Origin of the sequence: Pedobacter sp. KBW01, assembly GCF_003852395.1 — a bacterium.
Classification (GTDB): Bacteria; Bacteroidota; Bacteroidia; order Sphingobacteriales; family Sphingobacteriaceae; genus Pedobacter.
The window spans coordinates 445,947-503,617 of sequence record NZ_QAJQ01000007.1 but is presented as its reverse complement, the minus strand read 5'-3'; the positions used below and the strand labels follow the sequence as shown (position 1 = coordinate 503,617).

Here is a 57,671-nt window from a genome sequence, read left to right as displayed (position 1 = left end):
CCACAGTCTCAGCTTTTCGCCCGATCGTAAATATTATATCGATACCTATAGCCAGGTTAATGTACCGCCGGTTAGCGAATTAAGGTTAACAGCCAATGCCGGTAAGGTGACGGAGTTAGAGCATGGCACTGTCGAGGCCTATTTGGCCACCGGTGTTAAGCTGCCCGAAGTTTTTGTTGCCAAAGCGCGTGATGGGATAACTGATATTTGGGGAGTGGTATGTTTGCCTTCTAAAATGGACCCGAGCAAAAGCTACCCGGTTATCGAAAACATTTATGCCGGTCCGCAAGATAGTTTTGTACCTAAAAATTTCCTTCCTGCAAGCGAAATGCAAAGCATAGCCGAACTTGGTTTTATTGTGGTGCAGATTGATGGTATGGGAACGGCAAACCGTTCGAAAGCATTTCATGATGTATGCTGGAAAAACCTGGCCGATGCAGGTCTGCCTGATAGGATTTTGTGGATGAAAGCAATGGCCGTAAAATATCCCAATGCTAACATTAGCCGGGTAGGGGTTTATGGCACTTCGGCAGGCGGGCAGAATTCAACTGGCGCCTTATTGTTCCATCCCGAATTTTATAAAGCTGCGGTTTCGGCCTGTGGCTGCCACGATAACCGGATAGACAAACAATGGTGGAACGAACAATGGATGGGCTACCCTGTCGGGCCGCATTATGGCGAACAATCGAACATTACCAATGCTGCTAAATTGCAGGGTAATTTGTTTTTAATTGTAGGCGAAGCTGATGAAAACGTACCACCCGAATCTACTTACCGCCTGGCCGACGCTTTAATTAAGGCCAATAAAGATTTTGATATTTTAAGCATTCCGGGAATGGGGCATAGTGATGGAGGTACCTATGGCCGCAGGCGTAAACGCGACTTTTTTGTAAAGCATTTGCTTAATGCCGAACCACCCAACCCAAATATTCTTGTTACGAAATAAAAGCAGATTTCTTTTTGCATAGATTTACCGCTACATTAATTAGTCAGGGGCAAAATAAGATGTTAAAAAGAATCAGCTTTCCGTTTATAATATTATTGGTTTTAATAGCGAGTGTTGTGCAGGTTAATGCTGCACAAACAGAGTTTTATCAGCTTAAAATATACCATCTAAAAACAGAGGCTCAGGAAAAAACGGTTGATGCTTATTTGGAAAAAGCCTACTTACCTGCATTGCATCGCTGTGGAATAGCAAAAATAGGCGTTTTTAAGCCCATTGTTAACGAAATTACTGTGCTTGCCGAAAAACTGATTTATGTTTTTATTCCTTATAAATCGTTCAACAGTGTTTTGGCGCTCGAACAAAAACTGGCTAAAGATGAGCAGTATGCTACAGATGGAAAGGATTATTTAACTGCTTTGTACAATAACGCTGCTTACGAGCGCTTAGAGTCTGTTTTATTAAAAGCTTTTGATGATGCACCTCATTTTGTTTTGCCTAAGTTAAAGTCGCCAATGGCTCAACGGGTTTACGAATTGAGAAGCTACGAATCGCCAAGCGAACAATATTTTCAGAATAAAGTGGAGATGTTTAACAAAGGTGATGAGATTGGTTTATTTAAGCGCTTAAATTTTAATGCCGTTTTTTATGCTTCGGTAATTGCCGGTAGCCGCATGCCCAACCTCATGTATTTAACAACATTCGAAGACCGGGCAGACCGCGAAGCGCATTGGAAAGCTTTTTCTGCAGACGATTACTGGAAGAAACTCTCTACCATGCCACAGTATCAGCACAATGTATCTAAAAACGATACTAAATTTATATACCCAACCGATTATTCTGATATTTAAGTTACGAAAGCCATTCTTTTTGCAACCTTGTGCGGCCAATCAATTGTTCAATGGTAGCTGAAAAAGTAGGATAGCAAATTGGTTTTAGCAGGAAACTATCGCCATCACTTACGGCATGAATGGCGTGACGGCTATGTGCAGTAACAAAAACAATAAATTTAACCCTGTTCCTCAGCATTCTGGCCACATCAATTCCAGATATTTCCATTTGGATATCCAGCAAAAGAAAATCTATTTTACCGTATTGCCAAAAGGCAGCCATAGCTGCAATAGGATCGGTAAAGCTCCCTTTTAACTTAAGTTTTGGGTTTTTGGATACATATTGTTCCAGGATTTTTATGCTCAGCGGATTATCGTCTACAATTACGCAGCTATGAGGTTGTGGTGCGGATGGATTCATATTTGGCTCATTTTAATTTAACCATGCAAAATGCCTGCCACTTAGAATTTTTTGCTCCCTGGTTAGTAAACTGATCAATCAAAACGCATTAAATGGGCAGGTGAACGTAAAACGTGTAGAATAAATTCCCCAATTTGGTGTTTAAACTGTAGAAAAATTTCCACAGTTTGTCTGCTAAAACTCATTCGTTACCGAAAGACTTAAACTTATAAATAAAAAGAAGATGGGATATTGGCGGCTTAGACATCGCGGGTTACAGCTGCCTGATTGTTTTTATTTGTGTTTTCTGTAAAAAAGCTGTTTGATCAAACGATTGCGCGGTTTTTGTCACCTTAACAACAAGGCTTCTGTTGAAGGGATTACTAACTTTATCCCACAGTGGTTTTTCAGGTATCATTTTGTTAAAGCCGCTTAACACATAAGTTTTAACCAAATCAAATTCTTAATGACCCCAAATTCCTTTTACAAGAAAAATAAAAAGAATACAAACCGAAACCGGCATAAGAAGGCTGCTTTTGCATCTGCACTTCTTTTGGCTGCAGCTCCGATGTTTATCTCAGCTGCATTGCCCACAAGTGTCAAAGCGATTGGTATTACTACAAAGCAGATCAAAACTGATGCGATAAAAGTAATTGCCGCCAAAAAAATTAACCCAACCACAATCGAATTGTCATTATCGGATGGGCAGCGTTTAACCTTCGATTTTTATGGCGAAAATATTTTCAGGCTTTTCGAAGATCATAATGGTGGCTTCATCAGAGATCCAGAGGCTAAGCCCGAAGCAAAAATTTTGGTTGAAAATCCCCGCCGGCCTGTAGCCAAATTAAATATTACTGATGAAAATAATCAGATCAGTATCTCAACCGATAAGATTACTGTTCAGGTAGATAAAAACACATCGCTGATTAAAATTATTAACCTGGCCACAAAAGCTGTTGTAATGGAGGAAACAGCACCGGTTCAGTTCGAAAAAGGCAAAGTAACTTTAACATTAAAAGAAAATACAGCCGAATATTTTTACGGTGGCGGTGTTCAAAACGGCCGTTTCTCACATAAAGGAAAAAGCATTGCTATCGAAAACCAAAACAGCTGGACAGATGGAGGTGTAGCTTCGCCAACGCCTTATTATTGGTCTACCAGTGGTTACGCTGTGCTTTGGCACACTTTTGCAAAAGGTCGTTACGATTTTGGTTCGAAAGTAAAAGGTACAGTAAAACTGGCGCACGAAACCGATTATTTAGATGCCTTTTTTATGGTGGGCGATGGTGCAGTGCCTTTGTTAAACAATTTTTACCAGTTAACCGGAAACCCTGTACTGTTACCAAAGTTTGGTTTTTACCAGGGCCACCTTAATGCTTATAACCGCGATTTTTGGAAAGAAGACGAAAAAGGGATCTTGTTTGAAGATGGTAAACGTTACAAAGAGAGCCAGAAAAACGATGGTGGTACAAAAGAATCGCTTAATGGAGAAAAAAATAATTATCAGTTTTCGGCCCGTGCGGTGATTGATCGTTATAAAAAGAACGATATGCCTTTAGGCTGGCTGCTACCAAACGATGGTTACGGTGCAGGTTATGGCCAAACCGAAACTTTAGATGGCAATATCCAGAACCTGAAAAGCTTTGGCGATTACGCCCGTAAAAACGGTGTGGAAATCGGCTTGTGGACGCAATCCGACCTTCACCCTAAATCCGAAATAAGCGCGCTGTTGCAACGTGATATTATTAAAGAAGCACGTGATGCTGGTGTTCGTGTATTAAAAACCGATGTAGCTTGGGTAGGGGCCGGTTATTCGTTCGGGCTTAATGGTGTGGCTGATGTAGCGCAGATTATGCCTTACTATGGCAACAACAGCAGGCCTTTTATCATCTCGTTAGATGGCTGGGCAGGTACACAACGTTATGCCGGTATTTGGTCAGGCGATCAAACCGGTGGTGTTTGGGAGTATATCCGTTTCCATATTCCAACTTATATTGGTTCGGGTTTATCAGGTCAGCCAAACATTTCTTCAGATATGGACGGTATTTTTGGAGGTAAAAACCAAACCATCAATACCCGCGATTTTCAATGGAAAACCTTTACCCCAATGCAGTTGAATATGGATGGCTGGGGTGCCAACGAGAAATATCCACATGCACTGGGCGAACCTGTAGCTTCTATTAACCGTAATTATCTGAAATTAAAATCGCAACTAATCCCTTATACCTACAGCATTGCTAAGGAAGCTTTAACAGGCTTACCGATTATCAGGGCTATGTTTTTAAATGCGCCTAACACTTACACTTTAGGCAGCGCTACGCAATACCAGTTTTTGTACGGGCCAAGCTTTTTGGTGGCTCCAATTTATCAGGAAACTAAAGCCGATGATAAGGGAAATGATATCCGTAACGGTATTTACCTGCCCGAGGGAACCTGGTTCGACTATTTTACAGGAGATAAATACACCGGAAACAGCATTGTAAACAGCTTCGATGCACCAATCTGGAAACTGCCGGTTTTTGTTAAAACGGGTGCTATTATTCCGATGGCAAATGCAAATAACAATGTTTCGGAAATTAATAAAGCCAGACGCATGTACGAGCTTTATCCTGCAGGCAAAACTACTTTTACCGAATATGATGATGATGGTACATCAGAAGCTTACAAATTAGGTAAAGGTGTTTCAGGTTTAATTGAATCTGAAGTTGATCAAAAAAGCAATGCGATTATTAGCATTCAACCTGTAAAAGGCGATTTTGATGGTTTTATTAAAGAGAAATCAACAGAATTGATCATTAATGTTACCGAAAAACCAAAACGCCTGACAGCAAAGATTGGAAACAATAAAACCAAACTGACAGAAGTTACTTCGATGGAAGAATTTTTGAAACAGGAGAATGTTTATTTCTATAATGCAACACCAAATTTAAACCAGTTTGCTACCAAAGGCAGCGAGTTTGAAAAAGTTGTGATGACTAAAAATCCTCAACTACTGGTTAAACTTGCATCGACTGATATCTCCGTAAATCCGGTAACAGTTAACGTAGAAGGGTTTAAATTCGAGCCCGCAGATAAGCAGCGTACGTCAACCGGTAAACTAAATGCGCCGGTAAATGCACGCATTACCGATAAAAACACCGAAGCTTATACGCTTAAACCAACATGGAGCAAGGTAGATCATGCCGATTATTACGAAATCGATTTTAACGGGATGCATTACACCACCATTAAAGATACCACGCTGCTTTTTGACGGTTTACTGGCTGAAACGTCGTATGCTTTTAAACTGCGTGCTGTAAATAAAGATGGTGTTTCTGACTGGGCTGAAATTAAAGCTACTACTAAATCAAATCCACTCGAATTTGCCATTCAGGGCATAACGGCCGAAACTACAGCCGAGAACCAGGGTGGATCGGGTATTGCCGATTTGTTTGATTTTGATGAAGGCAATATGTGGCATACCAAATGGGGTGCTAAAGCAATTCCATTTGATATACTTATCGACCTGAAAACCATTAATCAGCTCGATAAATTCCATTACCTGCCACGCAATGGAAGAGGAAACGGTAACTTACTTAAAGGAACCATATTTTACAGCAACAACAAAGAAAGCTGGACAACCGCCGGAACCTTTGAATGGGCTAACAATGGCGATGTGAAAATATTCAACTTCAATGGCCATCCAAGCGCCCGTTACATTAAAATTTCGGTTGCTGATGGTGTTGGCGGTTTCGGATCGGGTAGAGAACTGTACGTGTTTAAAGTGCCAGGTACCGAAAGTTACCTTCCGGGCGATATTAACAACGACCGCTTAATTGATAAAAACGATTTGACTTCGTACATTAATTATACCGGATTGAAAAAAGGTGATGCCGATTTTGAAGGTTACATCAGCAATGGCGATATCAATAAGAACAACCTGATTGATGCTTACGACATTTCGGTAGTAGCAACGCAGCTTGAAGGTGGAGTAGGTAATGCCAAAATAGAAAAACTTGCAGGTAAACTACAAATTAGCACAACCAAGCAGGCTTACAATAAAGGCGATATTATCGAAGTTAAAGTAAAAGGAACAGACCTTAAATCGGTAAATGCTTTAAGTTTTGCTTTACCTTACCTGGCTCAGGATTACGATTTTGTTGGTGTAGAAGGCTTAAATGTAAAACAAATGGATAATTTAACTTACGATCGTTTACATACCAATGGCGATAAGGTGCTTTATCCAACATTTGTAAATCTGGGTAACAAAGAAGCCTTAAACGGCAGCAGCGAATTGTTTACCATAAAATTAAAGGCCAAACGCAAAGTACAGTTTAACCTTAAACTAACTGACGGATTGTTGGTAGATAAACAATTGAATAGTGTTAAGTTCTAAACATAAATAAACACCGTATAAAAGCTCCATGTTAATTCATGGAGCTTTTGTTTTTTAAGGCTAAAATGGCTGGTAATAATTTAGTAAGTTGTAGGCGCAAATCATTCCCCCACACTAATGAAAAAATCTGCTATACTAAAGCCCTTATTCGTTAATATGATGCTTTTTTTCGGTTATAATACTGCTTTTTCGCAACAAACGGTTGTAAAAGTAGAGATCGATCCGGCTATCATCTTTCAAACCATAGAAGGTTTTGGCGCGTCAGATGCATGGTCGTGCCAGTTTGCAGGCCTTTGGCCCGATGCTAAAAAGAATAAGATGGCCGATTTACTGTTTAGCACTGCTACTGATAATAACGATCAACCCCTGGGTATCGGATTAAACATGTGGCGTTTTAGTATTGGGGCAGGAAGTGCAGCACAAGGTAAACTGAGCGATATTGGTGATGAGTGGCGTCGGCAGTATGCTTTTTTGCAACCCAATGGTACTTACGATTGGAATGCCATGCCCGGGCAAACCTGGTTTTTAAAAGCGGCTAAGGTGCGCGGAGTAAATCAGTTTATTGGTTTTGTAAATAGCCCTAATGTTTTGTTTACCAAAAATGGCAAGGCTTACTCTACGGATGGGAAATGTAACCTCGATTTTGAAAAATTACCGGCTTTTGCTGCCGATATCGTTGCTACAGTTAAAGGTTTACAGCAAACAGCGGGTATAACGCTGAATTATCTAAGTCCGGCAAATGAGCCGCAGTGGAAGTGGAACGAGCACAACCAGGAAGGTTGCCCTTACAACAATACCGAACTGGCCAGTTTATACAAAGGCATTAATCAGGCATTTGAACAAAACAAAATTGCCACCAAAATACAGGTTGGCGAAGCTGGTCAGCTCGATTACCTTTACCAGAACGGCGATACTTTAAAAGGGAATCAGGTTTATCAGTTTTTTAATGCCGCATCTCCAAACTATGTGGGCAATTTATCGCATATCGATCAATCGATATCTGCGCATAGCTATTTTACCACAAGTCCGGTAAATAAATTTATCAATACGCGTAAAAAAACAGCAGAAGGAGTAGCTAAGGTGCCGGGTTTAAGATATTGGATGTCTGAGTACTGCGTGCTGGGCGACGCTATACTTAAAGGCGAAAAACGCGATCTGGGCATGGTTACTGCTTTGTTTATTGCCCGCTTAATTCACCACGATCTGGTTATATCAAACGCTGCATCATGGCAATGGTGGCTGGCCATATCATCCGGCGATTATAAAGACGGGCTGGTGTATATCGATAAAAATAAAACCGATGGAGCAGTGTACGATAGTAAAATGCTGTGGGCATTGGGCAATTACAGCCGTTTCATTAAATCGGGTAGCCAGCGTGTTCAGGTAAATAACATTTCAACAGGCAATACTGAAGTTTATGTATCATCGTATAAGCAAAATCAGAAACTGGTAACAGTAGCAGTTAATCCTACTAAACAGGAAATTATGCTGGATATAGACATAAAAGGAAAGGGGCAAAATAGGGCACAAACCTATGTTACTTCCGATAATTATAATTTGTCTCCTTTTAAACAATACAACAGCACTAAGCAAATCTTGCTCCCTGCCGAATCTGTGACTACCATATTGAGCAAATAATTTGGAGAAGCCCATTAGAGCTGCATACCTGTAAATGAAGCAATATGTTTGGCGCTACAAAGTTAACTTTATATGGTTTCGAGGTATAACCTCTGCAGGTCAACCGCCGAAATATCTTTTGCATCGAGGGTATGGATAAGCGAACCCTGGCGCATAATTCCAATTCTTGTGCCCACATTTACAGCATTGAAAATATCGTGTGTAGCCATGAAAATGCTACGACCATCTTTTGAAAGTTGTTTTACAATTTCGCTAAACTCATCAGTAGCTTTAGGGTCCAGGCCGCTTGTGGGCTCATCCATTAAAATCACACTGGCATTTTTTGCAACAGCAATAGCAATTCCCACTTTTTGTCGCATTCCCTTACTGTAATGGCCTACTCTTTTATGAAAGGCATCTGGTTGTAAACCTGCCTGGAGCAGAAACTCTTCAAGTTCATTTATTTTATAGGTATACCCAGCAATGCGACTGAAAAAATCGAGGTTTTCTATACTGCTGAGATGGGCGTAAAGCATTACCACTTCAGGGACGTAGGCTAAAAATTGTTTGGTTTCCCCATTTTGATGATTTACAACCAAGCCATTTACCCTGGCTTGCCCACTGCTTGCCGTAGTAAACCCCAAAAATAAGTTTATTGTGGTTGTTTTTCCTGCACCATTTTGTCCGAGCAGGCAGAATACTTCTCCTGAACCTACTTTTAAATTCAGGTTGTTTAAGGCTGTATGGTCCCGGTATTTTTTGGTTAATCCGATTGCTTCAAGCATATTAAATAATAAAAAAGTTATTGCGGTTTGATTGCTAATCAAACCGCTTGAAAATTAAAATTTTACACCTAAGGAAAGCCTGATGGTAAATGGTTCGCCTTCTACAAAGAAATAATTGTTGCCTGTATAAGGAAAATCAGTAGTAATATCTCCCGAAGCCATATAGCGCTTATTGGTTAAATTATCAGCAATTAGCCTGAACATGTATTTAGGGTTGCTAAAACTCAGTCCCGCATCGAATTTGGTGTAATTTGGAAGATAGGTATCCTTTTGGCTTATAGCAGAAAGCCTGGTAATGGTGCTTTGCCCGGCACTGATCGAAATTTTATGATATCCTTTTAACGGAATACTATACTGTAACCAGGTGTTAAATACCTGTTGTGGTATATCGGGCATCTTTTGTCCCACAATTGAAGGGTTATCTGCTGTTGGATTAAGGTTATTATCTTTAGTTATTTTGGCATCTACGTAGGTATAGTTGGTAATGAGCGAGAAACGGTCGGTGATATTACCGATTACATCTACTTCAAATCCATTGCTCACAACCTCGCCAAGCTGGAGGTAATAAATAACTCCGCCTACAGCGGCCGCATAACTTCCGAAGTCTCTTGCAGCAACATTTCGTTTTACGGAATGAAAGCCATTTATTGTGGTTAACAACCTGCCTTTAAACCAGTTCTTCTTAAAACCGAGTTCAAAATTATTTCCCAGTTCGGGCGCTACAGCTTTCGATGCGGTTACGGTTTTTTGTCCCGCCTGTGGCCCATCTATTGTTTCAGTTACCACCTGTCCTGTTTTAGGCACAAAAGATTGATCGAACAGGAAATAAACAGAAGTGGTAGAATCGGGCATAAAAGTTAAAGCTGCCCTTGGCGAAAAAGCATTTTGTCTGTAATATTCGGGAGTGCGTGGGCCTCTGGTGGTGGTTAAAATATTCCGGTTGCGATAATCGGTATAGCGCGCACCAAGGGTTAGTAAAAATTTATCTAAAGTAATATTGTCGTAAACATAAGCTGCCGAATAATGGATCTTATTTTCCTGCCTGATCGATCTTTTGGTAATGGTTACCACATTGGGGTCTACATAAAAATCGGGACGATTGCGGTCAAAAGGAGTCGGATTGCTTCCGTAATAAGTAGCCAGTGAGTCTTTACCCGTGGTATAATCACTTCCAATTAATAAATTGTGTTTAAGAGTACCTGTTTTAAATTTACCCGATAAAAAGAGGTTAGTATTATAAGTTTCGCCAAATAGGTTCGAGTTGCTGGCTATGCGGTTGGTTTTCCCCTGATCATTAAAACTGATCGAAGTTCTATTGTTTGCCGATACCATATACCATTGATGGGCTGGCGCTCTAACAAAGTTAGATTGTGAAGTAAGTTGCCAGTTCTCATTAAATTTATGAACTCCACTAAACCTGAAAGTATGGGTTTGCGAAACACTTAAAGGTAAACCAATTCCGGCACTGTAATTTAAACTGATAGGGTCTTGTAATACATCCTTATCCTGACGCAGTTTATTAATGGATGAGCCATTTTTTACTTCGCCGCGAATGTAATTGTATTCGGCAATTAAATAAGTTTTTGGGCTAAAGTTGTATTGCAGTACCGGGGCAATTACATATTTAGTGGTTTTCATGTAGTTGAGGTACGAATTCTGGTTTTGAAAAGCAGTATTAAAGCGGTAAGAAAAGCCTTTGCTTTTTAAACTGCTCCCAATATCGGCTGTAGCGCGAAAGAGATTATAGTTACCGCCAGTGATTTGTGCATTCAACAGTTTTTCTTTTGGCGATTTGGTTACAATGTTAAGCGTTCCGCCTGGTTCGCCCAATGCGCTTATAAACCCTGCCGGACCTTTAATAAACTCAAGATTTTCAATTAAGGCTTCATCATCAAGTGTTGCACCCAACACCAGTCGGCTGGGCATGCCGTTAATTGTGGTTGAAGCGTTAAATCCCCGAACTTTTATCGAGGCAGAATTGTCAAAAGGCGAGCTGTTGTAACCGAAATATACACCACTCGCATTCCGGGCCATGTCTTTTAACTGTAGTGCACCCTGTTGTTGTATTAACGCAGCAGAAATACTGATGATATTTTGAGGCATTTGCAATAACGGGACCTGCATCCGCAAACCGTTAGATAAGGTGTCTTTTTTAAGTTTGGTGGCTTTTTGCCCATCAATCCTAACTTCATTTAGCTGGCGTACCCTGGCGGTTGAGTCTGGTTTGGGTTTGCTGCGCTTTTCGTGCTGTGCAAAAATTTTAGGACTGTAAATCAGTAAAAATAAAATAAGGTAAAGTATTTTCTTCATTTTTTAAGTAATTGGTATGTGAACGTTTGTGTTAAATTTTATTCCGGATTTTTATGGCAAGAAGAATGATGCATAAGCCAATGCCACCCAGGTATAAAATGCCACAAATAATACCTGTGTTTTTATGTATTAATGGCTTAAACTTAAATTCCGGCAGGTGGTGTAAGTCGTTCAAGCTTAGTTTTTTATCCTTTACAATGTAATTGTTCATAAAGTCAACCCATGTTTTCTGAAAGGCATTTACCTGGTTCTGATAGGCGAGGTAATCTTTAAGTCCGGTTTGGGCAATTCCGTTCAGCATATATTGTGCTTTTGTGGCTGGATTAAGCCAGCTTAAACTTGTTGTGGCGGCATTTTGCCTTGCGGGATACTGGTTGTAATTTTTAACGGTTTGTGTCATCCGCCTACCCAAAAGGTCGTAATAAGCTGCAAATCGCTTGTTGCTGTTTTCACTTGTATCGGCAGGCTCTCTTAAGCTGTTGTATTTTGAATTATTCAGGTAAAAAGTATCGATTAATAATTTACGGGGCATTGCCCATATTGCCTCACTGTTTTCTCTTAGTGCAACTGCTGCATTGGTTTTTAAAGGGATTGGATAATATAACCGAACAATGGCATTGCTAACAGCAGGTACCAGGATAAGGAAGAAGCACCACATACCCAATAAGTAAAGTGCATTTTGCGCAGAACTTTTACCTAATCGGATAAAGAACCAGACAACTGAAAACCAAAAAAAAAGATAAGCACTTATGCTGAGTAACCATAAAATTGCAGCTGTCAGATCAAAAGCAATCAAGCTTGCTGAACTGATAAAGCCAATGAGGCTGAGCAAAAAAGCTATTATGTTCACAAGCGAAAACCTGAAAGCGAGTTTGTAACTGATAATTTGCCCAAAATAAAACCCTTGTAAAGCCAGTAGTTTATCGGTTTGTTGCTCTTTTTCTTTTGATAAGGTATTGTAAGTTAAAGCGATGGCCAGAATGGGCAAAAGATAAATAATAACATAAGCGAGATCGAAATTATCAGAAGCGAGCATTTCAGGGTTTGCAATTTCAGCATTAGGTGCCTGCATAAAATTGCGCCGGCGTGTAATTACATCGTAATATGGTTGTAAATCGCGCTGTCCTATCGATAATACGCTGATTGGATGAGGATAATAAATGGCATGTAATGGATTTTTATACTCGATTACTGCAGGAATACCCGCCTGGTTATATAAGGTTTTGCCTGCAGCAGTAGTGGTATCAGCTAAAAAGCTCGTCACAGCTTCCTTATGTTTTTTTTGATATCCACTTTCAAGGCTATCAATGGCTACCAATTGTTTTTGTATAAATTGGTGACCATAATAAATACTATAAAGCCCGGTTAAAAAGAAAAAACCAAATAACAAAAGCATAAATCTTTGTCTGAGAAGCAGCTTGATTTCAAATAATAAAATGGTTTTAAGCAGATGCATAGTTAAAAGCTAAAGAACGTGAAGCGATAAACTGGAGTAACAGGACAAGTATTAAAACCCAGCCAGCTAAAGAGAGAAGCGCTACCTGCTTTATTTGTAATACTTGTTTAAGTGTAGGTAACTGATATTTAAAATCTTTAAGTTGGCTAAAATATGCAGGGCCAACTTTATAGTCGCCTTTAATGTTTTTACCGTGCATAGCCAGCTGCATATTCAACTGTCTGATTAATTGATTGCGGTAAGCCTGCGCATGCTTAAAGAAATGGGCATGGTGATAGAAATCAGATCCTGCCAAAGCCATCGAAAGGCGCTTTGTAGATAAAAAAGGATTGAATACACCCGAGAGATTTAGAAAATGCTGCTGCTTATCAAAACTGCTTTCAACCTCCTTAAAGTAATGATTAAAAGCCTTGGTTCGGTAATCTTCGTTAAACTGCAAGGTTAAACCATCAATATTAAAAGGTAGGGCGGCAACACTGTCTACCTGGTATTTTTTTAGGAGTCTTTTAATGTAACGTTCTCCGCGTGCGGCGTAGGGATCTTTTCCGTTAAGTCCTTTTCTGTAACCTTGCTCAACCAGATCACTAAATGCAGCACGAGACATTAGTGGATATTTGCTGTCGGCCACGCCGGTAATTACCTTCGGGGAAATGGTGCTCATGAAAATCCAGAAGCAAAGCGCACTTAATAATGCCTTTCCTGAGTGATTACTGAGGGTAGAAATGATAGTGCCCAGTAAAGCAATTAACAAAAAGTAAAGCAGGAAAGTAATGAGAATCCAACATAACCTGGGTAAAAGGTAAGCCGAACCGGGTACATACAAAACTGCTGTTACCAGCAATATAAACACCGGTAGTACAATGGAAACAATAAGTAAATAGTTGGCAAATACTTTGGTCCAGATAATTTTACCATTGCTTAACCCCTGGGCCTGGAGCATTTTAAGCGTTCCGCTTTCACGCTCGCTGGTTATGCTGGTAGAGGTGTTGAATAAGAGAAATAAAGGAACGAGCAATTGTAAAATAAGTGCAAGGGTTAAGGTACCAAAACGCATGGCTCCATCATTGTTTTCAGCTTCGCTGCTGCTCATTTCGTGCTGTATGTGGGCTTCTACACGGTAGGTGTTCCCGGTATAATCATCAATCCCTGCATCAAAAACATTTAAAAGATTAACCGATTTAAATAAGTAAGTGCCGAAATGCCCTGCATCGTGCGGATTACGCTGTTGGTGTTCCCATTGCTGCCTGAATAAGGTATTGGCCGCTAAGCGTTGTTTGTATCTGGCCTGATAGTTCAAATAAGAACATGCCATTGCAGATATAAAAAGCACCCATATTATGCCAGCAGAAATCTGAACAGTTTTATTTCTGTAAGCCAATAGCAATTCTTTTTTGATCAGTACCTGCCAACTGGCAAACCCCTTCGTTTTCATTGATAATATTAAGTTTATTTAATGCATCAAAGTTGCATTATATTTTACATATTTGCAACTATATTGCATTTACTAGTTTTTCTTTGCCTTATGTTTAAAGATTTTATCCGCAGAAAAAAGTATCCGTTTTATAAGCAGCCTGATGCAATGGATTGTGGTCCGGTTTGTCTTAAAATGATTGCTGCTTACCACGGCAAGCACCTTTCAATGCAATATTTAAGGAAATTGTGCCAAATCGGAAAACAGGGAACAACGATGCTCGGTTTGATTGAAGCTGCGGATAACCTGGGTTTTAAAACACTTGCAGCCGAGTTGCCTTTAAACAAGCTAAACAACCTGCCATTGCCTTGTGTACTGCACTGGCAAAAGGAACACTATGTGGTACTTTACGAAGTAAACAACCAGTATGTTTATCTGGCCGACCCAGCCTTGAACGGTAAAATTAAACTGAGCATGGATGATTTTTTAGCTGGCTGGGTAATAAATACAGAAAAGGAATCGGGGAGGGTACTATTGCTTCAGCCCGAACAGGCTTTTAAAAATTTAAATGCAATACCCGATTACAAAACCTCTTTATGGTCGTTATTGCCTTATTTAAAAACGCAGCGTAAAGGTTGGTCGCCCATTTTGGTGAGCCTGCTTTTAGCTGGCAGCTTTTCATTGGTTATTCCGCTGCTTACCCAAATGGTAGTAGATAAAGGAATTAATGCAAAAAATACCAGTTTACTCCTACTCATTTGTCTGGGGCAATTAATGCTCTTTTCGGGGCGGATGCTGATGGATTTTATGCGGGCAAGGATCTTATTCAGGATAGGTGCCAAAACCAGCATCATTCTGCTTAAAGATTTTCTGGCTAAACTAATGAAGCTACCCTTTTCATTTTTTGATAACCGGCAAGCTGGCGATAACATGCAAAGGGTAAACGATAACCAGCGTATTGAAGAGTTTTTAACTAGTTTTTTAATCAATTTTATTCTGTCGGCCATTACTTTATTGGTTTTGGGTGGTGTATTGCTGTATTACAACTGGCAAATATTTCTGCTTTTTATTACCGGCGCTGTAATCAGCATTATTTGGTCGAATTCCTTTCAGCAAAAACGTAAAATCATCGATCAGAAGAAATTTAAAGTACTTTCTGCCAACCAGCAATTGCTTTTAGAAATTTTTTACGCTATGCAGGAGATTAAACTAACGGGCAGCGAAGAAGATAAAAAAGAACTATGGGAAAGCCTGCAAGACCAATCTTTCGACCTCAAACTGGAAGCGCTTCAGCTCGATCAGCGCATGCAGGGCGTTGGGTCTTTTATCAACGAGGTGAAAAACATATTAATTACCTATACCGCCGCAATGTTAGTCATCAATGATCAGATTACTTTGGGTGGCATGTTGGCCGTTACCTACGTTTGCGGTCAGCTTAATGCACCCGTAAATCAATTGGTAGAGTTTTCGCGAGTTTCGCAGAATACCAAATTTAGTTTAATGCGCATGGATGAGGTACAGCAGGAAGAAGAAGAAGATGTGGACGTGAAAGCGGAATTAAACAATGCGGGCCCGGTTGATATTACGCTAAGCAAAGTATCTTTCCAGTATGGAAACAAACATACGCCTCTTGTTTTAAAAGATATTAATCTGCTCATTCCTGCCGGTAAAATCACTGCTATCGTTGGCATGAGCGGCAGTGGGAAAACAACTCTCATTAAACTCTTATTGAAATTTTATGCCCTAACTGGCGGAAATATTACCCTTGGCGAACAAAATATAACCGAGGTAAATGCTAAATCGTGGCGAAAACGCTGTGGTGTGGTAATGCAGGATGGTTATGTGTTTATGGATTCGATAGCCAATAACATTTTCGCGGGTGCAGGCCTAAAAGATTTTAACCGGCTGTACGAAGCTGCGAAAATGGCCAATATGCACGATTTTTTTTCTTCCATGCCCTTTGGTTACGATACTGTAGTTGGGAGGGATGGTTACGGCTTAAGCGAAGGCCAGAAGCAAAGGCTTTTAATTGCCCGGATGATTTATCGCGATCCGGATTACGTCTTTTTAGATGAAGCAACGAATTCGCTCGACGCACAAAATGAGCGGTCGATTGTAAACAACTTGAATACTTTTTTTAAAGGCAAAACGGTACTCATTGTTGCCCACCGCCTGAGTACAGTTAAACATGCCGATCAGATTGTGGTGCTTAACCAGGGGCAGATTCAGGAATGCGGTACACACGAAACACTGCTTTTAAATAAAGGAAGTTATTATAACCTGATCAAAAATCAACTCGAACTGGGTAAATAAAAACATTATATCTATTACTATGAGTTTACACATCTTTCCTCATTCATTGGTTCGCTATGCCGGTTTGCATCACCAACTTTTTGATCAGTTTAAGTATACAGGTACCGAAAGTATTTTGGCAGCTTATAAAAAGCTTAACGATGAAAAAGAACAGCTTAAAAATCATTTTTGCGAAGCGCTATATCCCATAATTGCCGAACAGCAAGACGACAAGCTAAGGCAACAACTCATTAATGTTAAACGTCAGGTATTCAATGATAAAGAGCTAAGTGATGAGCATTTTTTAGCAATCAATAGGATTTTGCCCGATACGTTGAGCCTAGTTTTGAAAGGTTATTTGGATAAGGTAAAAGAACTTGCTCTTTTTCAAACTCAAAATGCCATGAAATTTGAAGAACAACAAAACCTTCAACGGCAATACCTACAGGAAGTGTGCTTAAAACCAGCACTTCAAAACGGACTTTTGCTTTCCAGTCCGCTATTGTACAGTCAGCTCAATCATTTCATTAAAAAAGATACAACAAGTTTTAAGCAAAAAGAACATCGGGTTATGTTTAGCCTGCTACGCTATCTTACCCGTATTGCTTACAAAACATCGCCTTTTAGCAGCTTTACCTATACGGGTTTAATGGAATTAGGCGCGCCACTTCCAACTGAAACATCGAAACAGGCGCATAAAATTGGCAGCCGGCTAAAATTAAATAATGCCTTGTTCGAATACCTTAAAGCAGTAAGTAAAAAGCACAGCCTGTTAAATGAACATTTGTTGATTAAACTGAATATCACTGCAGAAATTAAAACAGATAAAATTTGCTTTCTGATCAATTTTAATAACATAGAGTCATTTCAGCAATTAAATGCCAATGGTTTACAGTTAATGGTTTATCAATACTTGAATAATCACAAGGGGGCTGTTTCGCTTAAAAACCTGATCTGTTATTTGGCTGGTCAACTTCAAAATCAGGAAGACGAAAGCATGAAAAATTATCTGCTCAGGTTGGTCGAAGCTGGATTACTTGAAATGGACTTAGGTTTTTCGGGAATGGATCAGCATTGGGACCAAAAACTGCTGTTTTTTCTGAGTTCATTAAAAGAAGACGAACCTTCAGTTTTGCCCATTATCAAACTATTTGAAAAACTACAAGCCTACAGAGACGATTATGAATTGGCCGGATCCACTGAACGCTACCAGCTGCTTCAGGATGCAGAACAAGAGCTGAACAGTGTATTTGCCGGACTGCAACAAGAAGCCGGATTACCTTTTTATATCACGATGGCTTCTGAAAAGGAAAAGCAGCAAGAAATTATACCGGCCGATGTATTTTCGAATAATAAATTTGTGCCCTATTATTTTTCTGCTAGGCACATTTTTTATGAAGATTGCTATACCACCGAAAAAACAAGGTTTTCTGAGCAAAAGGTTAAAGACTTTGTGGCCAAAACCGATGAGCTGACCGGGCATTTACTTCCGCTTGATGTGATGCAAAAAGAACGGATTAAAATGCGCGAATTCTTTTTACAGCATTACCAGAATGGTGATGCCATTGCTTTAACTACTTTTTACAGGGACTATTTTTTTTATTGTAAAAAACCGGAGAAAGAAGCTGGGGCATCAGAAGAAACAGATCTATTACTGCTAAAACACTGGAAAGAGGCTGTGCAGGCCAAATTAGCGTTAATGGATCATACCGATCACCTCATTGCTTTTGATTGTTTATTTTTTAACGACCTCCCGCAAGGTAATGATCTGGCAAAGAAATCATCCTCAGGTATGTTTGTGCAGTTTACAGAAAATGATGGTGAACTTTTAGGTGTTATAAATGCCTTGCTTCCAGGTATGGGAAAGGTGAGTGGCCGTTTCTTATCACTTTTTGATGAAGAAATAACCCGGCAGTTTGTACAATACAATGAAAGGCTCCATCCTGACCAGATTAAAGTAGAACTGAATGACGCCTCAACCTTTAATGCCAATATCCACCCGCCGTTACTGGCACACGAGCTTGAACTTCCGGGAGGAAATAATATTTATCAGGAAGACAAACAATTTAATATAAGCCGTCTGAAAGTTAAATACAATCAGCGGCTCGGAATCCTCACACTTCATAACCAGGATTCAGAACTGTACAGTTATGATTTAAGTTTAGAATCTTTTTATAACCGGAGTAACCTGTATCAACTGCTGGCACATTTCAATCCCGATGCACGCTTATCTTTACAGCCTTTTATTCAACTGGTAGATCTTTATTGCCAGGGAAAACTATCAGCCCCCGTACCTGATATTTTTACTTTACCCAGGATCGTTTATGCCAGAAATGTGGTTATCAGACGAAAAACCTGGCGCATAAAAACCGGAATTATTCCGGTTCATGAACAGCTTGAAAGTGATTTCGAATATTTTATCAAATTAAATAGCTGGTTGAAAGCGCATGAAATTCCTCAGCAAATTTTTCTATTTCTAAGGAAACGCGCCTATCTGAGTAGTAAAGATGAAAAAAGGGCGGGTTTGTACGATGATTATAAGCCACAATACCTATGTTTTGATAGTCCGCTATTGGTCGGCATGTTTAAAAAGCTATTGTTGCGTGCTGGCGATTACCTAACATTTGAAGAAGTTTTTCCAAAGCCAGATCAACATGCGGTTCGCGAATATCTCATTCAATGGTACAACACTTAAATAACGGATATGCAAAAACAAAATGATAAGTGGCTTGCTGTGTACATCTTTTATAAGGGAGATGCAGATGTGCTTTTAAAACAGTTGGTATATCCGCTTATTCAAAAATGGCCGTGCTCCTGGTTTTTTATCCGCTACTGGGATGGAGGCGATCATATCCGCCTGAGGTTAAAGGCCGCGCTAAGCGCACACCATTTAATTGTAGAGGAGCTTAATCAGCTATCGGCACAGGCTGAAATAAATGTTACTAAGCTTCAGGTTGCAGTATATGAGCCAGAAACAGATCGATACGGTAATATTCAAAGCATGGTGTGGGCAGAACGTTATTTTGAGTGCTCTTCTGTTTATGTATTAAACTGGATTGTAAAAAAAGAACCCAAACATTCAGTATCTATACAGGCTATAAAACTACATTTGGTATTGTTGTTCGCTTTAAAATGCGATAACGCAACATTGATAAACATTTGTAATTTCTTCATAGCAGGTTGGTTACCTAAACTTTTTAATCAGCAAGATCCTGTAACTACACAAAAAATATTCTGGTTAAATCAGTTTGAATCAACTTTTAAACCTGCTAAAAACCAAATCTTACAAGCAGCTAATCAGTTTTGGCAGTGTTTAGATAGGGGAGAAATAAACAATGACACAACTGTTTTTTTATCAGAAAGTATCGCAATTATGCATTTGTACCAAAAAGCTGAATTTAAACAGGAAAAGCTTTTTCAGGTAATTACCAGTTTTATGCACATGAACAATAACCGGCTGGGGATATCCAACAACGAGGAAGCCTATATAATTTACATTGTGATAGAATGTTTGAAGTTTATTAAAGAGAAGTACACTCACCAAACTTAAATATGTTTACCGAAAAACAGACAGAAAATCTGAGCAAACAGCTTTATCAAATCCACGAGGCTTTGTGTGCAGCACTCCATGAAAACGATACTGAAATCTGGTGGTCTACACCATTTTATATTGGTACTGATGAGTACGAACTGAGGGAAAGTTATGATCTCTTTAACGGAAACTGTGGTATTATCCTGTTCTTTTTAGCGCTGTATCAATTTGATGGGAATAAAGCTCATTTGAGGGTGGTGAACAAAGGCATGCAGCGTATATTTAATAAAGATGAAGTAATTAACACAAAATTTTTTGCGCTTTATACAGGTTTAGGAGGAGTAATATATACCTGTTTAAAAATTTTCGAAGTTACAGGCGATGTTTTTTATCGTGAAAAGGCCTTGGATCTCGCTTTAACCAATCGGAAACAGCTGACTGAAGATCTGCTAAAAGCCGATATTTTAAGTGGTTATACCGGTAATTTACTGCTTTTTACATTACTTTATCACCATACCGGCCATGCAGGGATATTAAGTATGGTTAGCTCATTAGTTGATCGGACAATTACAGAAGCGCGTATATCAGGGCAAGGGCTAAAATGGGATTACTCCAGAGCAAAGAAAGCCTACGATAGCATGACAGGCTTCTCTCACGGCGCTTCGGGAATTGCGTGGGTATTAATGCAGGTGGGTAAATATTTTGATGCCGCCGGAATTATTTATCTGGCAGAGGAAGCTTTGAGATATGAAATGCAATATTACCATCAGCCAGACAATAATTGGCTTGATTTGCGCCTTGGCCCACACCGGCTAAACAAACCCAATGCGCATGAATGGAATCTGCATACCTTTTTACCCGAAATGACCGATGTAAACGCCTGGGCACATGGTGCAGCCGGAATAGGCTTAACCAGGAGAATGGCTTTTGAATTTACAGATAAGCAAAATTATCAGGTCGACTGCAAAAACATCCTTAAGCGGTGCTTAAACGATATCAGAAAGCTTGATCGGGATGATTTTACTTTGGTGAGCGGTTATACTGGCATGATTCCATTTTTATTGACTGGTAAAATAGGTTGCGGAGTTTCTATCGAAGCTGAGGCTATTTTTATTTTAGAACAGGCTGCTAAGCTCCATAAAAGAACAAATAGTTACAATGCTTATGTTTCTTGTGGCGCCGAAGATTATGGTTTATTATCGGGGAAAACGGGTATTGGTTACATCATTATAAGGCTGTTAACAGATAATAGGCAGATTGATATTTTAAATCCCGAATTACCTGTAAGATGCAGCAATAAAAATTTTAGACAAGCATACTCAGTCTACAACATTAAAAAAACGATTTTCTCGCGATATTACAAGCGAACATTGGGCGAGTTAAAAGAAGTGAGTCCGTCAGTTTTTGAAGCTAACAATATCGATGAATTTCAAATCAACTTAAAAGCCGAATTCTTAAATAAAAAAAGTGCAGGAGCTAAGACACAATATGAGTTAGAATGTGCAGTAGCTAATTTATGGAAGTTACACAAAGGTTATTTTAGTTTTGAACAAAAGCACAAGCATTTACGTAAGATGGCTGACGAAAGCCTTTCCATAACTGATAAGGATCTGGTTGAACATTGCTTTCAACTTAGTAGCCATGTTAAAATCTATCACCCTGATCAAAAGGAAGGCAACGAATTATTGTTATTGGTAAGCGATGAAAACGGTGTTAGCGAAACCAATATAGGGGTATTTCCAGCGATGATTTTAAGCGCAGTTGATGAGCGGGGGATGCGCGGGTTGGAGTTAATCAATCAGATTCAGTCCGTTTTTTTTAAAGACATTGCTACTGAAACACTTTTGGCTGAATTGCAGGATAAAGTTTTACAACAGCTGCGTTTGTTAATTAAAGCAGGTTTTGTAGTGTTAAGGAGAGATTAGTTGTTTTATTAGTAGATGGAATGTAGTTTCGCAACGGGTTTGCTTTCGTTTACGGAACTATAAGCAGCAAGGCACCTTACAGGCACCTTGCAAATACTTAAACTAATTAACAAATAACAGTAGTGCACCTTACTGGTGGCGTATGGTGATCGTCTGTTTGTTCGGTGTGTGTTGGTTCAGATACATTACCTAAACCCCCAGATAAACGTATAGCTACTTCGCTATCAATACTGGTTACAAAACTTTCTAATTGAAGGTCTTCAAGACTTAGCGTGATTTTTTCTGATTGATTTTTCATAAAATAATTGATTAAAGTAAATGCCTACTGGTGGTTACGGGGTTTCGGCTTATCCCCGGTTGCAACAGTACTAAGGTATGTAATTGCAACAATGTTGCGAAATAAAAAATGTAATTTTATTTATTTGTATGGGTAGTGCCTGCTGATCGATGTTTTTGATATAATTTAGTGTACAGGTAATTTTTTTTGGCATAACCAGAAAAGCCATTTGCCTTTTAACCAAAAAACTGAAAAAAAATAAAATAGTTAACCAGATGACTATGATTGGTTTAGCAGGTTTCGTGTTTGAATTGAGCAAAATAAATGCAAATAATTTCAATTCTGTTTTGGATCAATACATTTAATTTCTATCTTTGCAGCCCCGCAAGGGGGATAAATGATTCCGTAGCTCAGCTGGTAGAGCATTACACTTTTAATGTAGTGGTCCTGGGTTCGAATCCCAGCGGGATCACAGAAACCTTCAAGTTCTAAACTTGGAGGTTTTTTGTTTTGTGGCCATTTGTATTAGGCTAGTCGTGCTGGCAGGTGTTGGATCAAGTGGAAAAGTTGGGGCAAGTTAAACTCTACAGTTTATGATCTGCTAATAAATTAAATCGGTTTGTATATTTAAGACATAATTTGAAATTCAAACAAAACGCTAAGAACTATGTCACTGATTAACGATCTCTCCAATGCAGGAATTATTGAACAGCAGGAAGCTGCCGGACTGAATAAGAAAATCGGTTCAGATTCAAACGATATTTTAGGAATTCTATATTACTTTTTTCTACAAAAAATAACCGGGAGTTCTGAAGCTGGAAGTATCTATGTATTGGTGGAGCCAGCAGAAGAGCCAGGGATTCAAAACAATAAAGAAAACCATTCAAAATTTCTTGAATTACTATATAAAGAAGGTCTGGTCTCAGAGATTGTATACCAAAAGATAAAAACGTTTCCACATAAAGCTGATCAGTCTGGCTATTTAGCTATGCTTCATTTAGCTAGAGAGTTAATGTGTTTTTATAAGGCTTTCACAATTGAGAATCAACTGGTATTTGCCACCTTACTTGAAGGGAAAAGTCGTTATGGCTCAGATCGCCTACTTGATGTTCAAAAGAAAAATAAACTTATTCAGGACATAAAGAATGAAAAACTTGAGACATACCTCGATTTTTTTAGATATTGCTATGGGGCCAGATTTGTTAATGTTGCAAACTATCGTGGCAATGAAAAATCTTTTTTAAAAGAAACGGTTAAAATCTTTAATCAATTAAACTATAATGCATTTACGATCACTGAAATTACTAGTTACAATGAAGATTTTACCGGAGAGCCTTCTTACCACAATAAACAAACAACAATTATTATCTGCACAGGTGCCAGGGAACATCGGTATACTTATACATTTTGGCAAAACGAAAGTAAAAACCATCGCGAAAATAAGCTCCATTCATTATTAGAAAATCTTTTGCTTCTGCTAAATCAGCTCTTAGCCGATTTTAACGCCAGTTATAGATTGACTGGGATTACCAATCATATAAGTGAAGCTTTATTCCAAGGAAATAGGGCAGAATATGCCATTTGCCGTTTTCATCAAGAAAATATAGGTATCCTGGATTTCTATGATATGCAGAAAAGGTTTTTGAGTAATTCGCCTTCTACTTTGTTTATTAGACTTCCACTTTCCTATCTGTACATAGAATATGCTATTTACCACATTAAAAAGTGCGGATTATTAGCGCACATCAATAATAAGCAGTATGATCATATTCTAACTGACATTTACAAAACTACTTATGCTGTGGTAGCAGATTTGCTTGCGATCTTTCCAGACACAATCGTAATTGTTAACAGAACAATGAGTTCGGGACAGCAACCATATCGTGACTTTCTTTTGGCATTAAATGAGGTTTCCCGCGGAGTCCTTAATTTTACTGAAATTAACAATGGGTTTCCAGAAAGTTTTACCTTGGGAAGTGAATTAACCTTTAAGGTTTCCTTCAAGTGCAATGGCGAATACCATGAGGTAGAATGTAACATGACAAACCAGGAATTTAGTGATAACCTGGTTTACTATGTCATTATTGAAATCATCAAGAAAAAATATCCTGGACACCTACTCAAACAGTTAATTAATAGCAAACACACACAGGATGTATACATGTTTGTAACAAATCAGCAATATGATTATTTGAAAAAAATGAAGCTTATGGAAACGATAGATCGTTTTTAGTTTTTTTTGCCCTAATTCATCAAGTCTTATTAGTTTTCCTGAATACTTTTAAAATGGCAATGAATACAATTTTCTACTAGCAAGATTAGGAAAAAAAGATATGCACGATTAAGTATTTTAGAAACTTTGGTAAGACTGCCCATCCCTGCGCAAAAAAAAACAAAAGCTGTACTCGGAAAAATAGTATTTGCCTTACGGATTTTCTATTTATTTCTTAATTTGCTTCAAATTAATTAACTCAATCAAAATGAAATTTCCTGTCCCAAAAAGTATCTTCCTTCAGAAACTCCCTGTGTTTCTTCTTGCCGGTAAAATTTTACCCAGTCGGTTTTAAAGATTGTATTTAAACTACTTATATCGCCTTACCCTTTTATTTCAAAATTGAAGCAATCATTTGAGTGCGCTTATCAGGAGCAATTTTATAGATTTCTGAGCAATTAGCGCGCAAGTGAAAATCCTCGATAAAGCCAACTGGTATATAGGTAAGCTATGTGCAGTCTGATGCGTTTACATTAAAAAAATACGAAATAGTAAAAAGGGAAGACGGCCTGCGAAAGCAGTTTTTTGTTTTTTAAAAATCAACAATATAAATGGAGACCAGAGACCATTTCAAAAACGGGGCAACACCGAAAAGCCATATGAGTAGGAGAAAATAAAGTAATAGAAATATGCCAAAAACTGATATTAACGTTATCAAAAATCAATCAAAAAGTATTTTAAACAGTAAATTAATTGCCACGGTCAATGTTGGAGTGAACCCAACTGCAATGGCAATAACATCCGATTCCACTAAATTATATGTGGCAAACGGGAATAATTACGGTATCGCTGGAAGTGATACTGTGACCTTGATTGACCTAAAGACCTTTATGCCTATCTTAACCATTTCAAGCGGAACATTTAATCAACCCTACACCGTAACGTTATCTAAAGATGAAACCAAGGCTTACGTTACCAATTCAAATGCGGCAACAATTAGCATTATCGATACCGCAACAAATCAGGTTACCGGAACAATTGACGGATTTAACGGGCCATCGGGTATGGTAATTACGCCAGACGGGACTAAGGCCTATGTTAACAATTATGGCGCGAGTACAGCAATTCCATCCGGATCCGGTAATACTGTTAGCGTGGTAGATTTGGTTGGCGAAAAAATTATTGAAGAAATTACTTTAAGTGAATATACACAAGCTGCTGCACCAGCTGCAATTGCCATTAGTCCGAAGGGTGATTTTGTTTATACTGCAAATTATACAAACGGAGAGCCATGGCAAGGTACACTTTCAAAGATTTCGACCGTTACGAATACTGTAGTTGATACCATTGGTGGAGCTCCTTTTTTAGCAAGTAGCCCTTTTCTATTTGGTATGTTTGCGATAAAGTTTGATGCTTCTGGTAAGTTCGCCTACCTTACTAATTTTGGAAGTAATAATTTTGCCCCTTATGGTACAACAGTTTGCGTAATAGATCTTGAGCAAAAAACACAGTCTGCTTTGATTGAACTCGGGATACAGCCATCAGGATTTGATATTACCCCAGATGGACTTTATGGATTTGTTTCGAATTACAATACCTTGTACAGTTCAGGAGCACCGAATTATACTGGTTTAACTGCCGGTCAAGGAACTGTAAATATTATTGATTTAGCTACAAATTTGTTGGTTCCGATCACTATTAATGTCGGACAGTCTCCGGGAGCGATACTGATGAGTCCTGATGGTAAATATGCTTTTGTATCAAACTATACCGCCAATACAGTTAGTGTTATTAGCGTATATGGAGAGTAATCATTTTGGTATTTAAGATTTAAGTATATCTAATCAAAAATGCAGAAGCCCCGCAATGTGGGGCTTTTGTAATTCTGCTTTTTATAGCTCTATACTATTTCTAAAGTGGCTTTTCTGATGCAGATTATATTCGCCTAGGTTCGGAACAATATTTTTCTCCGGCTGAGTGTATTCGCCGGAGCTTTTAGTACCTTGGAATTTGTTTTTTGACTATGAATATTTATGCTAAATTTGTGATGTATAAACCTGTCTTAATCTATTAATTATCTCTCAATAATGTTTTTTCAACAGTGACCCCATCTCGCACTTATTCGGTCTTCTACCTTACGGTGCTATTCGATTTATATCTTATTGGCTTATTATTCATGTTCGTTGTAACAGATGAATATAATGATTACAGCTTAACCAAATAAAACGCCCTTTATGTGTCTAAACAAACGCTTACAAATTAATTTGAAACTGGTGTGGACAGGAATCAAAAGCCAATTATTTTTAGTCTGGACTAACCTTACGCTATTTAGATTTTTTCTGCCTGTTTTTTTCTCGGTACTATCTTTAGTATCATCCGCGCAAAAACCAAATATTAGCTACACGAGCCCACAAACTGTTTATCTTGAAAAAGAAATAACGCCCATTAGCGTTACAAATACCGGTGGAGCTGTTCCTGGCAGAATATATCCTCAAGTCGATCAACTCTTTGCGGGAAACCCATCGTTCATTCAACATTTTATAAAAACTTCTTCAGGGGATCTTTACGGCACTCAATATGCTTCTATAATCCGTGTAAAACCAGATGGGAGTTCTTCAGTATTTGCCGGAACATCAACCTACGGTTATGCTGATGGATTAGGTACAGCTGCACTGTTTGGTACGTTGAATGATATCATAAATGACAATGCAGGGAATCTGTATGTAGCTGAAAGAAATAGCCGTGATGAAACAAATGGTAGGATAAGAAAAATAACGCCATCCGGTGTCGTATCAACTTATGCACAAGGATTGTTTAGTCCTGGTGCGCTTGCCATGGACGCTAACGGTGTAATTTATGTTGCAGAAGGCCCGGGAAGGATAATGAAAGTTGCTACGGATGGCACAGTTTCATTTGTAGCTGGCCAATCAAGAGTTACTGGAAAGGCTAATGGTACTGGGGCTGCTGCGTCATTTTATAACGTAGTTGCTATAGTAATAGGTAAAGATGGCAACCTCTATGCATTAGAATCGGGAAATAGTCTGATTAGAAAAATAACACCGGCTGGTGTTGTAACCACGTTTGCGGGCTCAAATTTTGGCAGTGCAGATGGTAGCGGCCTATCTGCTTCTTTTTGGTCTCCACAGATGATGCGGATAGATTCGAAAGGTAATTTGATTGTTGCCGATGGAAATTCCTTATTCCGCCGGATAAGTCCTTCAGCTGATGTTGTTACTATCGGAGGACCGGTGTACTATGATTCGAATGGAAAAACGAAATATGAAACCTATTATAGCAACTTCATTATTGATGAGGATGATAATATTGAATATCTTTCAGGGGGGCTTTACAGGATATTAACAACGGGGTTTACCATTACTCCAACGCTACCTGCCGGGCTCTCCTTGAGTACAGATGGTACTATTGTTGGTACACCAAAGGCAGTTTCTGCCGCCACCAATTATAAAATTGCTGCATCAAATGAATCCGGAATAAGCACTTATAATTTAAATCTTACAGTTGCTGTTTCTACAGAGCCACCTGTAATTACATCGTTTTCGCCAACATCAGCATACACAGGGCAAGGTGTTACTATTACCGGAAGTTATTTTACAGGTACTACTGCTGTAACCATCGGCGGAAAACCTGCAGCTAGTTTTAGTTTGGGATCACCAACCAGCCTTTATGCAAATGTTGCTGCTGGTAGTTCCTTATCAGGAGATGTTACGGTAACAAATCCTTATGGTACAGCCACCTTATCGGGGTTTACCTTTATACCTCCGCCTACCATTACAGCTATTTCTTCGCTTAGCGGAGCAGCCGGTAACGTTATAAAGATTACAGGTACTAACTTTAATGGCGTAACTCAGGTTAATTTTGGAGGCTATTATGCTTCCTTTACCATCATTTCACCAACAGAAATAAATGCAGTAGTGGGCAATTATGGTGGTAGTGGAGCGGTGTCTGTTTATGCCCCTAGTGGAACGGCAAATTTTCCTGGCTTTACCTATATCCCTGCTCCAAATATTAGTACTATATCTCCTTATAGTGGCGGAACAGGTGATGTTATTACCATAACCGGAAATGATCTTAGTAATGCAACCAATGTAAGTTTTGGAAACACCGCAGCAAGTTCGTTTACAGTGGTTTCGCCAACAACTATTAAGGCTGTAGTTGCAGCTGGATCAGGCAATGGCATTACCGTAACTACGCCTGGAGGAAAAGCCACATATAGTAGTTTTAACTATATTTTACCTCCGGCTATTACTCAGGTATACCCGCTTAAAGGCGGGTTAAATAGTGGAATTACAATCATTGGATCCAATTTAAGTAATTCGCAGGTAAGCATAGGGGGCGTACCTGCTCAGATTGGTTATAATAGCAATAATCAGATATTGGCTTATGTTGGCAATGGCGCGTCATCGGGTAATGTAACCGTAACAAATACTTATGGAACGGCATTGCTGGCAGGATTTATCTGGGTGCCTGCTCCAACTATTACCTCTTTTAGCCCAACAACTGCTGCTAGTGGAGATATTGTTACGATTACTGGTACAGATTTAACAGACGTAGGAACTGTGACAATTGGAGGCATTAGTTCGATTTTTACCATTCTATCACCTACTGCAATCCAGGCTACTGTTGGGGCAGGGGCAAGTGGTTCAATTGGTGTTATCTCACCTGGAGGGAATGCCAGTTTGCCCGGTTTTAGTTATTCTGGGCCAGTTATTACTTCATTTACACCAACAAGTGCAGGTGCTGGCCAAACGGTAGTCATTACCGGCAATAACTTTACAAATGCTTCCGACGTTTATTTTGGGGGTGTTTCTGCCACATCATTCATTGTGAATTCGCCTACTCAAATTACGGCTGTTGTTGGTTTAGGAAAATCAGGAAGTGTAACGGTAGTAACACCTTTAGGGCGAACTTCTACATTTGGATTTACCCACCCAGGGCCATCCATCTCTTTTTTTAATCCAGTGTATGCTGGTACACTATCGACATCACCGGTAACTATCGCAGGTAATAACTTTACAAATGCTACCGCTGTGAGCTTTGGAGGAGTACCAGCCACATCCTTTACAGTATTGTCACCAACTTCGATAAGTGCTATTCCCGCTGCATCAGCATCAGGAGATGTAGTGGTGGTAACCCCATTTGGTAAGGATAGTAAACCAGGCTTTGTTTGGGCTCAACCACCTACAGTTACTGCATTCTCTCCTGCAGCACAGCAAAGTGGTGGGCAGGTAACCATTACCGGAACAAATTTTATTGGTGTTACCGGAGTTAAAATTGGAGGTGTTTCAGTTTCGTATTCTACATTTTCATCTACCTCAATTATTGTTTACATAAATAATGCCGTTGTTAGTGGCAGTATTAGTGTGATTACAATCAGTGGTACCGCTTCCATAGACGGGTTCATTTATTCTTCGCCGGTTATCCAGAGCATAAGCCCTGTAGTAGCTGCCGCCGGACAGACCGTTACCATTACCGGTAACAATTTTACAGGCATACAATCAGTAAACTTTGGCGGTGTTAACGCAACATCTTTTTCAGTTGTTTCTCCAACTATTATAACGGCTACAGTTGGTACCGGTAACAGTGGAAGTGTAAATATTTCTGGTCCCAGTGGAATGGCAAATATAGCTGGTTTTACATTCTTGCCTCCGCCGGTAATATATTCATTTACACCTTCATCAGGAGGTTCAGGTACATCAGTTTCTATAAATGGTTCCAATCTGCTCACAACATCGGCAGTAACGATAGGAGGTATTGTTGCTACAGTTACCAGCGTAACCAATAATGTAGTAATAGTAACGGTAAATGCCGGAGCCAGTGGCAAAATCTCTCTAACAACAAACGCAGGCAATACAGAAATTGATGGTTTTACCTGGTATCCTCAGCCAAACATTACCAGTGTAAGCCCGTTAACTGCGAACGGACAAACCCCTGTTACGATAACGGGGAATAATTTTACGGGGACAACACAAGTTAAATTTGGATCATCTGTTGTTGCGTTTACTGTGTTATCTCCAACTCAAATTAAAGTATCACCAGTAAATGCTTCAAGTGGAACCATTACGGTAACAAATCCCGGCGGAACGGCTTCTTTTCAGGGTTTCGTCTTTTTACCTGCCCCGGTAATCACATCGTTTACAACCACTGGGGAAGGATCTTCAGCGGTTGTTAGTATTATGGGAACTAATTTTACAAATGTTACCAGTGTGAAATTTGGGAGTGTGGAGGCAAGTTCATTTACGGTAAATTCGCCAACGAGTATTCAAGCAGTACCAGGTTTAGGCGAAACCGGATCGATTAGTGTTACCGGGGATGGTGGATCTGGAACAATAGCCGGATTTTTATATAACAAGCCACCGCTGGTACTCTCATTTTCGCGAGCATCTGGTCCGATTGGAACGGCATTAAGTATAATTGGAGATAACTTTAATCCCATACCTGAAAAAAATGTAGTTTATTTTGGCCCCGTTCGAGCGCAGGTTACGAATGCAACCAAAACGAAGTTAGAGATAGTCGTACCAGCAGGCGCAAATAACCTAGTTACAGTAACCAATATAGATAAGGGGCTAACCGGCTATTCCAATTTACCGTTTATGGTAACTACAACAGCAACTTTTTCAGGCTATTCGAACAAGCATGATATAAATTTCGACTCAGCAGTTTCTTCAATAGCCATCAAAGATTTTGATGGAGATGGAACCCCTGATTTTTTGGTTGCCAAAAGCGACTCTTTATACATCCTTTTACATGGAAGAGATAAAGTATTGTCAAAATCATCATTCACGCAAAAGATTAATTTGGTGATTGGTAAACAAGTTATAAATATGGTAGTGGATGATATAGATGGAGATGGAAGCCCCGATATTTTATTCGGTACGGGGCTCAGTATTGTTTTTTTACGTAATACATCAACATTGGGTAATGTGTCTTTTAGCACAACTGCATTTGAGTCGTTAAATAGCTCATATTCGGGTATGTTTCTTAGAGACATAGACATGGATGGCAGACCGGATTTAATTTCGGGTACAGGTGGAGCTTATTATCTTAATACTTCAAATGCATCTAAAGTCTCATTTGGAACAGCAGGATACTTTCAAAACACCTCCTCCAGCAGCAATATTTCATTTACCTTAACAGATATTGATGGTGACAATATGCCCGATCCAATTTATGGAAGTTCTTATAATGGATTTACAATATTTAATAATCGTGCGGTGCCTGGTAGTTTAAACCCTCAACTATTTCCAACTACGTATATCACACATTCGAGTTATTATTCATCAACTTTACTATCTGCCGATTTTGACGGGGATAACAAAGCAGATGTACTAGAAAATGATTATGGATATAATGCGAGCAATTTATTTCTGGTATCAAGGAATATAGCAACGAAGGGAACGATCACTACCGCATCGCTCCAGGCACCACAGGCATTTTCGAATAAGGGATTAATATATCGAAATGGTTTGGCTGACGTTGATGGAGACGGCAAGATAGATTTAATGGGAGGTGTAAACTCTACTATTTCCTATTCCCGCAATTTATCTGGTGTTGGTACTATTCAGTTTGAAGCACCTGTTTTACTGCTTTCGGGTGCTAATGATAATTTTAATAATTATCAAGTAAGTGATATTGATGGCGATGGAAGGAATGATATTATAGTTTTGGATCCTGTAAACAGCAAAATAGCGATCTATAATAATGGTATTATACCAGCGCCACAAATTACCTCGGTATCACCGCTTATTGCAGCAAAAGACTCAACTGTTTATATTACAGGTAAATATTTTGACCAAACATCGGTTGTGAATTTTGGTGCCAAGGTGGCAAAATCATTTAGGGTAGTTTCTCCTCAAACTATTATTGCAATTGTTGGAGATGGCGAGAGCGGTAGTATAACAGTCCAAACTCCGAGTGGCCAAAATTCGTTTCCTGGTTTCATTTTTTTAAGCCCTCCGATTATTACATCTGTAGTAACTGCAACAGATGGTACGGGCCAATTATTAATATCTGGTAAAAACTTTACTAAAACTACAAATGTCGCTATCACAGGGGTATCTGCAGTGTCGTTTATTATTAAGTCTGATACACAGATAGAAGCAAACTTTTTGGCATCAAGTGGAACTTTATCGGTAACTAATATAGCTGGTACTTCAACTTTTACCGATGTTATTACCGTTTTACCCACACCCACAATTACTGCTTCAGGGCCGCTTACATTTTATCCCGGAGGCAGTGTATTATTAACGGCAAATTCGGAAGTGGGGTATACCTATCAATGGTTAAAAGATGGAGTTAACATTGCCGGGGCAACATCTGGTACTTATACAGCCAGCCAAAGCGGAGCATATACTGTTATTGTAACACTTAATGGAGTAAGTAGAACATCAGCAGCTACTGTAATTACTACAATGTTTGCACTGCCAGCTTCTAACTTTACAGTAACAGCCAATAGCACCACTTGTTATGGATTGGCAAATGGTACTATTACCATTAGCGCCGCACAGCCATTAAATTATACGGCGACAATAACTGGTGGTAATTTAAATGGAACCTATCCGTTTACCAATACAACCAGTATTAACAATCTGGGAGCAGGTACTTACAATGTTTGCTTTACCATTGCCGGTCAGAATAGCTACCAGCAATGTTTTACTGTAGTAATAACAGAACCTAAAAGTCTGGCGGTATATGCGGCCATTAATAATGCCGCGCAAAGCTTAAACCTTACATTGGATGGTGCTAGCAAATATTACGTTACGCTGAATGGGGTAACCACCACAACTACAGCAGGTAATATGACATTAAACCTGAAAAATGGCGTAAACGATTTAACTGTTGCCACAGATAAATCGTGCCAGGGCATTTATCAAAAACGTTTCGATCTGTCAACAGGTATTCTTGCTTTTCCAAATCCGTTTACATCAACACTAAATGTAAATCTGGGCAATGAGGAGGTTTCTGTGGCAACCGTAGGATTGTTTAAAATTACGGGTGAAAAGGTATACAGCAAACAATTTGCCAATACTTCTGGTACGGTGCAGATAGAGCCCCAGGATCTTACTCCAGGAGTTTATATTCTTAAATTAAAAACTGGTCAGACTGAAAAAATACTTAAAGTTGTGAAATTATGAGAAAGTACATCACCATTCTATTAATAACTACTGCCTTATTTACGAGTTGTGGTAAAAATGACAGTACAGATATTACCGCTGATCCGCAACCTGCTTTGCTTACTTTTCCTGCTCAAAATTCAGTATGTACAGCAGGGACTGTTATCTCAACAACTAAAAGTACTGTAACCTTTACCTGGAATAGTGGAGGCAATACTAACAATTATGAGTTAAACATTAAAAACCTGCTTACTAATGCTGTCACAACATTAACCAGCTCTACTAATCAGTTGTCGGTAAACCTTGATCGGGATACACCTTATTCGTGGTATGTCTTGTCAAAATCTAATTCATTATCAACAACAGCTAAGAGTGAGGTATGGAAGTTTTATAACGCAGGCATAGGCTCGGTCTCTCATCCTCCGTTTCCGGCCGACAATCTTTCTTGCGTTTTTGGGCAAGGTGCTGCATCCGGTACGGTTAATCTAGCCTGGATAGCAAGCGATCCGGATAATGACATTTTGGGCTACGACGTTTATTTTGGTACAAGCAGTACACCGGCATCTTATAAAGCCGGTATTACGGATAAATTTCTGAATGGTATTGCAGTAACATCGGGTACAACTTATTATTGGAAAGTGATTACGAAAGATGCAACAGGCAATACCTCAGATTCTGGAATATTTCAATTTAAGACAAATTAGGATACGGTACTGATACAATCTGCTGAAAATGTCTAATTTGGTTCATCGAAGGTGAAATCGAAAACATTAACTGAAGCGAAGTATGAATAGTTATAATTATTCTCACTTCGCTTTTATTCTAGCAGAAGTTTGGATAAATGTTTGTCGATAAATCTATTGCCGAGCGCATTCAACGTCTCAAGATAACAGTAAATCTGCCTGATTTCAAGGTTTTTGTCTGGGAATATTTTCATTAACTACTGATTTATTACCCTTTAATCTCGTTTGCTTGCTGACTATTATCAGCCGGTTCCCAAAGTTCAATTTTATTGCCTTCGGCATCCATAATGTGTACAAACTTTCCGAAATCGTAGGTTGCAATATCATCCAGCACTGTTACACCGTTTTCTTTCAGTTGGGTTACCAGCCCTTCAATGTTCTGAACCAGGTAATTGATCATGAAATCTTTTTTGGAAGGGGCAAAGTATTCATCACCATTTTTGAACGGACTCCATTGTAACGAGTTAATTTCTTCAGGCCTATGCACATTTCTCGAATCAAAACTTACCGAGCCCCATTCGTTAACATCGAAGCCCAGGTTTTTAGCATACCAGGCTTTGGTATCTTTGGGGTTATGTGAAAAAAAGAATATGCCGCCAATGCCCGTTACTTTAGGTATGATTGAGTTTTCTGCTTGTTTTTGTTGCTCTTCCATGTGATTTGTTTTTTTACTAAATATAGCAATTGAAGTGAAATATCAGAAAACAGATGGCATCTGTTTAAGATGGTTTACATTGCATTAAATCTTGTTTGAAGTATGAAGGTTTTGGCTTTTATTTATTTTGTTTTGCGTTCAATGGAATATAATCTTTGTTTAAGGTTGTTACAGCTGGTGCATGCACCTTTTGTACCCAGTTTTTTAACAGGGCAAGTAATGCTTCCACTATTTTGGGGTTTTGTTTGGCTACATTGTGTTTTTCGCCGATATCGTTTTTCAGGTTATAAAGCTGCACTGTATCATCTTCAAAATAATGGTGCAGTTTCCAATCGCCTTTACGTATCGTTTCGCCAGGGCGCGTTCTGAATATATTATCGTTCGTTTCAGCATTTCCACCTTCTAAATAAATAGGGAAATACCAGTATAACGGGCGCTCAGTAATTACTTTTTCAGGTTTTTGCGTTAGCAGGTAATTGTAAATGCTATTGCCATCCACTTTAGGGTACGCTTTTATATTGGCTACCTGCATCAGTGTTGGATAAAGATCAAGGTTGGTTACCGGAATATCGCTGGTAGTACCAGCTTTAATTTTACCCTTCCACACAAATACCAGCGGAACACGTGTACCACCTTCAAAATAACTGCCTTTACCGGCCCTTAAAGGATGCTGCCAGGTAACCTGGTTAAAACCGCCATTATCTGAGGTGAAAATTATAAGGGTGTTTTGCATCATTCCCTGCGCTTCGAGCGTTTGGATTAACCGGCCAATATTACGGTCTTCGTTATTCAGCATAGTGGCATAGGCCTGGTTACGTTGGCCATCGTCGGCTGGTTTGTCTTTAAATTTATGCATTAAACTATCTACCTTTTGGATGGGGCTATGCACGCCATATGATGCATAATATAAAAAGAAAGGCTTGCTGGCTTTTTGGTTTTTAATATAATCGATGGCTTTATCGGTAATTAAATCGGTTAGGTATTGGTTATTTGGTCCATCAATTTTTACATTGCCGTAAGGCGGGTAATAGCTTTTCGGACTTCCGGCATGCGATCCGCCAATGTTTACATCGAAACCGTAGGTTAGGGGATTGTCGCTCATGTGCCATTTGCCGGCTATACAGGTATTATATCCATTTTCTTTTAACAGCTGCGGAAAAATTTTGAAACCGGCATTAAGCACCTCTATATTTTTTACAGGCACCAGCTTACGGTTTTTGCTATCGCCACGCTCAGAACTACCTACGGTATAAATGCCATGGCGGGTTTGCCATAAACCGCTAAGCATACTCGCTCTACTGGGCGCGCAATTAGATGCCGACGCGTAGCCATTGGTAAAAACCATACCTTGTGTTGCCAATTTATCCATTACAGGAGTTTCGTAAAATTTCGACCCCATAAAGCCTGCATCACGCCATCCCATATCATCCATATTAATGAATATAATGTTGGGTTTTTGTTGGGCTATGGTTAAGCAGGGAACAAACACAAAAAAATAGAGTATTGCAGTTAAGCGCTTTTTCATTTAGGATGTTTATAGCTGGTTAAAGTTTCCATTGGCATTTTTTTGCCCTGGGCTGTTGGTTAATTGCAAATAAAGTAAATAAAACAATATAATGGAGGCTTGATAGACGGTACGGTATTTATATCTTTGATTGTTATCTAAAATGTGACATCCTAACCTGTATTTTAATGATGAATTTTAATCCTGCACTTAAAAAGATTAGTTTTTTAATAACGGCTTGTTTATTGGGTTTTTACCCAGCTTTGCATGCCCAGGAGGCTAAAGCACCGATAATGGGCTGGAGCAGCTGGAACAATTTCAGGGTTAAAATTGATGAAAAGATGATCAGGGAGCAAGCTGATGCCATGATATCGTCGGGATTGTACGATGCAGGTTACCGCTTTATTAATATCGACGATGGCTTTTTTGGCGGGAGAGATGCCTCGGGCAAGCTCTTTGTAGACCAGCAAAAATTCCCTTCCGGAATGAGATTGCTAACCGATTATATTCACAGTAAAAAGCTCAAAGCCGGTATTTATACAGATGCTGGTTTAAATACCTGCGGGTCTATCTGGGATAACGATCAAAAAGGAATTGGAGTGGGAATTTATTCGCACCTGGATGAAGATTGTAACCTGTTTTTTAAAGAATGGAACTTTAATTTTTTAAAGGTAGACTGGTGTGGGGGCGAGAAAATGAAACTGGATGAGCAAACCGAGTACTCCAAAATTATCCGTGCAGTTAAAGCCATCGATAAAAATATTGTTTTTAATGTTTGCCGCTGGCAGTTTCCTGGAAAGTGGGCCATAACCGAGGCCGATTCGTGGCGGATATCGGGCGATATTAGTGCAAGCTTCGCTTCAATCCTTAAAATTATCGACCTCAATGCCGATTTACATCCATACGCTTCAGCTGGCCATTATAACGATATGGATATGCTGCAGGTAGGCAGGGGTATGAGTTACGAAGAAGATAAAACGCATTTTTCGATGTGGTGCATGCTTAATTCACCTTTACTGGCCGGAAATGATTTGCGCTCAATGTCAAAACAAACCATCGAAATACTAACCAACAAGGAAATCATAGCCTTAAACCAGGATAAAGGTTTTAAGCAGGCCAGCAGGGTTTTGAAAACTGGTGATATGGAGGTTTGGCTAAAACCATTGGGAACGGGCGATAAAGTCATTGCCATCATGAACCGTGGTAATCAAACAACCGAATTTAATCTTGATGCCAAAAGTTTGGGTATAAATAGTCGCAGCCGGTTAAGAGACCTTTGGCAGCATACGGATTTGGGAAGCCTGAAAAAACAAAAAACATTTTCTATTCCCGCGCATGGGGTAGTGGTGCTTAAAGTAAAGTCTTAACTCTGTAAATCTTTATTGTACCTGTTTCTGTATTCCAGAGGCGATATTCCGGTTATTTTTCTAAATACCTCACGGAAAGCTTTTGCATCAGCATAGCCTACTTCGTACATCACCTCGTTAATGCTTTTTCGGCTGGTTTCGAAAGCCCTTTTGGCCGATTCTATTTTGGCCCGTTGTAAATATTCAATAGGCGTGTTACCTGTGGCTTTGATAAACCTCCTGTCGAAATTTCTTCTGCCTACTGCAAAACGGGCAGATAAATCTTCCACAGCGATTTTTTGGTTCAGGTTGTTCTCCAGGTAGCATTGTGCTTCTTTTACCATTTCATCGCTGTGCAGCTTTTGCCCCTTAAAAATAATAAACGACGATTGGCTATGTCTATCCATTTCGATTTGGAAAACTTTGGCGCAGTAAATAGCGGTTTGCCGGTCTAAATTCTTTTCAATCAGGTACAGCAGCAGGTTTAGAAAAGAATAAGCACCACCGTTGGTATATATCCCGTTTTCATCCGTAATCAACTGGTCTGTTTTTAAATGTACTTTCGGAAATTTGTTCCTGAAATTATCGGCAACTACCCAATGAGTAGAACAGCTCTTACCATCTAATAAACCGGTAGCAGCCAAAAGGAACGCGCCGGTACACATGCTGGCAATTTCGGCGCCCTGCTGGTATTGTTTTAAAATCCAGTTGGTTAACACCTGGTTTCCTTCAATTGCTTTTTCGTAATTGTGGTTTAATGATGGGATAATTACCAGATTGGTACGACTAATTGATGATATATGCCGGTGCGGTTTAACGCTAAATAAACCATCGTAATAGTTTACTTCATCCGAAATGCCTGCCAGTTCAATTTTAAACAATGCTTCATGACCGTTTTCCTGCCAATATGCGTTTGCCCTGCTAAGTATTTTATAAGAGCCGATAATGCTGCTCAGGTTGTTCGGTCCATCGGGAACCAGTATGGTAATGTGTTTCATTTGAGGTAGGTAAGATATTTGATGTTGATATAAAGATAAGGATTAAGCTTGTCCAAATCAACCCGTTACAATGTCTGTTTTACACCGTACATAAAAGCATTAATCGGGTTAACTTTGGTATATACTAATTCATATTTAAAATTTAAACCACATCAATACCATGGAAAAACAAAATTTTACAGCTGCCATTGAGGTAGATCAAAGCCCAAAAGAAGTAATTAACGCCATTACCAATGTACGTGGTTGGTGGTCGGAAGATATAGAAGGTAACACAGCAGCGCTAAATGCCGAATTTATTTACCACTACCGCGATGTGCACTATTGTAAGGCGAAACTGATAGAACTGGTTGCGGATCAAAAAGTAGTATGGCAGGTGCTCGATAACTACTTTAATTTTATTGATGATAAAAGTGAATGGATCGGTACTAAACTTGTTTTCGATATTTCGACAGCAGACAACAAAACTGTTGTAACTTTTACCCATGAGGGACTGGTGCCGCAATACGAATGTTTCGAAATTTGCCGAGAAGCCTGGACCAATTACATTAAAGGAAGTTTATACCAGCTCATTACAACAGGCAAGGGACAGCCAAACCCGAAAGAAGGTGATGGTTACAATACCGAACTGGCTAAAAAATGGCAACTGGAGGCCTGATTAAAAAGGCCGCGATTGAGCGGTAACGCTATAAATATAGAATTGCCATCCTGAGTTTGTCGAAGGGGCTGCCTTAACACTGTTTGAGGCTAGCCCTTGGACAAATTCTTTACCGTTAAGTTTTAGTTAGATTTTCTAACGAAGCAATAATCTTTTTCTGGCTTTTAATGGTTTCCTCGTAAAGCTCCAGGAGCTTGTTTTTATCGCCGTTTAGGCGTTTTAAATCAATGATTTCCTGATTATGCTTTGTCCCAGAGTCTATTTCTATCTTAGCCAGGTCTTCATCTCTGCGGAAATACTCGAAAAAGTTAACGTCAAGAGCTATAGAAATTCGGGTAAGGAGGTCTGTGTCTATTGAAGTCGATTTCAGTATTGTACCCACACGGTGCTTACTAATCTGTACCTCATCAGCAAGCTGTTCCCTGCTCATTCCTTTAACTTTCATCTCTTTCCAGATCAGTAATCCAATATTTATACCCATGGGTTGTTTTTTTTGTTGTTAACTACTAAGCCACCTACTTCCGTTTAACATCAAAACCGTATAATCCATTTTGATACAGATAGGAGGCCATTTGATAATTGGCAATGGCTTCATTAATCAGTTTTTGATCTGCTGGGCGTTTTTCTGCGTTTCCTGTTTTGAAATCGGGCTGATAGGTATTTGCTTTTTTATTAGGATCGAGCACAACCAGTTGCTTGTTTTTAATGTAACCTAAACTTTGGTAGGTACTAATAAATGCCCTTTCATCCGAATCTTTCATTTTAAATACATCCTGGCCGAAAAATTTGCTGTCGTAGCTGAAATTTAAATAGCCTAAAATGGTTGGGCCAATATCAATCTGTGCAGTAAGTTTTTCGAATTTACCCGGTGCAATGTGTCCCGGACTATAAAAAATCATCGGGATGTGGTATTTATCAACTGGTAATTCTACTTTACCAGCACTTGATGCACAATGATCGGCTACAATAATAAATAAGGTATTTGCAAACCAGGGCTTTTGTTTGGCTTCGCGTATAAATTTGCCAATGGCATAGTCGGTATATTTTACAGCACCTTCTCTTCCTGTGTGCGATGGGATATCTATTCTGCCTTCAGGATAAGTGTAGGGGCGGTGGTTAGAAACCGTCATAATTTGAGCGAAAAACGGTTTATTGTTTTTATAATCTTTATCCAACTCGCGCAATGAAAGCGTAAACAGATCTTCGTCTGCCACTCCCCATATATTAGAATAATGGATTTCCGAATCCTGCAAGGCACTTCTGTCAGTTACCTCATAACCATTGTTCGAAAAGAATTCGTTCATGTTATCGAAATAACCATAACCACCATATATAAAGCGGCTGTTGTAGCCTTTAGAGCGGAATACATTGCCTAAAGTAAAAAGGTTTTTATTATCAGGACGTTTCACTATGGATTGGCCTGGAGTAGGAGGGATACAAAGTGAAAGTGCTTCCAATCCACGCACGGTTCTCGTACCCGATGCATATAAATTGCTAAACAGTAAACCCTCTTTAGCCAGCGAATCTAACTGAGGTGTAATGTTTTGTGTATTACCGAAGGTGCCTTAAAATTCCGCACTTAAACTCTCTACACTAATCAGCACCACATTCATTCTGTTTTCAGTTCCGCCGTTGTTTATCGTTCTGGAGGTACCAATGTCGGTTCTGCTAGCCGAGTCTGCTTGGAGTAAATGCTGTAAAATATTTGCGGCACTTTTAATCGGCAGCGTTTTGTAAAAGGTATCGTAATCGAGCTGATTATGCCAAAAAGCATAACCGAATTCGTACATACCATTGCCCGAGAGTTCGTTTACATATTGGTTGCTGCTGTTGTTTTTCCATTTGTGGCTTACACAGAAATAAGTGAAAATGGGCACACAAAGCAAAATGACTGCAGTTTTGGTTCTTTTGCTAAAGCGTGTTTGTTGGTAGGTAGATACTGTAATCAGCTTTCTTAACAGGTAAACTATGCCTGCGGTTAAAATAATCAGTGCTGTTAAAATGGTATTAATGGGGTACGATTGGCGTATATTCCCAATCACCTCTGTGGTATACACCAGATAATCTACAGCAATAAAGTTATAACGTACAGAAAATTCTTCCCAAAAAAAACATTCGGAAACGGCATTGAAAATGAGTGTTAAAACAACAACGAAAAAATATATAAACAGTAATACCCTGCTGGTTTTGCTGGTATAGGCTTTTGCCGGGAAAAGCCACAAATAAATAACCAGCGGTATAATGGCAAAAGATGCTGCGGCCAGATCGTAAAACAAACCGATTAGCAAAACCTTTATAAGGTTTAAAACAGACCAGTCGAAAGAAGCCGCGCTATAAATTAATAGCGTAATGCGGGTTAATAACGAAATGCTACACAATAACAGGGTAGCCAGAAAAACAGGACCAAACCTGTTTTCTAATAGTTTACTTGTTTTTTCTTTAATACTCATAATTGGGGACAATTCCAACAGTTAAAACTTACCTGCCTGGCATTATTTTTTGCAAAGGGCGAAGGTAAGTTTCAATTCTGAAGGAATTCTGAATGTTTGGTTAGCAAGGCGAAAATAGGATTAATGATTTAGTTTAACAATTCATTAATATTTAATTAACGCCAATGCCTGACTATTGCTTCGAAAAATTAACACTCAGTGTTGATGTAAAACGTGCAGTTAATTTTTCATATAAGGCTTTATTTATAGTGGTTGATATAATTATCATGTTGTTGGTGCCTGTGCGTGTGGTTTGACCAAAATCGCTTGCAGTTAATCCGGTTACTAATGCATTTAGCTGTACAGTAACCCTGGCCAGGTAGGTTCCGGCAGTAACTTCTACCCGCTGTGCTTCGAGTTTAATCAATTGCGACTGGTTCATTTCGAACCTTACCGGAATTTTTGTTCCCGAAGCTTCTATATATGTTCCGGTTAGCAACAGGGGTGGGTTAGTTACCGAACTGGTTAAGGTTAGGCTAAATTGATTTTTTTCATAAACACCCGATGCTATGGCAACAGTGCCGGATAAAGAATCGGGTTTTAAAGCATTTACCAGATACAGGTTTTTAGTTTCGAGATTTATTGCCCCGCTACCTGATTTAGTTGCACTGAATTCGATTTTGGCTACATTAATACTTGCTGTTGCCCAGTTTATACTCCCATTTGTGCCGGCAGCTACCACAGCACCACTGGCACTTGCATTGCTACTTAATGATGCATTTAAATTGGTCGCACTAAAACTATAGCTCAATTTAGTGTCAGCTGCTACCTCTTTTTTGGTACAGCCCATAAAAAGCACTACAACCAGTAGTGCACTTGTAAGGTGGTAAAGTTTAGTCATCATGATTGATTTTAAGGATATCAGGTTTAATTTATCATCAATCTTAAATGTAAGTTCCAATTCTGTAGCAATTCTGAAGTTGTGTTGAAAGTGTCGTTTTTTATGCTTTAAACCCGGTATTTAGAACTTGTAGCTGTACCCTACTCTAAAAATCTGCGTTTCATAAAAATCAGTACTGTTAAACCTGAAACCGTTACCAGTAATGTTTTTCTTAATTTTTAAGGTATTAAAAATGTCGTTTCCGTTTAAAAAGAGTTCGCCTTTGCCATTTTGAATCTGTTTTTTAATTCCCAGATCAGTTGAAAAACGGCTTCCGATTTTTCCCTGGGGAATAATATCGGGGGCTAAATAAGCCATAGACAATTGAATGTCTGTTTTGGCGGGTAATTTAAACTGTCCGTTAAACTTAGCATTGCCTGATACGATAGATTGGCCGGGCATGCTATATATTGTGGGTACCGGATATTGATTGGCTACCGTGAAGGCATTAATTTTATTTTGATACACGGTAGTGCTGACGTTAAATGAAAACCATGGAGCGAGTTCCTGCTGTAAAAGTAACTCGGCACCCGAATTAAAACTTTTGCCTGCATTTTGGAAGATATTGTAAATAATGGCATTGCCCGGAACAATGGTAGCAATGCGGGTTATGGTTCCATTAACAATTTTAAGGAAGGCTGAAGCATAAAAACAGCCCTTATCCCAACTGTTTTTATAGCCCAGCTCTATGGCATGCGTAAATTGTGGCCTAAGGGTAGGGTTACCTACTTTTAACAGTTCTGGCTCATCATATTTCGGGAATATCCTAATGTCAACTTCATTAGGCCGGTCTACCCGTTGGTTATAAAAAGCACTTAATTTGTTTGTCTCGTTTATTTTGTATGCAAAGCGAACATTTGGGAAAGGCCTGAAATACTCATAGCCATCGCTCTTGTAGGTATTGTGGTTTGGATTTACCTTATAATCAACACGTACATATTCCATCCTAATACCAGCTTCCAGTTCAATTTTGTTGTTCTCGTAAACATAGTTGCCATATATTGCCGGTATGTTTTCGCTATAATCAGCCCAGCCACCTGCATTTACATCTATTGGAGAGTTTAAACCCGGATAAAACTGCATACTGGTTGGGATAAAGCGGTTACGGTATTTAATTCCCGCTTCTATTCGCCCATGTTTTAACGGGCGGACATAGTCGAGATTAAAATCGGCAACATGCTCATCAGAGAGCAGCTTAAAAGCATCCATGCCAGTAAAGGTGGGCATGATATTGGTGAAGAAATATTTTTCATCCTCCCTGTGCCAGGTATAGTTAAAGCCTGCACTTAAAGTATGGCCAGGTTGCGCAAATTTATGCTGATACAAGGCAGTGCCGGTAGCGGTATATTTTACTTCGTCTTCTACAAACTGCCAAAGCCGGTTTCTTACTGTAAAATCACTGTTGAAGTAGGGGATATCACCCAGATCACCAATTTTTTCGCGGTTAAAAAAGCCAGATAAGGTAAAACTATTACGTTCATTAGGATTATAATCGAAACCGCTTTTTACCGTAGTAAATGTTGTAGTACGGTTGCGTTTAACCTGTTGGTTAATTATCGTTCCATCATCATAAATTCGCTCCGAAAATTCGTTTTTATTTAGGGTTTGGGTATACAGATAATCGGCCTGCAAAAAGGTGTTTAATTTGTTTTTGCGGTAATTTAATGATAGCGAGGGGTTAAACTTTGGTGTAGCCTGGTATTGTGCGCTTATTCCAGGCAGGTTTTCTTTACGCAACCATAATGCCCCCAAGCCAGTACTCATACCCAGTTTACCGTTAAAACCTTCCTGCTTATTCTTCTTGTAAATAATATTGATAATACCTGCATTGCCATTGGCATCGTACTTTGAAGAAGGATTGTTGATGATTTCGATACGTTCAATGGCCGAAGCCGGGATATTATCCAGGCCGGTTTGGCTACCAAACCCAGTAATTGCATTTTGTTTACCATCAATCAGTACTGCAATTTTATCATTTCCCCGTAATTGTACTTTTCCGTCCTGAATGGTAATGCCTGGAAGGTTTTGCATGGCCTGCAGTACCGATCCGCCCAGCTGACTTGTATTTTTGGAAAGGTCGTAGGTTTTTTTATCCAGTTTATTACCCAAACCTTCGTTTGAAGAGCCTTGAATATTAACGGTTTGAAGGGTTTGTGCATCTTCAGCCAGTTCAAAAATACCCAAATCGAGAAAGGGGCTAAGCGTACCAATACTGATTTCTTTTTTAATGGTTTGATAACCCATCATGCTAATTAACAGGTGATAATTACCCGATGGGATATCTTTAATTGAAAATCTCCCCTCATTATCACTAATCGTACCCAAAAGAAATTTTTCATCATTTGGTTTTTTAAAAACGATGTTGGTATAGGGAAGCGTGTTTTTATTTTTAGCCTCTTTTACCTGTCCCGAAACAGTTATAGATTTTTCCTGAGCGCAAATATCATCGGCCAGCAAGAATATAGAAAAGCAAAATAGCTTTAATATTCGTTTATAGTTTTTCATAATTGATTAAGTTTTCCGCCGGCAAATTAGAAAGCAATTCTGTAGAGAATCTGAACCACCGTTTTTTTATTCATCTTCAAATTTCCGACAGATTTGAAGTGTATCTATGCTGCAAAATTGATATAATGATTAAAATTTATACCCTATTTGTTGCTGCTCTATTCTTTATTCCCCAGTTACTTTATGCACAAGGCACCGGAACAATTTCAGGGAAAATTACAGCGCTATCTGCCAGTCAACCAGTAGAATTTGTAAACGTTGTTTTAATGAAACCGGGTAATACTGCTATTGTAAAAAGAGAAGTAACAGATGCAAAAGGGAATTATAAGTTAAGCAATGTGCCAGATGGTACCTATTTTATTATAGCCAGTTTTATTGGTTACCAAAACCTGAAAACAGCAACATTTGTAATTGGCCCTGCCAACAGAAGAATAATACAGGATATAAAGCTGGATGGCGGAGCAAAAAATCTTGACGAGGTTTCAGTAGTTTCTAAAAAGCCGCTTTACAATAATACAATCGATAGAAAAGTTTATGATGTATCCCAGGATATTTTGGCCAAATCAGGATCGGCAAGCGAAGTATTGGCTAATGTACCTTTAGTTCAGGTAGACGTGGATGGAAACATCAGTTTGCGAAATTCTACTGCAACCATACTTATTAACGGAAAAGTTTCACCGCTAATGGGGGCAAATGCAGCAGCAGCTTTACAGCAATTGCCCGCAAATAGTATCGAGAGGATAGAAGTAATTACCAATCCATCAGCTAAATATAAACCCGATGGAATGGGTGGTATAATTAATATTGTGTTAAAGAAAAATGTTAAAAGAGGCCTTAACGGAACTGTGATAGCCAATATTGGGAATGGCGAACGCTATAATGCCAGCGCAAATGTGAATTATAATCCGGGAAAGATTAATATTTATGGCAGTTATAGCCTAAAACAAGATTACCGTCAAAGAACAAATGCCAATAACCGCATACAAACCGACCCGCTTACCGGGGGCATTCGTTATTATAATGATTTTGCCGTTCAAAATGCCAGACCGTTTTCAAATGTTGCAGGTTTAGGGATCGATTATAATATTTCGAACAAAACCACTATTGGTTTATCGGGTAACTTTTATCTCCGTAACATGCATAAACATGATGTAACAAGTAAAAGGGTTAGCGCGGCGACTGTACTGGAACAGGATTATGACAGACGAAGAGAAAACTTTGAGCAGGAAAAGAACCTGGATGCCACAGTATATGCCGAACATAATTTTAAGAAGAGTGATCATAAATTGAGGCTTGAGTTTAATCTTTCGCATTCGCCAGAGGTAGAGGATAATCATTACACCAACTCATTCCGTTACCCCAATATGGCCGATCAGCTTGATAATACTTTAATTAAGCAAACTGCTGATCAGAAACATGCAGCTATTACTTATGAAAACCCGGTTACAGCACACAGTAAAATAGAAGCAGGTTATGACGGGCAGTACAATAAAGAAGATCTCGATTTTTATGGCGAAGCATTTAATAACCAGCAGCAAAAATTTTTAACAGATTTGAATAAAACCAACCGTTTTATTTATCACGAAAATGTACATGCACTGTATGGAACTTATGCTTTAGAAGTAAAAAAACTTGGTGCAATGTTGGGCTTAAGAGGCGAATATTCTGATATCACTTCTAAATTAATAACTACAGGCGAGGTAATACCAAATCATTATTTTAAGCTTTATCCCACCCTCCATTTTACCTATAAACTTACCGATAACAAAGAGTTACAGTTAAATTATAGCCGCAGGGTAAGAAGACCTGAAGCTGATGAGTTAAATCCGTTTGCCGAATATGCAGATCCAACAAATGTAAGAGTGGGAAACCCGTTTTTACTTCCAGAAATTATTCACTCCGTGGAGCTGGGCTACCAATGGAGTAGCAATCATTTTAGCATATTACCAGGTGTTTATTACCGATATACCTATAACCGTTTTACCGCTATTACAACACCATTAAATGATTCTGTTTTGGTTACCCGCCAGCAAAACCTAAGTAGCGATAAAGCTTTCGGAGCCGATGTTGTTTTAACTGTTCATCCAAATGATAAGTTAAGCTTTAATGTAATTCCAAATGTGTTTTACAATCAGATTGATGCTTCAAACCTCGGTTATTCAGGTAAAAAATCAACAGTTACCTGGTCGGCAAACTTTAATGGGAGTTATACGCTTCCTTGGGGAATGGCTATGCAGCTTAATTCTATTTATAAATCAGCAAGATTAACACCTCAGGGCAAATTCCTGCCCAGTTTTGTGTTAAATATTGGTTTAAGGGAAGAAGTGTTAAAGAAAAAAGGTTCGGTTTATCTTACCGTTTCCGATTTGTTTAAATCGCAGAGGCAGGTGGCTGAGTTGCAATCGCAATTTTTAATACAGCAGGTTAATCAGCGGAGTAATTCGAGGATTTTTTATCTGGGGTTCAATTATAATTTTGGCATAATCAAGAAAAAGAAAGACCTGCAGTTCGATAACAGCCAATAAGTATCGTGCTTCAGTTTTTCTTCAGAATTGACCAATACTATTGTAGTGTTTATTTCAGATTGATCAATGGAAAAGGAACAGGGAATGTTGCTTGGAAAAGTAGAGACTTTCGTTAAAGGACTTTTAGAACAGGAGCTGCACAATAATATGTACTTTCATAATTTTGAACATACTTTGCTGGTAGTAGAGGCCGTTAAAATTATCGGAAAGCAAAGCAACCTGAGCGAAAACGAATTACTGTTGCTTACCCTGTCAGCTTTTTTACACGATGTGGGTTACACTAAACAATACATTGGGCATGAGTTGGCCAGTGCCGAAATTGCCCGTAGTTTTTTACTAGAAAATGGTTTTGAACACCACCAGATAGAAGTGGTAATCAATTGCATTATGGCCACAAAATACCCCCAATTACCCAATACCGATTTAGAAAAAATAATCTGCGATGCGGATTTTTATCATTTTTCCTTTCAAAATTATATCGCCTTTGCAGCCCGCCTTAAAAAAGAGTGGGAGCAAAACCTCAATTTGGTATACTCAGATAGAGAGTGGGATGCCATAAATATAAAGATGCTTGCCGGACATGAGTATTTTACAGATTATGGCAAAAAGACCCTGCAGAAGAAAAAAAATCTGAATATAGAAAAATTAATACAGCGGTTTACGTAAGCTAAAAAGGATTGAACTTTTAATTTCCGGTTTTAATGGCTACTTTATGTCCGGTTAAATAATAAATTATACCAATGAAAATTTTAGTTATAGAAGATGAGCAGGCTTTATTGGAGAGTATTCTGGCCTATTTTACAGGTGAGGGTAATATTTGTGAACACGCTTCAGATTTTGCTGCTGCAAATGAAAAAATATCGCTCTATAACTACGATTGCATTCTTCTGGATTTAGGATTGCCGGATGGCGAAGGCCTGGAGTTATTAACCCGGCTTAAACAACTGAAGAAAAGAGATGGCGTACTGATTATTTCAGCAAGGCATTCTCTGGATGATAAACTCGCCGGACTTGATCTTGGTGCCGATGATTATCTGGTTAAGCCATTTCATTTATCTGAGCTGAAAGCCAGGGTAAGTGCCATTATCCGTAGAAAAAATTTCGATGGTAACAATGTGATTGTCTTTAATGAAATAACTGTCGATGTATCGGCCATGAAAATAACGGTTAAGGGAAACCCGGCAATATTAACCAAGAAGGAGTTCGATCTTTTGGTTTATTTTCTGTCTAACCGCAACAAAGTAGTCACTAAAAATGCAATGGCCGAGCACCTTTGGGGCGACGAAATGGACCTGTCGGATGATTTCGACTTTATTTACACACACGTTAAAAATCTCCGTAAAAAACTACTCGAAGCCGGAGCGGCCGATTATCTGCGTTCGGTTTATGGAATTGGCTATAAATTTGGCGATATATGAAACTGGCTAACCGCTACAACCAGGTAAATATTTTAACCTCCATTGTGGTGTTAATCATTACCGGAATTATTTATTATGTAGTCATCCACTTTATCTTAACCGAAAAACTGGACCGTGATTTAGCGGTAGAAGAGAACGAAATTAACCAATACGTAGATACTTTTCATAAACTTCCTTTACCAGCAAATTATATCGATCAGCAGATTTCCTATAAAACCCTTAACGGACCTTTGCCAGAACGGGAATTTCTGTATACCAATTACTTTAATGCCAAAGAGCGGGAAAATGAGCCAGGAAGGAGTTTAATTACAGTTGTTCAGCTCGATGGTAAAGCCATTGAGGTAAGAATAACGAAATCGCGGGTTGAATCGGAAGATCTGGTAAGGATTATATTACTAATCACCGTAGGTATTACTGTTGTTTTGCTCCTTTCGCTCCTGCTAATCAATAGATTTTTGCTCAATAGGCTTTGGCGACCCTTTTATTCTATTTTGAGCCGGATGAAAGCATTCGAAGTTACCCGGATGGATAATATAGAACACGAACCAACTAAAATTGATGAGTTTAATGAACTCAATAAATCTGTAAATACAATGGCCGAAAGGGTACGGCAGGATTATAAAGAACTTAAAAGTTTTACCGATAATGCTTCGCACGAAATGATGACCCCTCTGGCAGTAATTAATTCTAAATTAGATTCTTTACTTCAAACCGAATCATTTACCGCACAGCAGGGTGCATTGTTGGAAGATATTTACCACGCAACAGGCAGATTGTCCAGGTTGCATCAATCATTATTACTGCTGGCCAAAATTGAAAATAACCTGATTCCCGATTATCAAAATATCGATCTTAAAGAAATGGTAGAGGCAAAGGGTCGCCAGTTTCAGGAGTTATTAGAAAAGGATGGGCTAACGCTGACTGAAAAACTGATGCCTGTAGAAATCAAAATGAGTCGCTATCTGGCCGATATTCTGTTAAACAATCTTTTTAGCAATGCGGTAAGGCATAATGTTACTGGTGGATACATCAATATTCAGCTGAATCAGCAAGCTTTAACCATCTCCAATTCAGGGAAACCCCGTCAACTGCAAACCAAAATTTTCGATCGTTTTTCCAAATCAGTAGACTCTGAAGGTATGGGTTTAGGTTTAGCCATAACTAAGCAAATCTGTAATCTTTATGGCTTTCGAATCGATTATGAGGAAGAAAAAGGCGAACATGTTTTTGTTGTTTATTTTGTTTAATCCGTGTTTAAGCATGCCGTCCTGTTTCTTCTGCGTAAATCTGAGCTATCAGCGGGAGATTTTGGATATAATATTTTCCCGCAGATTTAAGAAGACTTCCGCGAATTTTGATATACAGTTTTTAGCCAAGCAGATGCATAAAACATTATTAATAAAATAAAAGTTCCTTCTGCGTAAATCTGCGCTATCAGCGGGAGATTTTGGATATAATATTTCCTGCAGATTTAAGAAGACTTCCGCGAATTTTGATATAAAGTTTTTAGCCAAGCAGATGCATAAAACATTATTAATAAAATAAAAGTTCCTGCTGTGTAAATCTGTGCTATCAGCGGGAGATTTTAAAAGTGCTTTTTCTTATTAAATCAGGGGTATTAGGCCAAAAACTTTTTGAATATGCTGCAAGCAGCTAACTACAGAATTTCTACATAATTGAAATATAGTTTTGATTAAAATTTAAAACTATGAAGACATTTTTTGGAATTTTATTGCTAGCTACCGGTATGGTTAATCTGGCTCAGGCACAAAAACTTAATGCAGCTAAAGTACCTGCTGAAGTTAAAACTGCATTTACAAAACTTCATGCCAGAACGAAAGTTTCATGGGAAATGGAAAAACAGCATTATGAAGCCGGTTTTACCTTGAATGGTAAAGAAACCTCAGAGGTTTATTCGGCCAAGGGATTGCTATTAGAGACAGAAGTAGAAATTAAATCTACCGAATTGCCTGCTGCTGTTCTGGCTAAATTAAAAGGCGCAAAAATTGCCGAAGCTGCTAAAATTACCAAGGCAGACGGAACGATATATTATGAAGCCGAAGTAAAAGGAAAAGACCTTTTATTCGATTCGAACGGAAATCCTGTAAAATAGTAGTCATGCGTAATTTCTTCCATTGCACAATCCTTTTCGTTTCCGTTAGTTTTTCGTGCGCTGCCCAAAGTATAGATTCAGCTAAAAATATTGCTGCCGATTCGTTAGGAAGGTGGTGTACGGGAAATCCGGTTCCAAAAAGAAAATTTAAGGCTGCCGCTTTTATTGCACCTGTGGTATTAGCAGGTTACGGCTTTGCTGCGGTTTACGATCATGGCGCTTTAAAGCAACTCGATTTGAGTACCAAAGCAGAATTACAGGAAGACCATCCTTTATTTGCTGCACATGTTGATGATTACCTCCAATTTGCGCCTGCCGCTGCGGTGTATGCACTTAACCTATCTGGAGTAAAAGGTAAACACAATCTGTTCGATGCCTCGATGTTGTATGTTACTTCAGCAGCTATTATGGGCGTTTCTACCCATTTTGTAAAGCAGGGTGTAGGTAGGGAACGGCCAAATGGCTACAGCGAAAACTCTTTCCCATCCGGACATACGGCTTCGGCATTTATGGCAGCAGAGTTTTTACACCAGGAGTATAAAGATGTTAATCCGTGGATTGGCTATGCAGGTTATTTTGTAGCCACAGCCACCGGAACATTGCGCATGTATAACAATAAACATTGGTTTAGTGATGTGGTGGCTGGTGCAGGATTCGGAATAGCTTCTACAAAAATATCTTATCTGGTGTATCCATACATTAAAAGCCTTTTTACCAAAAAGAAAGATGGAAATTTTACCCTAATGCCTTTTTACCAACAAGGAAGTACAGGCTTAATGCTTTCGGGTAGGTTATAATCTTAAAATGAGTGTGCAATTAATTTTGTCTAGCGTTCAAAAAAACTGCTACAGACTTTCTTCATAATTCATTTGTAATTTGGACTTGCTTAGCTGTTGGATGGTGCGAAAAAACGAAATAATTGAGGTGAATAATTTATAAAATGAAGCTAAAATTAACCTGCATGGTGCTTTGTCTGTTTACCTTTTCAGTAATAAAGGTAATTGCACAAGTGCCGGCAAAGAATCTTGATTACTATTTAAAACAGGCCGAATTAACCAGTCCGGTACTAAAAGATTTTAAGAACCAGCAACGGGCTGCCGGGGTAGATAGCTTAATTATTCGTGCTACCGGAGGGCCACAGGTTACGGCAAGTGCCGCAGGGATGGATGCGCCCATTATTCGGGGTTATGGTTACGATGAAGTACTCACCAACGGGCAGGCTTTAGAAGCCTTGCTTAATGTAAACTACGATTTGCTAAACAAAAAGAGGATCAATAATCAGCTTGAGGGGATAAAGATACAAAGCGATTCTATTAAATATGCAGGCCAGCTATCGCTATTTGATTTGCAAAGATCCATTGCCGATCAATACATTGTGGCTTATGCCAGTCAGCAACAGGTAGATTTTAACCGTGAGGTAATTACATTACTGGAGCAGGAAGAAACATTGTTAAAGAAATTAACCAGAAGTAATATTTACAAACAATCTGAATATTTAACCTTCCTGGTTACCCTGCAACAACAACAATTGGTAGTAAAACAGGCAGAGTTGCAATTTAAAAACGATTATGCCACCTTAAATTATTTGGCAGGCATAACCGATACTACGCAGGTTGTGCTGGCCGATCCAAAGTTACAAAGTGGTGTAACTACTATTGCTCATGGTTTTTTTGGTAAACGTTTTGACATTGATAGCTTAAAAAACAACAATCAAAAAAACGCAATTGACCTTAGCTATAAACCCAAATTAGGCGTGTATGCCAATGGAGGATATAATTCATCGTTTATTTTGCAGCCTTATAAAAATTTGGGTACAAGTGTTGGTTTTACCTTTTCGGTGCCAATTTATGATGGTCATCAAAAGAAGATGCAGTACCAAAAGCTTAACCTATCCGCTAAAACAATAGCCGATTACCGCGATTTTTTTAAGCGTCAGCAAGAACAACAGTTAAACCTGATCAGGCAACAGCTTAATCAAACAGACGCCCTTTTTCCTAAAATAAACGAACAGATCCGTTTCAGCAAAGGTTTAATTGATGTAGACCGTAAACTGATGCATACCGGCGATTTAAAAGTAGCCGATTTTGTAATTGCCATTAACAATTACCTGGCGGCCCAAAACCTGTTGCGCCAAACCAATATTAACCGTTTAAAACTGATTAATCAATTTAATTACTGGAACCGATAACCATGAATAGCGATCTAAAATTTATATGCGGTTGCATTGCCGTACTGCTTATCTTTTCGGGCTGTAGTCATTCAGAATCGGCAGATGCGGTTGATGAACCTTCGCCGGTTACACCTGTTCAGGTTACTACGATTCAGGATAGTTCGCTGGCCGAATTTGTTGAGCTTTCGGCGGTTTCGGCCTATCTCGAAAAGAGCTTTGTAAAGGCCAATATCAATGGTTATATAGAAAGCACACAAGCCATAACAGGTAAGCAGGTAGGCAGTCATCAACTGTTATTTAGTTTAATCACCAAAGAAGCAAAATCAATAGGCAATAGTGTAAATAAGCTCGATGCTGGTTTTAAATTTTCGGGCATTTCCAACATCAGGGCCGATCAGGCAGGTACCATTGTTCAGGTAAACCACCAGAAAGGAGACTATGTGCAGGATGGAGAAGCTTTGGCAACCATTAGTAACAGAAATAGCCTTGTTTTTTTGCTCGATTTGCCTTACGAGTATAACCAGTTGATTAACCAGAACAAAACATTAGCTGTGCTGTTGCCCGATGGAACAAAAATGACAGGAACAGTTTCGGGCACTATGCCTTCGGTTGATTCGGCAGCACAAACCCAGCGTTATATCCTTAAAGTTGGAGCAGGCAATAATATTCCCGAAGGTTTAATTGCCAAAGTGAGGTTAACCAAAGTAAGTCATACGCAGGCACAGGTATTACCAAAATCGGCAGTGTTGGCTAACGAAACAGAAGATGAGTTTTGGGTAATGAAACTCATCAACGATTCTACCGCAGTAAAGGTAAAAGTGAAAAGGGGAATCGAAAATCAGCATACCATCGAAGTGCTTGAGCCTAAGTTTTCGAAAAAAGACCGGATCATTACTTCCGGCAACTATGGGATAGCCGATACGGCCAAAGTTAAAATTCAGCAATAGCCATGAACAAGTTTTTCGTTTCGCATAAAAACCCAATTCTGGCAGTACTGCTAATCATTATAGTGGGAGGGGTTTATTCTTTTAGTCAGCTAAAAACCGGTCTGTTCCCTGAAATTACCTTTCCAAAGATTAAGATTATTGCCGATGCAGAATTGCAGCCGGTTGATAAAATGGTGGTTACTGTAACGCGGCCTTTAGAAAATGCGGTAAAACAGGTGCCCGATCTTCAATTGGTTAGGAGTACTACCAGTCGGGGTAGCTGCGAGCTTTCTGCATTTATGAATCCTGGCGCCGATATCGATTTGAGCCAGCAACGCATAGAATCGCAGATTGCCAAAATAAGTGCTTCATTGCCTGCTGGTGTTAACATATCTGTCGAGAAAATGAATCCGTCTATCCTTCCGGTAAGCGGATACAGCCTTGAAAGTCATAATTATTCTCCCGCCGAACTGAAAAGAATTGCCACCTATACAGTAAAACCATTTCTTTCACAGGTTGACGGGGTTTCGGAGATTCGTGTTATTGGCGGTAAAAGCAAAGAATATTGGCTGGAACTCGATGCACAAAAAATGCAAACGCTGGGCATTGCTCCCGATCAGATTAGTAACGCACTCAGTCAAACCAATTTTATAAAATCTAACGGCTACCTGGCCGATCACAATTATTTATATCTATCCGTAACCGATGCTACGGTTAAAAATAAAAGCGACTTAGAAAACCTGGTACTGAGCAGAAAAGGCAACCGGATTATTAAGGTAATGGATGTTGCGAAGGTAAACATTCAGCAAAGTGTAGAGTATACGAGGATTAATGCCAACGGGAAAGACGGAATCCTGATCGCTGTAATTAAACAGCCCAACGCCAACCTGGTCGATCTTTCTAACGAGATGCATAGCAAGGTAGCGCAATTGAAACATATTTTACCAGCAGGGGTAAGCATTAAACCCTATTACGTACAGGCCGATTTTGTAAACGAATCAGTAAAAAGTGTTCGCGATAGTTTATTAATTGGTTTGGTGCTGGCTATTGTTGTGGCGATTATTTTTTTAAGATCGTTCAAGGCGAGTGCAACGATATTGATTACCATTCCGGTTACGCTTTGTTTAACGGTAATTGTGCTTTATTTTATCGGTTATTCGCTCAATATTATGACACTTGGTGCCATTGCTGCGGCCATAGGTTTAATTATAGATGATGCCATTGTAGTGGTAGAACAAATTCACCGCACACACGAAGAACACCCCGAAGAGCTTACCATGCGGCTGCTGAGCAAAGCCGTTGGCTATCTTTTTCCGGCTATGCTGGGTTCTTCCATTAGTACCATCGTAATTTTTGTTCCTTTTGTATTGATGACGGGCGTTGCAGGCTCTTATTTTCAGGTAATGACCAATACCATGATTATTACGCTGGTTTGTTCTTTCTTTGTTACCTGGATTGGCTTACCCGTAATTTATCTTTTGCTTACCCGCAAAGGAGGCAGCCATGCTGCTTCAGGCAAAAAGGTGGTAGTACATGAGGTTAAATCGCAAAACTGGGTGCGTTATTTTATTACGCGGCCTGCTATTTCAATTCTATTTTTGCTCGTACTGGTTGCATCGATAGCACTTGTTTTTCCTCGTTTGGAAACTGGTTTTCTCCCGGAAATGGATGAAGGCAGTATTGTTTTAGATTATGCTTCTCCACCAGGTACATCGCTCGAAGAAACCGACCGGATGCTTAAGGAAGTGGAAAAGGAAATTGTAAAAATACCCGACGTACAGGCCTATTCGAGAAGAACAGGAACACAGATGGGTTTTTTTATTACTGAACCTAATACCGGTGATTACCTGATACAGCTGAAACCAAACAGAACAAAAACCACTGATGAGGTGATTTCTGAGATCCGCACACATATAGAAAATACCCAGCCTGCACTGGTTATTGATTTTGGGCAGGTAATAGGGGATATGCTGGGCGATTTAATGAGCTCTACCCAGCCAATAGAAGTCAAGATTTTTGGTAACGATCAGGAGAAACTGCAAGGCTTATCTAAAAAGGTTGCAGGTATAGTTTCGCATGTAGGTGGTACAGCCGATGTTTTTGATGGTATTGTACTTTCGGGGCCGACTGCAAACATTGAGCCTAACTTTGCTATGCTGGCACAATATGGAGTAAGTCCGGCTTCTTTTCAGTCGCAGCTTCAAACAGCAATGCAGGGCACTTTAATAGGCGATTTATACGATAAACAACAACTTTCGCCTATCCGCATGGTGTACCCCGGAAGCAGGACTTTTAGCGTGGCCGATATTAATAAACTCAAAATTTTCCTGGCTGATGGAACTGCTGTTCCTATTCAGCAAATGGCCAATGTGGCGCTAAAATCCGGAAATGCTGAGGTAGAAAGAGAAAATCTGCAAAGCATTGGAGTGGTTACAGCAAGGCTGGATAACCGCGATCTGGGTAGCGTAATGAAAGATATTCAGAAAGCTGTAAATAACAATATAAACCTGCCTTCTGGTTATCACATCGAATACGGTGGTGCCTATAAAGAACAGCAACAATCCTTCTCCGAATTGTTAACCATTCTTATTGCTTCCAGTTTGCTGGTGTTTAGCGTAATTCTGTTCTTGTTTAAAGATTTTAAAATTGCCTTTCTTATTCTGGTTATCTCGGTACTGGGCATTTCGGGCAGTTATCTGGCTTTGTTTTTAACACATACCCCTTTAAATGTGGGCAGTTATACGGGCTTGATTATGATTGTGGGTATTATTGGCGAGAATGCCATATTCACCTTTCTACAGTTTAAAGAATCGCTGGAAAAACTAAGTGTTGATGATGCCATTACCTTTGCTATTTCTACCCGTTTACGACCAAAATTAATGACTGCCCTGGGGGCAATTATCGCATTAATGCCTTTGGCTTTAGGTATCGGGGCAGGAGCACAACTTCATCAGCCGCTGGCCATTGCTGTAATTGGTGGCTTTATTGTAGCCTTACCTTTGCTGCTCGTGGCTTTGCCAAGCCTGATTAGAAAATGCTATAAGCCAAGCCAACTTTTAGCTGATGCTGCTAAAGTATAACAGTTTTTAAGCCAAACCATAAATCAATATTAAACTAAAAAAATGAAAAAGAAATTATTAAGTATTTTGATCCTTTTTGCAGTTTCACTTACTGCAATTGCACAGCAAAAAAGCAGTTTACGTGTGCTGGCTGTCCATAAAATTCAAAGCGATGGCGGCTGGGATTAC

General features: G+C 39.2%; 37 protein-coding genes, 1 tRNA gene and 1 pseudogene (2 of these 39 cut by a window edge). 25 read left to right on the top strand and 14 right to left on the bottom strand.

Annotated elements, in window-relative coordinates; translation table 11 throughout:
• Both DBR40_RS08655 and DBR40_RS08650 read left to right on the top strand, forming a co-directional pair.
• A protein-coding gene (locus DBR40_RS08655; protein WP_124559337.1) for a S9 family peptidase crosses the window boundary here: on the top strand, nt 1-946 show its end. It extends 1,349 nt beyond the left edge of the window; 946 of the gene's 2,295 nt are visible here — the last part of the coding sequence; the start codon falls outside the window, past its left edge; it ends in the stop codon at nt 944-946.
• 59 nt (nt 947-1,005) lie between these two features.
• Complete coding sequence (locus DBR40_RS08650; protein ID WP_124559336.1) at nt 1,006-1,794, top strand: NIPSNAP family protein; 789 nt, start codon at nt 1,006-1,008, stop codon at nt 1,792-1,794.
• Nucleotide 1,795: 1 nt separating this feature from the next.
• Here DBR40_RS08650 and DBR40_RS08645 read toward each other — a convergent pair whose 3' ends face one another.
• Nucleotides 1,796-2,194 (bottom strand): LytR/AlgR family response regulator transcription factor, encoded by a 399-nt coding sequence (locus DBR40_RS08645; RefSeq protein WP_124559335.1) that lies wholly within the window; start codon nt 2,192-2,194, stop codon nt 1,796-1,798.
• Between the two features lie 445 nt (nt 2,195-2,639).
• Between DBR40_RS08645 and DBR40_RS08640 the strand changes: the two genes are divergently transcribed.
• Nucleotides 2,640-6,548, top strand: a complete 3,909-nt coding sequence (locus DBR40_RS08640; RefSeq protein WP_199748303.1) for a TIM-barrel domain-containing protein — start codon at nt 2,640-2,642, stop codon at nt 6,546-6,548.
• Between the two features lie 117 nt (nt 6,549-6,665).
• Nucleotides 6,666-8,186: a glycoside hydrolase gene (locus DBR40_RS08635; RefSeq protein WP_124559334.1), complete on the top strand. Its 1,521-nt coding sequence runs from the start codon at nt 6,666-6,668 to the stop codon at nt 8,184-8,186.
• Nucleotides 8,187-8,254: 68 nt separating this feature from the next.
• On the opposite strand, the gene DBR40_RS08630 is transcribed toward DBR40_RS08635, so the two are convergent.
• From DBR40_RS08630 to DBR40_RS08615, 4 genes are read right to left on the bottom strand one after another with little or no spacing between them, the layout of a single operon-like run.
• Nucleotides 8,255-8,950 carry an ABC transporter ATP-binding protein gene (locus tag DBR40_RS08630; RefSeq protein ID WP_124559333.1) on the bottom strand — a complete coding sequence of 232 codons (696 nt, stop codon included), beginning with the start codon at nt 8,948-8,950 and terminating at the stop codon, nt 8,255-8,257.
• A 54-nt stretch (nt 8,951-9,004) separates the two neighbouring features.
• Nucleotides 9,005-11,260: a TonB-dependent siderophore receptor gene (locus tag DBR40_RS08625; protein ID WP_124559332.1), complete on the bottom strand. Its 2,256-nt coding sequence runs from the start codon at nt 11,258-11,260 to the stop codon at nt 9,005-9,007.
• A gap of 31 nt (nt 11,261-11,291) precedes the next feature.
• Entirely contained in the window at nt 11,292-12,716 is a 1,425-nt protein-coding gene (locus tag DBR40_RS08620; protein WP_124559331.1) for an ABC transporter permease subunit, read from the bottom strand.
• Complete coding sequence (locus DBR40_RS08615; protein WP_124559330.1) at nt 12,703-14,148, bottom strand: DUF3526 domain-containing protein; 1,446 nt, start codon at nt 14,146-14,148, stop codon at nt 12,703-12,705. The genes DBR40_RS08620 and DBR40_RS08615 overlap by 14 nt, the downstream gene beginning before the upstream one ends.
• Before the next feature lie 90 nt (nt 14,149-14,238).
• Between DBR40_RS08615 and DBR40_RS08610 the strand changes: the two genes are divergently transcribed.
• Genes DBR40_RS08610 through DBR40_RS08595 form a run of 4 tightly spaced genes read left to right on the top strand, consistent with a single transcriptional unit; the run spans nt 14,239 to nt 21,876 of the window.
• Nucleotides 14,239-16,440 carry a peptidase domain-containing ABC transporter gene (locus tag DBR40_RS08610; RefSeq protein ID WP_158674013.1) on the top strand — a complete coding sequence of 734 codons (2,202 nt, stop codon included), beginning with the start codon at nt 14,239-14,241 and terminating at the stop codon, nt 16,438-16,440.
• Between the two features lie 19 nt (nt 16,441-16,459).
• The gene (locus DBR40_RS08605) at nt 16,460-19,114 is read left to right on the top strand and encodes a lantibiotic dehydratase (protein WP_124559328.1); all 2,655 of its coding nucleotides are present in this window, start codon (nt 16,460-16,462) and stop codon (nt 19,112-19,114) included.
• A 9-nt stretch (nt 19,115-19,123) separates the two neighbouring features.
• Nucleotides 19,124-19,969, top strand: coding sequence for a thiopeptide-type bacteriocin biosynthesis protein (locus DBR40_RS08600; protein ID WP_124559327.1), 846 nt, complete (start codon nt 19,124-19,126; stop codon nt 19,967-19,969).
• 2 nt (nt 19,970-19,971) lie between these two features.
• Entirely contained in the window at nt 19,972-21,876 is a 1,905-nt protein-coding gene (locus tag DBR40_RS08595; RefSeq protein ID WP_124559326.1) for a lanthionine synthetase LanC family protein, read from the top strand.
• Nucleotides 21,877-21,982: 106 nt separating this feature from the next.
• Here DBR40_RS08595 and DBR40_RS08590 read toward each other — a convergent pair whose 3' ends face one another.
• Complete coding sequence (locus DBR40_RS08590; protein WP_124559325.1) at nt 21,983-22,174, bottom strand: pinensin family lanthipeptide; 192 nt, start codon at nt 22,172-22,174, stop codon at nt 21,983-21,985.
• Between the two features lie 378 nt (nt 22,175-22,552).
• Between DBR40_RS08590 and DBR40_RS08585 the strand changes: the two genes are divergently transcribed.
• From DBR40_RS08585 to DBR40_RS08565, 5 genes are all read left to right on the top strand, one after another.
• A tRNA-Lys gene (locus DBR40_RS08585) sits at nt 22,553-22,625 on the top strand.
• Between the two features lie 195 nt (nt 22,626-22,820).
• Nucleotides 22,821-24,386: a hypothetical protein gene (locus DBR40_RS08580; RefSeq protein ID WP_124559324.1), complete on the top strand. Its 1,566-nt coding sequence runs from the start codon at nt 22,821-22,823 to the stop codon at nt 24,384-24,386.
• A gap of 668 nt (nt 24,387-25,054) precedes the next feature.
• A complete protein-coding gene (locus DBR40_RS08575; RefSeq protein WP_124559323.1) occupies nt 25,055-26,176 on the top strand; it encodes a YncE family protein in 1,122 nt (373 codons plus the stop codon).
• A gap of 423 nt (nt 26,177-26,599) precedes the next feature.
• Nucleotides 26,600-33,517: an IPT/TIG domain-containing protein gene (locus DBR40_RS08570; protein ID WP_124559322.1), complete on the top strand. Its 6,918-nt coding sequence runs from the start codon at nt 26,600-26,602 to the stop codon at nt 33,515-33,517.
• Nucleotides 33,514-34,200 (top strand): hypothetical protein, encoded by a 687-nt coding sequence (locus DBR40_RS08565; RefSeq protein WP_124559321.1) that lies wholly within the window; start codon nt 33,514-33,516, stop codon nt 34,198-34,200. Before DBR40_RS08570 ends, DBR40_RS08565 begins: the two co-directional genes overlap by 4 nt.
• Nucleotides 34,201-34,447: 247 nt before the next feature.
• Here the strand turns inward: DBR40_RS08565 and DBR40_RS08560 are convergent, their stop codons facing one another.
• Together DBR40_RS08560 and DBR40_RS08555 are read right to left on the bottom strand one after the other, a co-directional pair.
• The gene (locus tag DBR40_RS08560; RefSeq protein ID WP_124559320.1) at nt 34,448-34,894 is read right to left on the bottom strand and encodes a VOC family protein; all 447 of its coding nucleotides are present in this window, start codon (nt 34,892-34,894) and stop codon (nt 34,448-34,450) included.
• A gap of 118 nt (nt 34,895-35,012) precedes the next feature.
• The gene (locus tag DBR40_RS08555) at nt 35,013-36,419 is read right to left on the bottom strand and encodes a sulfatase (RefSeq protein ID WP_124559319.1); all 1,407 of its coding nucleotides are present in this window, start codon (nt 36,417-36,419) and stop codon (nt 35,013-35,015) included.
• Nucleotides 36,420-36,586: 167 nt separating this feature from the next.
• On the opposite strand from DBR40_RS08555, the gene DBR40_RS08550 reads away from it, so the two are divergent.
• A complete protein-coding gene (locus DBR40_RS08550) occupies nt 36,587-37,765 on the top strand; it encodes a glycoside hydrolase family 27 protein (RefSeq protein ID WP_233603836.1) in 1,179 nt (392 codons plus the stop codon).
• On the opposite strand, the gene DBR40_RS08545 is transcribed toward DBR40_RS08550, so the two are convergent.
• Complete coding sequence (locus DBR40_RS08545) at nt 37,762-38,742, bottom strand: GlxA family transcriptional regulator (protein ID WP_124559318.1); 981 nt, start codon at nt 38,740-38,742, stop codon at nt 37,762-37,764. The genes DBR40_RS08550 and DBR40_RS08545 overlap by 4 nt on opposite strands.
• A gap of 160 nt (nt 38,743-38,902) precedes the next feature.
• Between DBR40_RS08545 and DBR40_RS08540 the strand changes: the two genes are divergently transcribed.
• Nucleotides 38,903-39,397, top strand: coding sequence for an SRPBCC family protein (locus DBR40_RS08540; protein WP_124559317.1), 495 nt, complete (start codon nt 38,903-38,905; stop codon nt 39,395-39,397).
• 115 nt (nt 39,398-39,512) lie between these two features.
• Here the strand turns inward: DBR40_RS08540 and DBR40_RS08535 are convergent, their stop codons facing one another.
• The 5 genes and pseudogenes from DBR40_RS08535 to DBR40_RS08520 all read right to left on the bottom strand — a co-directional run bounded on the left by DBR40_RS08535 (nt 39,513) and on the right by DBR40_RS08520 (nt 45,271).
• Nucleotides 39,513-39,878: a helix-turn-helix domain-containing protein gene (locus DBR40_RS08535; protein ID WP_124559316.1), complete on the bottom strand. Its 366-nt coding sequence runs from the start codon at nt 39,876-39,878 to the stop codon at nt 39,513-39,515.
• 34 nt (nt 39,879-39,912) lie between these two features.
• Nucleotides 39,913-40,947 (bottom strand): annotated as a pseudogene (locus DBR40_RS26860) (LTA synthase family protein); the annotation flags it as partial.
• A 15-nt stretch (nt 40,948-40,962) separates the two neighbouring features.
• Nucleotides 40,963-41,847 (bottom strand): hypothetical protein, encoded by an 885-nt coding sequence (locus tag DBR40_RS26855; RefSeq protein WP_199748302.1) that lies wholly within the window; start codon nt 41,845-41,847, stop codon nt 40,963-40,965.
• A 172-nt stretch (nt 41,848-42,019) separates the two neighbouring features.
• Complete coding sequence (locus DBR40_RS08525; protein WP_124559315.1) at nt 42,020-42,730, bottom strand: hypothetical protein; 711 nt, start codon at nt 42,728-42,730, stop codon at nt 42,020-42,022.
• Between the two features lie 117 nt (nt 42,731-42,847).
• On the bottom strand, nt 42,848-45,271 hold the full coding sequence (locus DBR40_RS08520) for an outer membrane beta-barrel family protein (protein ID WP_124559314.1): 2,424 nt from the start codon (nt 45,269-45,271) through the stop codon (nt 42,848-42,850).
• 125 nt (nt 45,272-45,396) lie between these two features.
• On the opposite strand from DBR40_RS08520, the gene DBR40_RS08515 reads away from it, so the two are divergent.
• From DBR40_RS08515 to DBR40_RS08470, 10 genes are all read left to right on the top strand, one after another.
• Nucleotides 45,397-47,796: a TonB-dependent receptor domain-containing protein gene (locus DBR40_RS08515; protein WP_124559313.1), complete on the top strand. Its 2,400-nt coding sequence runs from the start codon at nt 45,397-45,399 to the stop codon at nt 47,794-47,796.
• Nucleotides 47,797-47,862: 66 nt separating this feature from the next.
• Complete coding sequence (locus DBR40_RS08510; protein WP_124559312.1) at nt 47,863-48,462, top strand: HD domain-containing protein; 600 nt, start codon at nt 47,863-47,865, stop codon at nt 48,460-48,462.
• Nucleotides 48,463-48,536: 74 nt separating this feature from the next.
• Nucleotides 48,537-49,214 carry a response regulator transcription factor gene (locus DBR40_RS08505; protein WP_124559311.1) on the top strand — a complete coding sequence of 226 codons (678 nt, stop codon included), beginning with the start codon at nt 48,537-48,539 and terminating at the stop codon, nt 49,212-49,214.
• Complete coding sequence (locus DBR40_RS08500; RefSeq protein ID WP_124559310.1) at nt 49,211-50,461, top strand: sensor histidine kinase; 1,251 nt, start codon at nt 49,211-49,213, stop codon at nt 50,459-50,461. Before DBR40_RS08505 ends, DBR40_RS08500 begins: the two co-directional genes overlap by 4 nt.
• Before the next feature lie 461 nt (nt 50,462-50,922).
• Nucleotides 50,923-51,327, top strand: a complete 405-nt coding sequence (locus tag DBR40_RS08495; protein ID WP_124559309.1) for a hypothetical protein — start codon at nt 50,923-50,925, stop codon at nt 51,325-51,327.
• Between the two features lie 5 nt (nt 51,328-51,332).
• Entirely contained in the window at nt 51,333-52,124 is a 792-nt protein-coding gene (locus DBR40_RS08490) for a phosphatase PAP2 family protein (RefSeq protein WP_124559308.1), read from the top strand.
• A 143-nt stretch (nt 52,125-52,267) separates the two neighbouring features.
• Nucleotides 52,268-53,515 (top strand): TolC family protein, encoded by a 1,248-nt coding sequence (locus DBR40_RS08485; protein ID WP_124559307.1) that lies wholly within the window; start codon nt 52,268-52,270, stop codon nt 53,513-53,515.
• A 2-nt stretch (nt 53,516-53,517) separates the two neighbouring features.
• On the top strand, nt 53,518-54,444 hold the full coding sequence (locus DBR40_RS08480; RefSeq protein ID WP_124559306.1) for an efflux RND transporter periplasmic adaptor subunit: 927 nt from the start codon (nt 53,518-53,520) through the stop codon (nt 54,442-54,444).
• A 2-nt stretch (nt 54,445-54,446) separates the two neighbouring features.
• Entirely contained in the window at nt 54,447-57,503 is a 3,057-nt protein-coding gene (locus tag DBR40_RS08475; protein ID WP_124559305.1) for an efflux RND transporter permease subunit, read from the top strand.
• 42 nt (nt 57,504-57,545) lie between these two features.
• Nucleotides 57,546-57,671, top strand: the start of a protein-coding gene (locus DBR40_RS08470; RefSeq protein WP_124559304.1) for a YncE family protein. The gene runs 882 nt beyond the window's last position; the window shows 126 of its 1,008 coding nt (coding positions 1-126); it begins with the start codon at nt 57,546-57,548; its stop codon lies beyond the right edge, outside the window.

Coding starts and splice junctions, on each gene's coding strand:
- DBR40_RS08650 (WP_124559336.1), top strand. CDS start 1,006: ATGTTAAAAAGAATCAGCTTTCCGTTTATAATATTATTGGTTTTAATA.
- DBR40_RS08645 (WP_124559335.1), bottom strand. CDS start 2,194: ATGAATCCATCCGCACCACAACCTCATAGCTGCGTAATTGTAGACGAT.
- DBR40_RS08640 (WP_199748303.1), top strand. CDS start 2,640: ATGACCCCAAATTCCTTTTACAAGAAAAATAAAAAGAATACAAACCGA.
- DBR40_RS08635 (WP_124559334.1), top strand. CDS start 6,666: ATGAAAAAATCTGCTATACTAAAGCCCTTATTCGTTAATATGATGCTT.
- DBR40_RS08630 (WP_124559333.1), bottom strand. CDS start 8,950: ATGCTTGAAGCAATCGGATTAACCAAAAAATACCGGGACCATACAGCC.
- DBR40_RS08625 (WP_124559332.1), bottom strand. CDS start 11,260: ATGAAGAAAATACTTTACCTTATTTTATTTTTACTGATTTACAGTCCT.
- DBR40_RS08620 (WP_124559331.1), bottom strand. CDS start 12,716: ATGCATCTGCTTAAAACCATTTTATTATTTGAAATCAAGCTGCTTCTC.
- DBR40_RS08615 (WP_124559330.1), bottom strand. CDS start 14,148: ATGAAAACGAAGGGGTTTGCCAGTTGGCAGGTACTGATCAAAAAAGAA.
- DBR40_RS08610 (WP_158674013.1), top strand. CDS start 14,239: ATGTTTAAAGATTTTATCCGCAGAAAAAAGTATCCGTTTTATAAGCAG.
- DBR40_RS08605 (WP_124559328.1), top strand. CDS start 16,460: ATGAGTTTACACATCTTTCCTCATTCATTGGTTCGCTATGCCGGTTTG.
- DBR40_RS08600 (WP_124559327.1), top strand. CDS start 19,124: ATGCAAAAACAAAATGATAAGTGGCTTGCTGTGTACATCTTTTATAAG.
- DBR40_RS08595 (WP_124559326.1), top strand. CDS start 19,972: ATGTTTACCGAAAAACAGACAGAAAATCTGAGCAAACAGCTTTATCAA.
- DBR40_RS08590 (WP_124559325.1), bottom strand. CDS start 22,174: ATGAAAAATCAATCAGAAAAAATCACGCTAAGTCTTGAAGACCTTCAA.
- DBR40_RS08580 (WP_124559324.1), top strand. CDS start 22,821: ATGTCACTGATTAACGATCTCTCCAATGCAGGAATTATTGAACAGCAG.
- DBR40_RS08575 (WP_124559323.1), top strand. CDS start 25,055: ATGCCAAAAACTGATATTAACGTTATCAAAAATCAATCAAAAAGTATT.
- DBR40_RS08570 (WP_124559322.1), top strand. CDS start 26,600: ATGTGTCTAAACAAACGCTTACAAATTAATTTGAAACTGGTGTGGACA.
- DBR40_RS08565 (WP_124559321.1), top strand. CDS start 33,514: ATGAGAAAGTACATCACCATTCTATTAATAACTACTGCCTTATTTACG.
- DBR40_RS08560 (WP_124559320.1), bottom strand. CDS start 34,894: ATGGAAGAGCAACAAAAACAAGCAGAAAACTCAATCATACCTAAAGTA.
- DBR40_RS08555 (WP_124559319.1), bottom strand. CDS start 36,419: ATGAAAAAGCGCTTAACTGCAATACTCTATTTTTTTGTGTTTGTTCCC.
- DBR40_RS08550 (WP_233603836.1), top strand. CDS start 36,587: ATGATGAATTTTAATCCTGCACTTAAAAAGATTAGTTTTTTAATAACG.
- DBR40_RS08545 (WP_124559318.1), bottom strand. CDS start 38,742: ATGAAACACATTACCATACTGGTTCCCGATGGACCGAACAACCTGAGC.
- DBR40_RS08540 (WP_124559317.1), top strand. CDS start 38,903: ATGGAAAAACAAAATTTTACAGCTGCCATTGAGGTAGATCAAAGCCCA.
- DBR40_RS08535 (WP_124559316.1), bottom strand. CDS start 39,878: ATGGGTATAAATATTGGATTACTGATCTGGAAAGAGATGAAAGTTAAA.
- DBR40_RS26855 (WP_199748302.1), bottom strand. CDS start 41,847: ATGAGTATTAAAGAAAAAACAAGTAAACTATTAGAAAACAGGTTTGGT.
- DBR40_RS08525 (WP_124559315.1), bottom strand. CDS start 42,730: ATGATGACTAAACTTTACCACCTTACAAGTGCACTACTGGTTGTAGTG.
- DBR40_RS08520 (WP_124559314.1), bottom strand. CDS start 45,271: ATGAAAAACTATAAACGAATATTAAAGCTATTTTGCTTTTCTATATTC.
- DBR40_RS08515 (WP_124559313.1), top strand. CDS start 45,397: ATGATTAAAATTTATACCCTATTTGTTGCTGCTCTATTCTTTATTCCC.
- DBR40_RS08510 (WP_124559312.1), top strand. CDS start 47,863: ATGGAAAAGGAACAGGGAATGTTGCTTGGAAAAGTAGAGACTTTCGTT.
- DBR40_RS08505 (WP_124559311.1), top strand. CDS start 48,537: ATGAAAATTTTAGTTATAGAAGATGAGCAGGCTTTATTGGAGAGTATT.
- DBR40_RS08500 (WP_124559310.1), top strand. CDS start 49,211: ATGAAACTGGCTAACCGCTACAACCAGGTAAATATTTTAACCTCCATT.
- DBR40_RS08495 (WP_124559309.1), top strand. CDS start 50,923: ATGAAGACATTTTTTGGAATTTTATTGCTAGCTACCGGTATGGTTAAT.
- DBR40_RS08490 (WP_124559308.1), top strand. CDS start 51,333: ATGCGTAATTTCTTCCATTGCACAATCCTTTTCGTTTCCGTTAGTTTT.
- DBR40_RS08485 (WP_124559307.1), top strand. CDS start 52,268: ATGAAGCTAAAATTAACCTGCATGGTGCTTTGTCTGTTTACCTTTTCA.
- DBR40_RS08480 (WP_124559306.1), top strand. CDS start 53,518: ATGAATAGCGATCTAAAATTTATATGCGGTTGCATTGCCGTACTGCTT.
- DBR40_RS08475 (WP_124559305.1), top strand. CDS start 54,447: ATGAACAAGTTTTTCGTTTCGCATAAAAACCCAATTCTGGCAGTACTG.